The following is a 57,671-nucleotide window of genomic DNA, read 5'->3' as shown; positions in this document are numbered from 1 at the left end:
ACTGTCTGGAAAAGTGGTCATCATCTCGAAAAGTCGGTCATGATCCTGAAAACCGCCGCCGAACACAAGGCATCTGGCGAGCTATTGCTCGATGGGGCTGGCCGGGTGATTTCTGTTACAATGCCGCCCCTCATCATAAGCCAAGAGATCCGGCCCATGAAGCTCAACCCCAATCAGAACGAAGCGGTCAAGTATGTCTCCGGCCCTTGCCTGGTGCTGGCGGGTGCCGGATCGGGCAAGACCCGCGTCATCACCAACAAGATTGCCTATCTGGTGCAGCAGTGCGGCTACAACGCGCGCAACATAGCGGCGGTCACCTTTACCAACAAGGCGGCGCGGGAGATGAAGGAGCGGGTCGGCCAGACCCTGGGTCGCAAGGAGGCGCGGGGGCTGATGGTCTCCACCTTCCATACCCTGGGGCTCGAGATCATTCGCCGCGAGCACAAGAGCCTGAACCTCAAGGCCAACTTCTCACTGTTCGACGACACCGATCAGCTGGCGCTGCTCAAGGAGCTGACCGAGGAGGAGCTCGACAACGACAAGGACAAGCTCTCGGCTCTTATCAGCCAGATCTCCAACTGGAAGAACGACCTCATCCTGCCGGCTCGGGCCATGCGCATCGCCCGCGGGCCGGAAGAGGTGCTGATGGCCCAGCTCTACGAGCGCTACCACCGCCAGATGGTGGCCTACAACGCGCTGGATTTTGACGACCTCATCGTGATGCCGACCTTGCTGCTCAAGAGCAACCAGGAGGTGCGCGAGCGCTGGCAGAGCAAGATCCGCTATCTGCTGGTCGATGAATACCAGGACACCAACACCAGCCAGTACGAGCTGGTGAAGCAGATCGTCGGCGAGCGGGCCCGCTTCACCGTAGTGGGAGACGACGACCAGTCCATCTACTCCTGGCGCGGTGCCAAGCCGCAGAACCTGGTGCTGCTGAACGAGGACTTCCCCAATCTGCGGCTCATCAAGCTGGAGCAGAACTACCGCTCCAAGCGGCGCATCCTCAAGTGCGCCAACATCCTGATCGCCAACAACCCCCACGTCTACGACAAGGCCCTCTTCTCCGAGCTGGACGAGGGGGTGAAGCTCAAGGTGCTGTTTGCCAAGAACGAGGAGCACGAGGCGGAGCGCATCGCCGCCGAGCTGATGGGTCACAAGTTCATGAATCGCACCCGCTTCAAGGATTACGCCATCCTCTACCGGGGCAACCATCAGTCGCGCATCTTCGAGAAGGCGCTGATGACCAACCGCATCCCCTATCGCATCTCGGGCGGCACCTCCTTCTTCTCTCGTACCGAGATCAAGGACATCATGGCCTACCTCAAGTTGCTGGTGAATCCGGACGAGGACACCGCCTTCCTGCGAGTGGTCAACCTGCCGCGGCGCGAGATCGGTCCCACCACGCTCGAGAAGCTGGGTCAGTACGCCAATCAGCGCGGCAAGAGCCTGTTTTCCGCCAGCTTCGAGCTGGGGCTGGAACAGCACCTATCCGGTCGTGGCCTCACCGCGCTGCAGGCTTTCACCAACTGGCTGGTGCGGCTCGGTGATCAGGCCCTGCGCGGCAACCCGGTGGAGGCGGTGCGTGACATGATCAAGGAGATCCACTACGAGGAGTGGCTCTACGAGACCTCCCCCAGCCCGAAGGCGGCCGAGATGCGGATGCAGAACGTCTCCACCCTCTATCGCTGGATCAGCGAGATGCTGGAGGGGGACGAGCTGGAAGAGTCGATGACGCTCGCTCAAGTCGTGACCCGTCTCACTCTGCGCGACATGATGGAGCGCAACGAGGGGGAGGATGAGGCGGATCAGGTGCAGCTGATGACCCTGCACGCCTCCAAGGGGCTGGAGTTTCCCTATGTCTACATGGTGGGTATGGAGGAGGGTCTGCTGCCTCACCAGACCAGCATCGACGAGGACAACGTGGAAGAGGAGCGGCGCCTCGCCTACGTGGGGATCACCCGGGCCCAGACCGAGCTCACCTTCACCCTCTGCAAGGAGCGGCGCCAGTTTGGCGAGTCGGTACGACCGGAGCCGAGCCGCTTCCTGCTGGAACTGCCGCAGGATGATCTGGAGTGGGAGAACCAGAAGAAGGTGACCGCAGAGGAGCGCCAGCAGAAGGGGCAGATGGCGGTGGCCAATCTGCGCGCCATGTTCAAGAAGGATTGAGTCGCTCCGCTTATTTGCTCTGGGTCAGCAGGGGCGTGATGTCGGCGCCCGGCATGGGCGGTGAAATGTAGCGCCCCTGGCCCATCAGGCAGCCCAGGTCGATCAGCTTCTGCAGTTGCTGCTGGTTCTCTATCCCTTCCACCACAAGGGTGAAGTCCAGATCCTGGCAGATGTCGCGCATGGCGCGAATGAGCGCCAGATCCTTGGGAGATTGCAGCATGCGATGGGTGAAGCTGTCATCCACCTTGATGTAGTCCACCGGGAAATGGAACAGGGCATTGAGGGAAGAGAAGCCGGTACCGAAGTCATCCAGGCTGATCTGAATGCCCTTGGCCCTCAGCTCGTGCAGGGAGGTGAGGGCATCGGAATCCTGCCGTGACAACTCGCGCTCGTTGAATTCGAAAATCAGATAGCCGGGGGAGATCCCCTCGGATTCGATGATCTCGACCAGTTGCATGATCTGTTCATGGCTGACCAGATGCTTGCCGGACAGGTTGATGGCCACCTTGAACTTGCTCTGGCCGGAGAGCGGCAGCCACTCCTTCAACTGCTGGCAGGTGTGGCGCAGGATCTGGTAATCCAGCTCCTGGATGAGGCCACACTGCTCCGCCAGCGGGATGAAGTCGAATGCGTCCTTGAGTACCCCCTCTTCGGTGATCCAGCGAGCCATGACCTCCAGCCCGGTCAGGCGGCTGTCCTTGAGCCGGATCACCGGCTGGAAATAGGGCACGATGCGGCCTGCCCGCAGCGCTCTGGCCAGCATCTCTTCCGGTGAGGCCCAGGTCTGGGCCGAGCACTCCTCCGAATAGCTAACGATGCGGCTGCGGCCGTTGCGCTTGGCCTGGTACATGGCCAGGTCGGCCTGATGCAACAGCTGGCTGATGTCGGATGTCTGTTCCGATACGCTGGCGACCCCGAGACTCACCGTGATGCCGAGTTCGTTGCCCATCAGCCGGAAGGGATAGGAGAGGCGGCTGATGATGCGGTTGAGCACCGGGCTGATATCTTCCTCGGTCTTGCTGCTGTCCAGATAGATGACGAACTCGTCCCCCCCCAGCCTTGCCACCATGTCGTTTTGTCGTATGCAGGTTTGCAGGCGGCGGCTCATCTCCTTGAGCAGCTGGTCGCCGGCGCTATGGCCGAGAGTGTCGTTGACCTGCTTGAAGTGGTCCACATCGATGAAGATCAGCGAAAACCCGGGCGACTTGTAGCGGTGAAAGTGGGTCATGGCGTGGTTGAGGTGGTTCATCAACAGTGCCCGGTTGGGTAGCTGGGTCAGCGGGTCGTGCAGGGCATCGAACTGCAGTCGGCGTTCCAGCTCCTGGTGCTGCTTCAACTGCTTCTGCAGTCTGAGGTTGGTCTGGCGCAACTGCTGCAGCCGCTGGTTGATGGAGTCTTCCGAGTTGATGTCGTGGAGCTGCTGGCGGATCCGTCTCAGCTCCAGCAGCAGGGTCAGCTGGCTGCGCAGAAAGTCGAGAAACAGCCGGTCGTCGGTTTCCAGCGGCTGTTGCAGGCTGATGAGGAAGTGGGCGAAGTACTGCTGCTGGAGACGCAGCGGCTGGCTATACCAGTAAAGCTGCTCCTTGTGCTGCTCAATGTTGTTGGTGCTGTGGCAGAGCCCGGTGATGAATTCGTCGCTGTGGTGGGGTAGTTCCGGGTAGATCTTCTCCAGCCGGTGGCTGTCGATGCGTACCAGCAGCATGTCCTGAATGGCGAGCATCTGGCGCAACACAGCCTCGAGCTGGGAGAAGAGCGCCTGGCTGGGCAGGGTGTTGGCCAGCCGGATGATGCGGTTGATGCTCTCGATCTTTCTCTGCCAGTCCGGATCCTTGCGAATGAGCGGCGAGGCCAGCTCTGACAGCTGGGAGCCAGCCTGGGTCTCGTTCAGCCGTTTGGCCAGGCACTCCAGCAACAGGCGCAGCGTCGGCAGCTCCTTGGGTTGGCAGCAGGCCAGCAACCACTGGATCTGACCGTGCTCGACCGGCAGGGTGCACCAACCCTCGGCTTCGTCCAGCTGGGTCAGTTGATCCGTGATGCGTGACTCTTCCAGCCCCAGCTGCAATTTGAAACTGTCGGGGACCTGGTATTCACACACCCAGTGCAGTCCGGCTTCCGACAGGCCGAGCATGCCGAAATGTTGCAACGGGCAGAGCTGGTTCAGCTGCTGGATCAGGGTGTCGTAATCTTTGGCGGTGGCGACGGAGGGGGCGGGGAAATCCATAATAGCGGAAACCAACGCCAGCAAGGGAGTCGAGTAATGTGGTGCTGTGGGTTGCGCTGACATGAGTGACTCCCGATTTATCTACCCTTCAAAGAGTAGTCGGAAGTCATCAGATTGAAAGGGCCGCATATGCGGCCCTTTCAATCACTTAGAGCTTGTCGATCATGTAGTGAATGGCGTTTTCGATCTCTTCATCGCTACAGGTGGCGCAAGTCCCTCTGGGTGGCATGACGCCGGTCTTGCCTGCGAAGCCAGCAATGGCATGTTTCTTAAGTGTTTCAATGCCTTGCGCGATACGAGGTTCCCAGGCAGCCTTGTCGCCGCGCTTGGGCGCGCCGGCGATGCCGGCATCGTGACAGGCGAAGCAGGCGCCCTTGAACACGGCTTCACCGTCGCGCGGGCCGGATGACGCGGCCGCCGCAGGGGCTGCGCCTGCGGTCGCAATCCCTTCCAGATCCTTGGCGGTGTAGACCTGACCGACAGGCTTGATGCGCTCGGCAATGGCCTCCGGCGACATATCATCGGCAGCCAGCACGGCACCGGACAAACTGGCGGCCGTCATCCCGACCGCCAGCAAATAGCTCAGTTTTTTCAACACGCTCATGTACTCCCAGCAGGCTTTTATTATCCCTAGAAAACGACTGGATTATAACCGAATAGTTACAGCCATTTAAACGCTTGTGTGTGAAGTGTTAAGTACTCTGCGTGCAAAGTTTCTTCGTCGGATCACAAACTGGCGAGGCCGGCCTGCAAAAAAGAAACCCGGTTTTCACCGGGTTTCATCTGATTGAAGTGCTGAAAGGCTTATTTGTCCCAGCTGAGGATCACCTTGCCGGACTGGCCGGAGCGCATGGCATCGAAGCCCTGCTGGAAGTCGTCGATGTGGAAGCGGTGGGTGATGATGGGGGAGAGATCGAGCCCGGACTGGATGAGGCTCGCCATCTTGTACCAGGTTTCGAACATCTCGCGGCCGTAAATCCCCTTGATGAACAGTCCCTTGAAGATCACTTTGCCCCAGTCGATGGCCATGGTGGCGGGGGGAATGCCGAGCATGGCGATTTTGCCGCCGTGGTTCATCTTGTCGATCATGTCCTGGAAGGCGGAGGGGACGCCGGACATCTCCAGCCCCACGTCGAACCCCTCGGTCATGCCAAGCTCGCTCATCACGTCGGAGAGGTGCTCCTTGGCCACGTTGACGGCGCGGGTGGCGCCCATCTTGCGGGCCAGCTCGAGCCGGTACTCGTTGACGTCGGTGATCACCACGTGACGGGCACCCACATGGCGGCAGACGGCGGCAGCCATGATGCCGATGGGGCCGGCGCCGGTGATCAGCACGTCTTCACCCACCAGGTCGAAGGAGAGGGCGGTGTGCACCGCGTTGCCGAACGGATCGAAGATGGCGGCCAGCTCATCCGGGATGTTGTCCGGCAGCTTGAAGGCGTTGAAGGCCGGGATCACCAGGTACTCGGCAAAAGCGCCGGGGCGGTTGACGCCGACACCTATGGTGTTGCGGCACAGGTGGGTGCGGCCGGCACGGCAGTTGCGGCAGTGGCCACAGGTGATGTGGCCTTCGCCGGAGACCCGGTCACCGACCGCGAAGCCGCGCACTTCCTGGCCCACGGCAACGACTTCACCGACGTATTCGTGGCCGACCACCATGGGCACCGGGATGGTCTTCTGTGACCATTCGTCCCAGTTGTAGATGTGGATATCGGTGCCACAGATGGCGGTCTTGCGGATCTTGATGAGCAGGTCGTTGTGGCCGAGCTCGGGGGCCGGTACGTCCGTCATCCAGATGCCGACTTCTTTGTGCAGTTTGGAGAGTGCTTTCATGGTTGTTCCTTCACGATGAACGCAGAAAAAAGGGGCGCCGGGCCCCTTGATTCAAATCAGATGATGCCGAGTTCGCGGCCGATGCAAATGAAGGCATCGATGGCCTGATCCAGCTGTTCGCGGGTATGGGCGGCGGACATCTGGGTGCGGATGCGGGCCTGGCCCTTGGGCACGACCGGGAAGGAGAAGCCCACCACATAGATGCCGGCGGCCAGCATGCGGCTCGCCATCTCGGCTGCCAGCTTGGCGTCTCCGAGCATCACCGGGATGATGGCGTGATCGGCACCGGCCAGAGTAAAACCGGCGGCGCTCATCCGCTCGCGGAAGTACTGGCTGTTCTCCTTCAGGCGGGCACGCAGATCGTGGCCGTCGGCCAGCATGTCGATCACCTTGATGGTGGCGGCGACGATGGAGGGGGCCAGCGAGTTGGAGAAGAGATAGGGGCGGGAGCGCTGACGCAACCAGTCGATCACCTCTTTCTTGCCGGAGGTGTAACCGCCGGAGGCGCCGCCGAGCGCCTTGCCCAGGGTGCCGGTGATGATGTCGACCCGCTCCATCACGCCACAATATTCGTGGGTGCCGCGGCCGTTCTCGCCGATGAAGCCGACGGCATGGGAGTCATCCACCATCACCAGCGCATCGTACTTGTCAGCCAGATCGCAGATGGATTTGAGGTCGGCGATGACGCCATCCATGGAGAAGACGCCGTCGGTGGCGATCAGCTTGAAGCGGGCACCATCGGCATCGGCCTGCTTGAGCTGGGCTTCCAGCTCGGCCATGTCATTGTTGGCGTAGCGATAGCGCTTGGCCTTGCACAACCGGACCCCATCGATGATGGAGGCGTGGTTGAGGGCATCGGAGATGATGGCGTCTTCGGTGCCGAACAGCGTCTCGAACAGACCGCCGTTGGCATCGAAGCAGGAAGAGTAGAGGATGGTGTCTTCGGTGCCGAGGAAGGCTGACAGCTTCTGCTCCAGCGCCTTGTGCTGATCCTGGGTGCCGCAGATGAAACGGACCGAGGCCATGCCGAAGCCGTGGCTGTCCAGCCCCTGGTGGGCCGCTTCGATCAGATCGGGGTGGTTGGCCAGCCCCAGATAGTTGTTGGCACAGAAGTTCAGCACCTGCTCGCCGCCCACCGCAATCCGGGCCTGCTGGGCCGAGGTGATGACGCGTTCCTGCTTGTACAATCCTTCAGCCTGGACCTGCTCAAGCTGCTCGGTCAGGTGACGATAGAATCCGTTAGACATCCTCGATCCTCATTGGCTATTTCAGCTGCGTATCAACAGAGGACGACATTTTACTGCAATCTGTTGCGGCGAATTCAAATTATTGTGCTGATGTTCAACAAATGTGAAACAGATCTCACCCGGCTGGTTGGGCCAGTTGACGGTAATGCTGCTCCAGCTGGCGGATCTGTTCGGCCACCTGCGGCTGCACATAGGGGCGCAGCAGAAACAGCACCCGCAAGACGCCCTGATAGAGCAGTGGCTTGGTGATGCGGGTGCTGGGAGCCTGGGCGATCTGGAACGGGATCCAGCAGGTCACCACCATCTTGATGGTCTGGCCCAGATCCGGCAGATCCTCGTCGCTGACGTCTATGATGCCGCCCTCGCGCAGGCTTCTGAGCAGGGCCACCACGGCGGCGCGTAGCTGCTCCTGGGCCTTGAGGTACTTCTGCTGCAGCGGCTCGTCGCGACTGAGAATGTCCGGCAGGTTGGCGTAGAAAAAGCGGAACTGCCACATCAGATAGAAGATGGCATCCAGATAGCCCATCAGGTTTTCCAGCTTGATCTCGTCGCTGCGGGCCGGTGTGAAACTCTCGCTCAGGTGACGGGCGTACTGGTCGAAGATGGAGTGGATGATGTCTTCTTTATTGCGGAAGTGGTAATAGAGGTTGCCCGGGCTGATGCCGAGGTGGGCGGCAATGTGGTTGGTGGTGATGTTGCGCTCACCCTGATCGTTGAACAGCTCGGTGGCGCTGTGAATGATCCTGTCTCTGGTTTTCATCGCTGCTCCCTCTGCCGGGTCCCGGGGGCGATCTCGTCAAGGTCGAATCCCCCTGCGGCCCGTGATAAACTTTTCGGCAATTTTAAATTGGCTCACTATACACAGCTTTAACAGGCAGTCACATGTGACCATCAACGTACGCGAGGCAAACTCCATGATCGTAGTAACTGGCGGTGCTGGCTTTATCGGCAGCAATCTGGTCAAGCAGCTGAACGCTCAAGGACGGACCGACATCGTGGTCATCGATGATCTGACCGACGGCACCAAGTTCGTCAATCTGGTCGATCTGACCATTGCCGATTACATGGATAAGGATGAGTTCCAGGCGCGGATCGTCTCCGGTGACGAGTTTGAAGAGTGGGACGGCATCGAGGTGATCTTCCACGAAGGTGCCTGCTCCGCCACCACCGAGTGGAACGGCAAGTTCATCATGGAGGTCAACTACGAGTACTCCAAGGATCTGTTCCACTACTGCATCGAGCGGGAAATTCCGTTCATCTACGCCTCTTCCGCCGCGACCTACGGCGGGCGCAACGACAACTTCATCGAAGATCCCAAGTTCGAGCAGCCGCTCAACGTCTACGGCTACTCCAAGCAGCTGTTCGACCAGTATGTGCGCCGCTGGATGCCGGAGATCAACTCTCAGGTAGTCGGTCTCAAGTACTTCAACGTCTATGGCCCGCGCGAGCAGCACAAGGGCTCCATGGCTTCGGTTGCCTTCCACCTCAACACCCAGGTGAAGAAGGGCGAAAATCCCAAGCTGTTCGAAGGCTGCGACGGTTTCCCCAACGGCGGTCAGATGCGCGACTTCATCTATGTGGATGACGTCTGCAAGGTGAACCTCTGGTTCTGGCAGAATCCGCAGCACTCCGGCATCTTCAACTGCGGTACCGGCCGGGCCGAGCCGTTCCAGAACGTGGCCGAGGCGGTGATCAAGCATCACCAGAAGGGCGCCGTCGAGTACATTCCCTTCCCGGATCACCTCAAGGGCCGCTATCAGAGCTTCACCCAGGCGGACATGACCAAGCTGCGCGGTGTCGGCTATGACGCCGAGTTCAAGACCGTGGCCGAAGGCGTGGCCGACTACATGGCCTGGTTGAACCGGGCTTGATCCCCCTCTGACGGGTGGCTGCTGGTCACCCGTCGTTCGGATACCCTCCCATGAATATATTGATGGCACTCTCCCAGCTCGAAGTGACGGGAGCTGAGGTCTATGCCACCACGGTCGGTAACGAATTGACCCGGCGTGGCCACCAGGTTTTCTACGTATCGGACACCCTGACCAAGCCCACGCTGGGCCAGGTATTCAAGCTGCGATTCAACAAGCGCAGCATACTGCGCCGCTTCTGGCACGTGTTTTACCTCGTCTACCTCATCAAGAAGCATCATATCCAGTTGGTGCATGCCCACTCGCGCGCCTCCGGCTGGAGCAGCTATGTGGCCTGCAAGCTGACCGGCACTCCCATGATCACCACGGTACACGGGCGCCAGCCGGTGCATGCCTCCCGCAAGGCCTTTCATGCCCTCGGTTTTCGGGCGGTGGCGGTGTGCGAAGATATCGCCAGCCAGATCATCGACAATCTGGGGGTGGATCCGGCCATCGTACAGGTGCTGCGCAACGGCATCGAGACCGACAAGTTCCAGCCCGTGCCGGCTCCGGACAACGCCAAGCCGGTGATCGCCATCATAGGTCGGCTCAGCGGCCCCAAGGGGGAGCTCTGCTACCGGTTGCTGGATGAAGTGCTGGATCTGGATGCCTGCCAGGTGAAGGTGGTGAGTGGCAGCCAGCTGCCCGAGCGCTTCGTGCGTTTTCGTGACCGGGTCGATTTCGTCGGTTACGTGGAGGATGTCCCTGCCCTGATGGCGCAATGCGATCTGGTGATCGGTGCCGGTCGGGTAGCGATGGAAGCCCTGTTGTGCGGTCGTCCGGCGTTTGCCATCGGCGAGGCCAAGGCCATCGGCCTGGTGACCGGGCAGAATCTGGATGAGGCGCTGGCCAGCAACTTCGGCGACATAGGCCCCAGGGATCTGGCTATCGATTTTGCCGCGCTGAAGACGCAGATTGCCCCGGCCCTGGCCAGCGGCAGCGTCTCCGACGTGATCCGTCTGCGCATTCAGGCCGAGTATGGCTTGGCGGGGGTAGTTTCCGGGCTGGAGTCCATCTATCAGGATGCGGTGGTCGAAACCCTGCGCCGCGAGATGCCGGTCATCATGTACCACCGCTTTATCGAGCACGAGAGCGAGAAGGGGGTGCACGGTACCTGGATGCCGATCGCCATGTTCGAAAAGCACCTGCGCCTGATGAAGTGGCTGGGTTATGAGACCCTGACCTTTCGCGACCTGGCGGACAAGGGCTTCATTCACCGGCTGCAGTACGGCAAGAGATACCTGATGATCACGGCCGACGATGGCTATCAGGACAATCTGACCCGCATGCTGCCGCTGCTGGAAAAATATGGTTACAAAGCCGTGGTATACGTGGTCACGGGGGAAGGGTATAACCGCTGGGACGTGGAGCAGGCGAGCAACCCGGACACCCGGGTGGACCTGATGAATGGCGAGCAGCTCAAGGCGCTGGTGGCCTCCGGCCATGTGGAGATCGGCGGCCATACCCTGACCCACCCCAGGTTGAGCAAGCTTGCACCCGAGCAGCAAGCCCATGAAATACAAGAGAACAAGCGGCAACTCGAGACTCTGCTTGGCCACCCTTTGCTGTCGTTCGCCTACCCTTATGGGGATATGGATGAGAGCGCCAAGGCGCAGGCGATGGCGGCGGGCTACCGTTTTGCCGTGGCCACCAACAGCGGGCCCAGAGCCATGCACCAGGACCCTTTCCGGATCCGCCGCATCGCCATCTTCCCGCGTACCGATGTGTTTGGCCTGTGGCGCAAGATCCGGGGTAACTATGTCTTCAGGAAATCGTGATTGATGCTCAGCAGAAGCCTCGTTTTGCTCGATAAGGTGACGACAGCCCTGTTCGGACTGACCATCATCTTTGCCTTTTGCGGCCTGTTTCTGGTGCCAGCCGGCCAGAGCATGCAGTCCAACCTGCTGGCGGTGACCGGGATCTTCGGTCTGTTGAACTACTTTGTCGGCAAGCAGCGGGATGTTGGGCTCAGGGATCGACGGATTCTCTGGGGCCTGCTGGTGTACGCCGTCATGATCTTCGTGAACCGGTTGATCCATGGCGATCAGTACGGGGTGATGCGAGGGCTGTTTTATGTCGCTGTCTTCGCGCTGATGATGCCGCGCAAACCCGTGCTGCTGATGCTGGGGTACCTGGCCATCGTGCTGGGTGGCGTCGGGCTCGGGATCCTCAGCTTCTGGCAGTACCATCACGGTATCGTCAGGGTGGAGGGGTTCACCAATGCCATTCTCTTCTCGCAGGCGGCACTTGCCCTGGCGATTCTCAACTGGTTTGTCTTTCAGCAGGGGCAACTGGCCGCCTGGCTGAGAGGGGGGGCTCTGGTTGGCCTGCTCGCTGCCCTGTTTGCTCTGTATCTCTCCCAGAGTCGGGGGGTCTGGCTCGCCTTCGGGATCATTCTCGCCTACGTCATCTGCTACAAGGCCTACTTCAAACCCTGGAAATACATTGCCGTCGCCGTACTCTGCATGGCCACGACAGGCGCCATCTATCAGACCAACCAGCTGGTACAGGTGCGGGTTGCCGAAGCCGTGTCGGATCTTAAATCGGCAGAAAACGGCTCTTTTGACTCCTCCTGGGGCCTGCGGGTGATTGCCTGGCAGAGCGCCTGGCTGGGCTTTCTGGATTCGCCGGTTGTCGGGGTGGGTACCGATGGTTTTGATGCGCTGAAGCAGACGCAGGTCAACAACCATCAGATTTCCGAGCTGATCTTTCATCCGGCGCTGGCCCATTCCCATAACCAGTACATGCAGAACCTGGTGATCCGGGGCGGCATCGGCTTTGTCGCGCTGCTGGTTTTTCTGGGTTGGCCTCTCTACCTTGCCGCGACCAACATCAGCAAGATTTCCGCCGGGGTGCTGGTGCCGCTGGCGTTTTCAGTTAATTCATTGAGTGATGTGCCGTTTGAGCATCAAGGTGTGCTCTATCTGTACACACTCAGCCTGGTTTTCATCTGGTTTGCCCATGAGTTGAAAAAGGATACCCGTACGTCATGATTCCAGTTTTTGTCATCAGTTTGGCTCGCAGCGTTGAGCGACGGGCGATGGTTGTCCAGCAGATGGCGCATTTGGGCATAGATTTCGAATTTGTAGACGCAACCGACGGGAAGGCGTTGAGCAGTGCCGAACTGGCCAAGGTGGATTTTGAACTGGCCAAGGAGGTGTGCGGTCATGCGCTGAGCTTTGGCGAGATAGGTTGTGCCATGAGCCATATCCGGCTTTATGAGCGCATCGTGGCCGAGGGCATTGAGCGCTGCGTGGTGCTGGAGGATGACATCTACCTGCACATGCACAGCAAGGCCATCATCGAGGCCATAGTGCACTCCTGCAAATCGGAAATCGTCTTCCTGCACCATGGTAAAGCCAAACGCTGGCCGTTCCTGTCATCCCTGCCGGGTGGTTATCGACTCGCCAGATACCTGACCCCCAGCCGCACCTCCAAACGAGGTGTGCTCTCTACCGCAGGGTATGTGCTGAGTCTGACCGGGGCCAAGAAGCTGTTGCAGTGCGCCTATCCGCTGCGGATGCCTTCCGACTATCTGACCGGCCGGTTGCAGCTCAATGGCCTGACCGCATCCGGGGTGGAGCCCAGCTGTCTGGATGTGGATCTGTTCACCACCACCATAGATGACAGGGCCTACGGCCACTATCTGAAATAGGGCGGAGTGTGCCGATGGCGGGTCGGCACCCTGCGGGCCTTGCCAAAGCAGCGGCCACACATGCTGGATGACCCATGAACCTCAAAAAGTTGCTTACCCATTCCATTGCCAGATGGCTGATCGGCAGAGCGCCTGACGCCGCCCCATGCCCCGCCGGAACAGAGGTGGAGAGGGTGCTGGTGGTCGGTTATGACGCCATTGGCGATTTCATTCTCACCCTGCCCGCCATTGCCCGGCTAAGGGAGATCTACCCCGCCGCGCGCCTCGAGCTGGTGTGCAGCCGGCGGAACCAGCTGCTGGCGGCATCGGTCGTCGGGATCGACGAATGCCACGTGATCACCCTCAACGACACCCTGTTGCCGGCGAGCATGTGGTGCAAGCTGCGTGAACTCAGGCAGCGGCGATATGATCTGGTGATCAATCTGTTTGACGAGCCTGACGATATCGCCATGGCCAAGTTGCTGTTGCTGGCCAACGGGCGCTTGCAGTCGTTGCCCCTGCGCTTCAAGAGCGAAGGGCAGCAGAAGTTGCTGCCGCTGTTCAACAAGAAGGCCACCATAGTGTCGTCACGCCCAGTGCGGGATCACTTCGTCTATCGCATGCTCAGCGTGACCGGCGAGCAGACCGGGGTGCCGGTCACCATACCGTCCCCCTGCAATGAGCAGCTGGATACCCGTGCGTATGGCCGTTATCTGCTGGTCAACCTGACGGGCAGCCAGGTCGGCAACTCGATGACGGAGGCGCAGATCGACGGCATCCTGGCGCAGTTGCCTGCCTATGAAGGGATCTCTTACCTGGTGTTCTCCAGGCAGCCCGTGGTCTGTTCGCGGCAAGACATGAGAGCGCTGTTTCCCGACACCATTCTCGATGCCGCCAAGATCATCAAGGATGCGCGAGGGGTCATCTCGACCGATACCTCCATCATCCATATCTCCTCTTCCTTCGGGGTGCCCACCCTGGTGTTGATGAACAACGAGCGCTGGCGCGATGCCTTCATTCCGCTGGCGGGTCGCAATATCATCCTGCGCTCGACCACGGACCAGCTGGCGGCCCTGTCGCCAGCCGAAATCAGTCGTCAGGTCGATGCCCTGATGGCGCTCTAGCCGCGTCAGGCTGGTATCATCGTTCTCCCAATTCAACGGCTCTTCTGGTGGATTCATGTCATTAATCAACGATCTGCAACTCCAGCGTGACATTCTTCGCCGCAAGCTGGGGCAACTGCTGTTCGATCGCAAACGGCCGGCTCCGCTGCACGAGCGCAAGGGGAAGATAGTGTTGCTGCGCTGGGATGCCAAACTGGGCGATGCCATTGTCTCGTCCTGGGTGGCCCGCGAGATCAAGCGCGCCAGCCCGGAGCGGGAGGTGTGGATCGTCACGACCGCGGCCATGGCGCCCCTGTTTCGCGATCATTTCGGCATGGACAAGGTGATAGAGGTGCCCAAGCGGCCGGGCTATGGCCAGCTCAAACGGCTGGCCCATTCACTGGGGGAAGTGGAGTGCCTGGTGCATTTTGGCAAGATGCTGAAAATGAAGGACATCTTCTTCATCAGTCAGGTGAGGGCGGATTGGGTCGCCGGCATGGACGATGCCCTGCAGGCGGTCAACCTCAAGCTGGGCAAGGCCTCCAGCGGCATGCACTTCTCCGACAAGTTTGCCCTGCTGCTGCAGCGGCTCGGCGTGAGCAATCCGGATCAGCAGTACATAGTCCCGACCATGAGCCCGCCCGATGCGCTGTCCGGCTGGTGGCCGGCCGCGCCGGTCCTCTGTTTCAACCCGTACGGCAGTGGCAGCTCCCGCCGTTTGCGGCCCGAGCTTATCAGCCAGATGATTGAGCAGATGCTGGCGGCCGGCTCTTGCGCCATCTGCCTGCTCTATCCGCCGGGCATGGAAGAAGAAATGGCCGGGATCCGGGCTGGCCTGAGTCAACCGGATCGCCTGCTGCTGTCACCGGATGCACCCTCGCTGGCCGGGCTGTTTGCCCAGCTGCGCCAGTGTCAGGGGTTGATCTCGGTGGACACGGCCACGGTGCACATCGCCGCCGGGCTGCACAAGCCCATTCTTGGCCTCTATAACCCGGATATAGGGGGCGGCAACGAGAACTTCCTCGAGTGGCACCCCAACTCCCCGTCAGCCACAGTGCTGTTCTCGACCAATACCAGGGAGCAGGATATCAACTCCCTCGATCTGGCCGAATTCGAGTGTACTTTCAGGGCGTGGCTGCTTGCCAATCAGGCAGCGCTGTCAGCCGTGCAATCACCAGCTCGGGAGTGATGGCGCGCAGCAGGGCTTCGTCTATGAAGTCCTTCTCCGCGTTCTGCGGCAGCTGGAAGCCGGGCCCCTTGGCATCGAACACATCAATGGCCTGATAGCGGGGGTGGTTGACCGGGTTGGCGATGATCTTGTCGCCACCGGGGGCCACTATGGTCAGCAGGGGCAGGTCGATGGCCTGCGCCATGTGGCGGGGGCCGGTGTCATTGCCGACAAACAGCCGGCAGTGAGCGAACAGCCCCACCAATTCCCGTACCGAGCGGGTTTTGATGTGATCGAAGACGCTGGCTTGCAGGGTGGCGGGCAGCAGCGGTTTCAGGCCGCGGTTGTACTCCTCCTCCCCCGGCCCGCAGTAGATCAGGATCTGGGCATTGTGCTGCTCGATCAGCCACTGGGCGACCTTGGCGAAGCAGTCGATGGGCCAGCGCTTGTAGTGCCCGAGCGAGTTGACGCCCATGGCGATCAGCGGGCGGTTCAGGTCGACGCCGGCGGCCAGCAGGGTATCCCTTCCTTGTTGTTTCTCTTCTTCACTCAGCCAGAGGTAGTAGTTGCGATCCTCGCGGGCCAGCTTGAGCGGCTTGAGCAGCGAGAAGCGGTCGTCGACCAGGGTGCTGTTGCCCTGAAACTCAGTGTCCTTGCGAAAACGGACGATGCGGTTGTGGCCGAGCCGCCAGGGGAATGAGTCAAACCCTATGCGCAGGCGGGCACCGGAGAAGAGGCAGCTGAGCAGGCCGATCATCTGGCCCTGGCTGTTGACCACCACGTCGTAGCGTTCGCGGCGAATGGCCAGCAGCAGATCCTTCATGTAGCGCCACTCGTTGCGCCTGGCTTTCTCGATGATGATGAGCCGATCGATATTGGGATTGCCCTGCGCCATACCCGCGCAATAATCCATGACCAGATAGTGAACCTCGCCGCTTGGGTCATTCTGCTTGAGGTTGTTGCACAGCGCGGTGGAGATCAGTACATCCCCTATCTGTTTGGTTTGAACTACTAGGTATTTCATAAGGCAGGCCTCAACAGAGGTCATGGTTGATCGTGAGCGTGACAGCATACCGCACAAGTGAGTCAGATGCTGTCGGTGCGGCGTGAAAATCCGATCTGGCGCAAGCCGACCGGGACTGCATCCGAGGCACATAAAAGAAAAGCCATTTTGACAATGGCTTTTCTGCTGCTTAGAAGGTGAGCGAGGTGGAGAGCTGGAAGGTGCGTGGCGCCCCCAGACCGCCGGAGAGGCCGCTGCCGTCACCGCCGGACCAGGAGCCGATCCAGTAGTCGCGACCGGTGAGGTTTTGCACCGCGGCCCGCACGGTCAGCGCGTGGTCGGCGATCCGCATGGTGTAGCGGGCCCCCAGGTCGAAGGTGGTGTAGGAGGGCAGCGAGAGGCGGTTGTCATCGGTGACGAAGCGCTCGCCGATGAACTGGGTGTTGCCGGTCAGGGTCAGCCCCGGCACGGCGGCCAGATCGTACTCGGCGCCGAGCTTGGCCATCCACTTGGGCACCCCGGTGGCCTGGTGGCCGACGTTGCTCTCGTTGAGCGCCTTGGTCAGCTCAGCCTGGGTGTAGGAGGCCCCGCCCAGCAGGCGCAACTCGGGGGTGAGCTCACCGAACAGATCCCACTCGATGCCGCGGTTGCGCTGTTCCCCGTAGACCCCGTAGACGTTGGAGCTGGGGTCTGTGTAGGCGCTCGGCTTGGCGATCTGGAACAGACTCAGGGTATGGGCGAAGTGGCCCAGATCCAGCTTGGCACCGACCTCATACTGCTTGGTCTGATAGGGCTTCATGATCTCGCCGGCATTGCTGGCGGTGTTCGGCGCCGCGCCCCCCTGGCTCAACCCCTCGATGTAGTTGGTGTAGACGGCGAAATCGTCGCGCAGCTTGACCAGCAGAGTGGTGGCGGGCGAGACCCGGCTCTCCTCGTAGCGGGCGGTCTGGTCGCCGCTGCCGTTGAAGTTGCTGCTCTCGACCGTCTGGCGGCGGGCCCCCAGGGTCCACTGCAGGTCGCCATCGAGGAAGGAGAGGGTATCGACCAGCGCCACGCTCGCCAGGGTCGCCTCGCTGCGCGAGGTGACGGCACCGTACCCGGCGAGATCCGGCGCGGGCCCGAAGTCCAGCCGGTCGTAGTTGGTCATGGCGTGGTTGAAGAATATCTTGTCCCGGAAGGTCTGCTCCGAGGTGTAGCGGGTGGCGGCCAGCGACCAGGCGTGATCGACCGGTCCTGTGCCGAAGGTGCCGCGCAGGCCCGCCTCGCCGGAGCGCTGGGTGCCGTCCCGCTCGGAGCGGGCCGCCATGGCATTGATGTCGCCGGCGTCGTTGAGCAGGGTGTTGCGGGTGATGAGGGCGCTGTAGCCGCCGTCACGCTGGCCCCAGGCGATGAAGGCGGTGAGGTTGTCGGTCAGATCATACTCGGCGCGCAGCACGGCGGCCTTGGTGTCGTTGATGGTGTAGGCCCAGGCTGGCGCCAGGGAGTAGTCACCGCGCTTGGGCTCGGGCAGCTGGGTTACCTGGCTGGCGACCGAGAAGATGCCGAAGTAGTTCACCCCGTCCACCCGCTCGTGCTGACGGTAGAGATCGGCCGAGGCGCGGGCCCGTTCGCCGCGCCAGTCCAGCCCAACCGAGGTGAGCTCCATCTTGTGCTGCTGGTCGTTGACCGCGGTGTCCCCGTCCCGATAGACACCGTTGAAGCGTACCCCCCACTGCTGCTCGTCGCCGAAACGGCGACCCAGGTCCAGGTGCACGCCGCCGAGGCCGTCCGATTCATAGCTGGCGGTGACCTTGGCCAGGGGGGTCTTGCCGGCGCGCTTGGGCACTATGTTGATGTTGCCGCCCACGCTGCCATCCGGCGGCATGCCGTTGAGCAGTACCGAGGGCCCCTTGAGCACGTCGACCCGCGCGGCCATCTCGGTGGAGCTGCGCATGTTCGGTGCCATGCCGATGAGGCCGTTGAAGGTGATGTCGTTGGCGTTGGTGTTGAAGCCGCGGATGTAGAAGGTCTCGAACAGGCTGCGCTTGCTCGGCACATAGACCGAGGGGTTGGTGGCACCGGCCACGGCGCCTATGTCCTGGGCCTGGCGATCCTCGATGTACTCCTCGGTGTAGCTCACCGTGTTGAACGGCGTCTCCAGGAAGGGCTTGTTGCCGAGCAGGCCGACCCGGTTGTCGGCGGCGACCTGGCCGCCGGCGTAGGCCTTGCGACCCTCCACCACCACGACTTCGTCGGGACGGGGGGCGGCTTCTTCACGGGGAGTCGGGGCGGCCCAGGCGCTACCCAGTTGCAGGCCGGCCAGGATGACCAGCGTCAGGCGGGAGAGTCCGTGGCGCGGCACGGCAAGGGAGGATGAGTGCAATGTCTGCATGCAGGATTCCTTTCAGGGTGAGGAGTGCGTTTTTGTCTCCTTATGCTTTCCGGATGACACTCTCAAATCCTCAAATAAAAATAACTCTCATTTGCGTGTTGGTGCCCGGCGTTGGCCAGGCACGGGGGATCAGCTGCGATAGGCGGCCATCACCTCGTCGGCGATGCGGTTCAGGCAGGTGAAGCTGGCGGTGCAGAGGTACCAGGTTTCGGGGTCGACGAAGCGCACCTTGCCGTTGCGCCACGCCTTGGTCTGGCGCAGTAGCGGGTTGTCCAGGGTGCTGGCGTCGATGGCCGTGCGTCGCTCCATCACGGCGGTGCGGTCGATGACGAACAGGATGTCCGGGTCGGCCTGCTGGATGAACTCGTTGGAGATGGGTTGGCCGTGCATGCCGGTGTCCCTCTCCAATCCGGCCGGCTTGACCCCCAGGGTGTCGAACAGGAAGCCGTAGCGGGATTGGGTGCCAAAGGCGGTGAAGGCGCCGTTGTTGTGCAGCACGATCAGCGCTCTTTCCGGACGATCCCGCGTCAGCGCCTGCACCTCGGCGATCTTGGCGTCCATCTGCTGCACCTTCTCTTTGGCCAGCGCCTCCTGGCCGAGCAGGGTGCCGAGGGTGAGCAGGTGGGCCTTGGCGGCCTCCAGGATGTGGCCGTCGCGGTTGGTCATGTCGATGTCGTAGTGCAGGGTCGGGGCTATCTGGCTCAGCGCCTCGTAGCTTTGGGCCTGCAGGGGGGAGATGAGGATGAGATCCGGCTTGAGCTTGTGCAGCCGCTCCAGGTTGGGCTGGATGGTGGTGCCCACGTCCATCACGGCCGGGTCGTCCCGGTAACGCTGCAGGAAGTGCGCCACGTAATCCTTGGCGATGCCGGCCACCGGAGCCTGCAGCTGATCCAGGGTATCGAGTTCGCTCATGTCAAAGGCCACCACCCGCTTGGGCGGGGTGACGACCCGGGTGGTGCCGAGCTGGTGGGTCACGGTGACCACGGTGCCGTCGGCCCCGGTGGCGGCCTGCTCCCTGGGGGCGTCGCAGCCGGTGAGCCCTGCGATGGCGGCCAGCAGCACGGCGGTGAGCGTATTGATCCTCATAACAATTCTCCAGACGGGGTTGGGTTGAAGTAGTTGCACAGCAGGCCGCGCTGGCTCGGCAGTATGTCGAAACGCAGGTCGTAGAGCGCCTCCAGGTTGGCCGGGGTGACCATCTCGGCGACCGGGCCGCTGCCCGCAAGCGCGCCTCCCTTCATGGCGACGATGTGATCGGAATAGTTGGCGGCGAAGTTGATGTCGTGCACCACCAGGACCAGGGTGCGCCCCTGCTCGTCGCTGAGGCGGCGGATCGCCTGCATCAGCTGCACCGCGTGCTTCATGTCGAGGTTGTTGAGGGGCTCGTCGAGCAGCAGGCAGTCGGTCTGCTGGGCGACGGTCATGGCGAGGTAGGCCAGCTGCCGCTGCCCGCCGCTCAGCTCGTCGAGGTAGGCCCGGCGCAAGGGGGCGAGGGAGAGAAAGTCGATGGCCTCGTCGACCGCGATGCGGTCTTCCCGGGTCAGGTTGCCCTGGCTGTAGGGGAAGCGGCCGAAGGCGACCAGCTCGTCGACCGTCAGTCGCAGCCCCACGTCCGGCGACTGGCGCAGGGTGGCGACCCGCTTGGCGTAGTCACGGGCGGTGAAGCGGTGCAGGTCGGTGCCCCCCAGGCGTATCCGCCCATGGCTGATGGGCAGCAGGCGGGCCATGGCCATCAGCAGGGTGCTCTTGCCGGCGCCGTTGGGGCCGATCAGCGAGGTGACCCGACCGGCCGGGAAGTCGACTGTGATGTCGCGCAGGACGGCGCGATCGCCGTAGCGCTGGTGAACCTGTTCGAGGGAGATCATGGCGATCCTCTGGTTTTGACCATCAGGGCGAGGAAGTAGGTGCCGCACACCAGGTTGATGAGGATGCTGACCGTGGTGCGGTAGTTGAAGATCTGCTCCACCAGGAACTGGGCCAGGATGAAGAGCGCGATGGCGATGGCACAGCCGAGCGGCAGGGTGACCCGGTGGCGGAAGGTGCGCGCCAGGGCATAGCTGATGTTGGCCACGAACACCCCCATGAAGGCGGTGGGGCCGACCAGGCTGGTGGAGACGGCCACCAGCACGGCGATGAGTGCCAGGTGCAGGCGTACCGCCCGCCGGTAATCCACCCCGAGCGAGCTGGCCTGCTCGCGCCCGAGCGCCAGCACGTCGAGCTCGGCCTGGCGGCGGGCGATGACGAGACAGACCAGGGCGACCAGGCCGCCCCCCATCAGCAGCTCCGGCGGCTGGGCCCGGTTGAACGAGGCATAGCCGAACCCCTGCAGGATGGCGAACTCCCCCGGACTGGTCTTGAGCTGGACAAACTGGGTCAGGGTGCCAAACACCATGGTCAGCACCAGCCCCGTCAGCAGCAGCTGGAACAGATCGGTCTGCCCGGGCCGGAACAGCCAGCGGTGGATGATGGCCGAGTACCCCAGCATCAGCAGCAGCGACAGCACGCCGTTCTCCTCGCGCCCGAGCAGCAGCAGGCTCTGGTTGCCGAGCAGCAGCACCAGCAGGGCTTGCAGCAGCAGATAGACCGCCTCGTACCCCATGATGGCGGGGGTCAGGATTCGGTTGCCCGCCAGGGTCTGGAAGCTGATGGCCGAGACCGCGATGCAGACGCCGGCGACTGTGATGGCGGCCAGGCGCAGCAGCCGCTGGGGGATGATGTAGCCGGTGTCGAGATCCGACCCGAACAGCACAAAGGTCGCGGCGAGCAGGGCCAGCAGCCCCCAGATCCCGTAACGCATAAGAGTCTCTCTCATCGGCGCTGCCAGAGGATCAGCAGCAAGAACAGCACGCCGCCGAGGCTGCCGGCGGTGAGTCCGATGGGCACCTCGAAGGGGTGGATCAGCAGCCGGCTCAGCAGGTCGCACGCCAGCAGCAGCAGGGCACCGTAGAGGGCCACCAGCGGCAGGGTCTTTCTCAGGTGCTGGCCGTGGCGCAGCACCACCAGATTGGGGATCACCAGCCCGACGAAGGGGATGGCGCCGACCGTGATGACGGTGGCGGCCACGGTGACCGCCACCAGCAGCAGGCCGAGGGTGGCGGTGGCCGAGTACCCGAGCCCCAGGCTGGCGGCGGCCTCCTCCCCCATGCCGAGCACGGTGAAGCGGTGGGCGTAGAGATAGGTCAGCAGGGTGATGGGCAGGATGAGGTAGATGATCTCGTAGTTGCCCTCGACCACCTTGGAAAAGTCCCCCAGCATCCAGCCCTGGATGCTCTGCAGTATGTTGTGCTGGTAGGCGTAGAACTCGGCGAGGGCGCTCAGCACGCTGCCATACATGAGGCCGATCACCGGGATCAGCACGGTATTCTTGAAGCGGATGCGGCGCACGATGACGATGAACAGCAGGCTGGCGGCAAAGCAGAAGGCGAGCGCCAGCAGCATGCGGCCGGTGGTGCCGGCGGCGGGCAGCTGGGTCAGGGCGATCAGGATGCCGAGCTTGGCGGCGTCGAGCCCGCCGGAGGTGGCGGGCTCGACAAAGCGGTTCTGCACTATCTGCTGCAGGATGACGCCGGCCACCGCCAGCCCGGCGCCGGTCAACAGCACCGCCGCCAGCCGCGGCAGGCGACTGGCGGTGAGGGTGAGCAGGCCATCCCCGGCGAAGAGCTCCGCCAGCGGGAGGGGGCGCGCCCCGATCAGCAGGGAGCACGTGGCCAGCACCAGCAGGGTCGCCGGCAGCAGGAGCGCCCTCACGCGTCCTCTCCGGTCAGGCGCCACCCCTTGGCGCTGGCGCGCTGCGCCAGGAAGTGGGCATAGCGCCCCGGCTGGCGGCTGAGGACGGCGTGGGGGCCCTGCTCGCACACCATGCCATCGTCGAGCACCACTATCTGATCGGCCATGGCCACGGTCGAGAGCTGGTGGGCGATGACGATCAGGGTGCGTTTGCCCCGCAGCCGGGCCAGCGTCTCTGTGATGGCGGCCTGGTTCTCCGCATCCAGCGCGGCGGTGGCCTCGTCCACCAGCAGAATGGGGGCGTCCTTGAGCAGGGCGCGGGCGATGGCGATCCGCTGGCGCTCGCCCCCCGAGAGGCGCGCACCACCCTCGCCAACCTGGGTGTCGAGCCCGAGCGGCAGGCGCTCGACTATCTCGCTCACCCCGGCCTGATGGGCGGCGTGCAGCAGCTCGGCATCGCTGGCCTCGGGCTTGCCGATGCGGATGTTGTCGGCAATGGTGCCCTGGAACAGATAGGCATCCTGGAAGATCTGGCTGATGTGACTGGCCAGGGTCTCACCGCTCATGGCGCGCACGTCCACCCCTCCCACCAGCACGGCCCCTTCGCCGACGTCGAAGAAGCGGGCGATGAGCCGCAGTACTGTGCTCTTGCCCGAGCCCGAGGCACCGACCAGCGCCGTCATGCTGCCGGGCGCCACCGCCAGATCCACCCCCTTGAGCACCTGCGGGTGGGCCGGGTCATAGCCAAAATGCACCCCGCGCAGCTCCACTGAGCCATCCAGCGGGGTGGCAGGAGTGGCCGGCTGCGGCTGGGCCGGGTAGTCGAACATGGTTTGCAGGGCCGCCAGCTGGGCACGGGCGCCGCGCAGCACGTCGCTGTAGCCGGCCACGTCGAGCAGGGGATCGATGAAGCGGTTGATGAGCACCAGGGTCACCAGGGCGGCGATCAGGCTCTCCCTGTCGGCACCGCCCAGGTGTTGGGCGGCCACCAGCAACAGGGTGGCAAAGCAGGCCTGCACTGCCCAGACGTTGAGCCCCGAGGCCAGGGCAGTGAGCCGGATCAACTGCCTGCCGGAGGCTTGCTGCTGGGCGATGGCCTGCTCGAGGAAGCGGGTGCCCCCCTGCTCGCCGTTGAAGGCGCGCAGCACCGACTGGGCCTGGGCAAACTCCACCATGCGCTGGCTGGTATCGGCGGCATGCTGGTGGAAGGTCTGGTCGGCGTGCTGGTTGAGGCGGGTGGTGAGCAGGAAGACCGCCACCAGCAGCGGCAGGGCGATCAGGGCGATGAGGCCGAGCTGCACATCGAGGGCAAACAGGGCCACCAGCACCACCAGCGGGGTGATCACCCCGCCGAGCAGGGGGGTGAAGACGTGGGCCGGCAGCTGGGCCAGCTCCATCATGCCTTGCGAGGCCAGGTGGTTGAGGCGGGCTGTGTTGGCCGGGGTGAACCAGCCGATGGGCAGGCTGCCCACGTGCTCGCCCAGGGCGTGGCGGCCGGTGCGCAGCACCGCGATCCCCACGGCGATGCCAGCCTTTTCCACCCGGCGGCGCAGGTTCCAGCAGAGCAGCACGCCGATCAGCTGCACCAGCAGCCAGCCGGTGGCGGCGTCGGTCTCGGCGCGCAGCAGGTGTGTGAGCACCGGGATGAGGCAGACCAGGGTCAGGCCGCAGAGCAGGCCGTAGAGCAGGGCCAGCAGGCCGTAGCGGCGCAGCAGGACGGCGTCGTCGCCGAGCAGGCGCAGGAAGGTGTTCAGCATGTGGGGACGGCCTCCTGATGAGGGGTGTGGGTCTGGGCGGGAGTGTCGTATCCCCCCTGTTCCCACAGGCGGGCATAGCGGCCGCGGCGTGCCAGCAGTTCGTGGTGGCGCCCCTGCTCGCACAGGACGCCGTTGTCGAGCACCAGGATCCGGTCGGCGTGCATCACGGTGTCGAGCCGGTGGGCGATGACGACCAGAGTGCGGCCGCTGGCGAAGGTGGAGAGCGCCTGTTGCAGCTTCACCTCGTTGTCGGCGTCGGCGGCGGCGGTGGCCTCGTCGAGCACCAGCACCGGCGGGTCGAGCAGCAGGGCGCGGGCGATGCTGACCCGTTGCAGCTCGCCGCCGGAGAGGTTGGCGTCCTCACCGACCACGGCGTCGTAGCCCCGCGGCAGGGCCAGGATGCGGTCGTGGATGTTGGCGCGGCGCGCGGCGGCCTCGACCTCCTGGCGGCTGGCGCCGGGGCGGCCGAGGGCGATGTTGTCGTGCAGGTTGGCGTGCACCAGGCGCACCTCTTGCAGCACGAAGCCGATGTGGCGATAGAGCTCGCGGCTCTCGAGATCGCGCAGGTCCACCCCGCCCAGGGTGATGCGCCCCTCGCTCGGGTCGAAGAAGCGCAACAGCAGTCTGGCCAGAGTCGATTTGCCGGCCCCGGAGGCGCCGACGATGGCGGTGACCGTGCCCGGGGTCAGGGTGACGGTCAGCTCGCTGAGCACCGGGGGCTGGTCGTCGTAGCGGTAGCTCACCTGCTCGAGGCGCAGGGTGTTGTCGGCCGGCTGCAAACCGGTGCCGGCGGCGGGCTCCGTCAATACCGGAGTGGCGAGCAGGCCGTGGATCCGTTCGGCGGCCGCGGTGGCGCTGCCGAGATCGTGCTTGAGGTAGCTCAGCAGCATCAGGGGGGCGCACAGCCCCGGCGCGACCAGCACAAAGGGCAACACCTCGGCCGGTGTCATGGCACCCGCTCGCACCATCACCACGGCGCCGGCCAGCACCACCCCGAGGACCGAGGCGGGGGCCATGATGGCGTTGGCGTTGGCCATGGCCGCGACCAGCGGACGGGTGAAATCGGTGAAGGCGCGGGCAAAGTCATCGATGGCGTTGCGGTAGCTGGTGTGCAGCCGGCCTTGCACGCCGAAGGCCTTGACCACGGGGATGCCGCTCACGAACTCCACCACGGCGTTGTTGATGCGGGCCATGCCGGCGCCGAACTGCTGCATGTTGGCGGCGCTGGCGCGGTGGGCGCGGGCGGAGAACAGGAAGAAGAGCGGGAAGGGGGAGAGGGCGATGAGGGCCATCCGCCAGTCCATGGCGAAGAGGTAGATCAGGGAGATGAGCACGGCGCCGCTGCAGCGGCCCAGGGTGGTGTAGAAGTGGGCCGTCAGGCTGTGCAGGGTGCCGATGTCGTCCTGCATCGCCTGTTTGACCTCCCCCGAGGCGCGGGCGGTGAACCAGCCGAGGGGCACCCGGGCCAGCCGCCGGGTCAGGGTCAGGCGCAGCTGGCCGGTGATGCGGTTGTCGGCCAGGTGGGCCACCAGATCGCCGGCGCTGAGCAGGATCATGCCGCCGAACAGGCAGGCCAGGCTGATCCCGAGCACTGTGGTGATCGCGTCTCCTGGCACGGCGGCATCGTCCAGCATCAGGCCCGCCAGGTGGGCGATCCCGGCCAGCGGGACCAGGGTCAGCATGGCGCCGATGGCCGCCAGCAGGGCGGCGGCGATCAGGTGGCCGCGAATGGGGGCCAGCACGCGGCTGATGGGCCCGCCAGCATTGGCCTCGGGGCACTGCACATCGTCTGCCTTCATGGCTATTTCTCCACGGTGAAGTGATGGTGGCCGCGACGAGCGACCGGATCTCTGTGGTTTTCCGTACGGGGGATGAAAAACCTCAAATGAATCTTTTTATTTCCCCCATCCGGGTCAGATGCCGCCGCCAGGCCGGCTGCGATGGCAGCTTTGCACGCCCTGGGCGATATACTTCTCGACCGATGAAACGGACACCTGCAGCTGGCTGGCGATGTCCTGATAACCGAGGCCGCCGAGGCGGGAGAGCAACAGGGCCTGGCGGATCTTGGGGGACTGGCGTTGCAGGGCCGATGCGACGGCTCCCAGCGCCTCGCGCTGCATGGCGCGCAGCTCTTCCGAGGGGGCCTGAGCGTCGGGCTGGTAGCTCTGCTGCTCGAGGTAGCGAGCCTCCAGCGCACGCCGGCGGTAGAGATCGATCACCTTGCCCTTGGCGATCTGCATCAGATGGCGACGGCACTCGGCCGCCGTGGGGATATGTCCCTTGCGCAGCAGCTGAAGGTAGATGTCGTGCGCCAGATCCGCGGCGTCGCAGCTGTTGCCCAACCTGCGTCTTAGCAGCGAGCAGAGCCATCCGTGATGTTCCTGATACAGACGATGCAACTGCGCCTGGAAGGAGCCTGTGCCCATTTCCACGATTTCTCTCCTGAACCTCGTGTTATTTTTATTTGAGAATGAAAATCATTATGGTAATCATTTGCACGGTATCGTGTTCATCGATATATCGCAATGCCTTTCCCGCCAATTAGGGGGGAGGGGCATGTGTCCGTGGTTATTTCAAATAAAACAGACGTAATTCACAGGGTTATATTTCCACAGAGAAGGAGATGGCTTTTGCTGCAATTCCATAATGAGGGGCTGCTTGAGCTGCCTGTCAGTGCCCATGAAGAGAGCTGCTGGTTGTTACAACAACAGCAGCCCGAGCAGATAATTAAACAGGCGATGTGTTGGCCGCTCCCTGACGATATTGATATTTCGCTGTTGATATTGAGTGTTGAGTTATTAATAAATGAGCAGCCGGAACTCAATGCCCGTTATTTTTTCAGTGCCGATGGCGATCTATTTAAATATCAGATAAATGGCTGGTATCCCTGTCTGGAATTTCATCGTCTGGCGGCTGACGAGGTGGATGAGCTGGTACGGCGAGTGCAGCAGGCCCCCTGGGACAGTGCCCGCCAGCCGCCTTTCAAGGCATTGATTATCAACGCAGAAAGTAGTGTGACACTGGCGCTGGTGCTGCATCCTGTGCTTGCGGAACAGAGCTCGCCACAGACCCTGATGGCGGCGCTGAAGCAGCACTACGATCGGTTGGCTACCGGCCAGGCCGGGCAAACGCCGCTGCTGCTATCATCCCCGGCATGCATTGCCACACCAGCCTCTTGTGCCCCTGCTCATGATGTCGGCAAGAATATTTCACGGATTATTCTTGAGGAATTTCGCCGTGCCTTGTCATCGCCCGATATGGGACCGGATGATGACTTTTTTGATAATGGTGGTCACTCCCTGCTGGCGACCAGAATTATTGGGAAATTACTGAGCGAGCACGGTATCGAGTGCCGCTTCAACGACTTTTTCGAATCGCCGACGGCGGCTGCCCTGGCACGCAAGGCCGTGATATCAGAGCAGGCTTCACTACCGGAAGCCGTCCCGGCAAATAACAGGGCACCGGCTCCGCTCGCCCTGGCGCAGGCCTCTCTGTGGCGGGCTTATGAAGCCCACGACTTTGGCACCATTTTTAATCTTCCCTTTGCCCTCGATTTTATTGACGAGGTGGACGAGCCCCTGTTTGCTCGCGCCTTTGCCGATATTATCGAGCGCCACGCCAGTTTGCGGACCCTGTTCATGACGCAGGATGGCGAAGTGCGGCAACGCATTCTCCCGGTCGATCAGCTGGCCGGCTATCGCTGGTTCTGGGGCAGTGCCGAGTCGCAGGGGATGACCTTGGCCGACGCAGCGGCCCATCGCTTCGACCTGACCCGGGAGCTGCCGCTGCGGATCCGTTTCCTGCGCGATCCGGCCACGGGGCGCCAGCAGCTCTCCTTGCTGGTGCACCACATGGTGGTGGATGAATGGTCCATCAACCTGATGATGGGGGAGCTGGCTCAGGCCTACCTGGCTCGCGCCGCCGGGATTGCCCCCCGCTGGGATGCACCGGCGCCGGCGTTTCACGATTTTGCCCATCGGCAGGCGGCGGATGGTATCAACGAGACGCACCTGGCCTACTGGACCCGTCTGCTGCACGGCGCCGTGCCGGCTTCCCGCCGTCCTCCCTTGCCGGTGATGCCCCTGCAGGGGGAAACCTGGGCCGCCCGCTGGCACGAGTGGCAGCCGGCCGAGGGCACGCTGGCCCGGCTCTATGAGCTGGCCCGCGCCCACGATGCCTCCCTCTTTACCCTGATGTACACGGCCATCGCCCTCTCCTTGCACCAGTTGGGTCAGGCCGAGGAGATCCTGATCGGTACCTCGACCTCGGGGCGCACCGATCCCGCCTTCTTCGACTCGGTGGGCTATTTCACTACCATGGTGGCGCATCGGGTGTCGTTTGCCGCGACCACCCGGTTTGGCGATCTGCTGCGTCAGGTGACCCGCACCATCAACGACTCACTCTGCCAGGCGGACGTGCCGCTCGAACAGATCCAGCAGGGATTGGGCATGACGCCGGCCGACGGCTTGCTGTTCGACGTCTACATCCAGATCCACGCCAGCAATGCCCTCAACGGCCGTTTGCCGACCCCGGCGGGCGAGGGGCTGCGCTACCGCCAGATCGATGCGGACAAGACCGAAACCATGTTCGGCCTGCAGTTCGAGATCATGGAGGACGTGCTGGACGATGAACGGCGGCTGCGGCTGGTCATCACCTACCGGGACGGTCGCTACAGCCCGGCCCAGGTACAAACCCTCTGCACCCTGCTTGACCGGTTGCTCGAACGGCTGATGCGGGAGGGGACTGCCAGCCCGCTCGCGGCCCAGGCCCCACAGGTGTGATGGCGTGAGCCCCCGCAAGGGGGCTCACTGTTTGGCTCAGTCGGTCGGCAGACCGTAGTGCTGGAAGGTGGTGCGGGCGGGCAGGTGGTAGTGGGCGCGGCCCAGCAGCTGGTTGAGGATGCGGGCATTGCGGTTGGGCCCGAGCCCCAGATCCGGCGAGCCTACCCCCTGCTGGAAGATGTCGGCGTTGTGGATGAAGACCCGGCCTGTGCCCCGATCGGCGCGGCGGGCGGTGAAGTCCTCCTGCACTATGCAGTCCCCCTGTTCGTCCACGGCCAGCACCTCGCCCTTCAATTGTTCGAACCAGGCGGGCCAGGCGTGGGCATAGCCGGTGGCGGCCACCACGGCATCGGCCTCGAGGGTACAACGCTGATCGAGCTGGGTGTGGTGGCAGGTCAGACGCAGGGCTCCGTCGCTCAGGACTTCGGCCGCCTCCAGATTGCAGCTGGAGAAGAGGGTCAGCCCGGGTGTCTGGCCGCCGATGGATCGCTCGTAGATCAGGTCGAACAGGGCGCCTATGGTCGCGAAGCTGATCCCCTTGTAGAGCATCCCCTGTCCGGCCACGATGGCGCGCCGTTTCTCCCGCGGGATGCGCTGGAAATAGTCCATGTAGCCGGGGGTGAAGCACTCCTGCCCCAGCTTGGAGTACTCCATGGGGTGGAAGCCGGGGGCCCGAGTGATCCACTGGATGGCCGCCCCGGCGGCCACCCGCTCCGGCGTGAGCGTCTGGAACAGGGCCAGCACGCACTCGGCCGCACTCTGCCCGGAGCCGACCACGGTCACCCGGCGGCAGGCGGCCAGGCGCTCCCTGGCGTGCAGGAAGTCGGCGGAGTGCAGCAGATTCGGGTGTTCGATCCCCTGCGCCCAGGCGGGCAGGGTCGGACGGGTGCCAATGCCGATGGCCAGATCACGGCTCTGGTAGTGGCGGGGCCGGCCGTCGGCGTCGCGGCTCTCGAGGCAGAAACGCTCCTTGCCCGCATCGTAATGCACCGCCACCACCTCTTCGCCAAAGCGGCAGCCGGGGAGCTGCTCGGCGGCCCAGCGGCAGTAGTGGTCATACTCGCGGCGCGGGATCTGGAAGTGGTCGTAGTAGTAGAAGGGGTAGAGCCGGTCGTGCCGGTGCAGGTAGTTGAGGTAGCTCAGCGGATGGGTCGGGTCGGCCAGGGTGACCAGGTCGGCCAGGAAGGGCACCTGCAGCGTGGTGCCCGGCAGCAGGAGCCCCTGGTGCCAGCTGAAGGCCGGTTTGCGATCCAGAAACACCCCGCTCAGCTCGGGATGCCGGTCCAGCAGGGCGGCCAGCCCCAGGTTGAAGGGGCCGATGCCGACCCCGGCGATATCCACGTGTGTGGTCTCCATAAACACTCCCAAAGAAAAGGTGATGCGCCCCGGCCATGCCGGGGCGCAGAGTCAGGCGTGCACGCTGGCCAGCAGCCCCTCGACGTCGGCCGCCGTGCGGCAGGCCAGCAGCTGGCCCGGTGACAGCTCCACGGCGAAGCGTTCGTGCAGCCGGGCCGAAATGGTCTTCAGGTGCTGGGGCCGCAACCCCAGTGCGGTAAAGGGCTGCCGGCTGTCGGCACTGCCCGGTGCCGCGCCCAGCACCTCCAGATAGATGTCGAGTACCCCGTGACGGGGGGCGGGTTGCACCAGCAGGGTGCGTGCGGCGTGCTTGTCCGGCTTGCCGTTGGCGGTGAGGGGCAACTGCTCGACGGCCAGGGCGCGGGTCGGCACATGGGAGGCCGGCAACTGCGCCCGGGCAAACTCGCGCAGGGCGGCCGGGTCCAGCCGGTGGCCGGTGGCGCAGACGTAGAGCAGCCCGATCCCCAGCTCCCCCTGTTGCTCGTCGCCGTACTCCACCACCAGCACCTGGGCGAGGGCCGGATGGGTGATGAGAGCACTCTCGACGTCGGGCAGCGAGACACGCACCCCGCGCACCTTGATGTAACCGTTGACCCGGCTGTCGAACAGCAGGGTGCCGTCGCGGCGGTAGCGGCCCCGATCGCCGGTGCGAAACGCACGCACCGGTTGGCCCTTGTCATCGGTGAGGGTGACGAAGTCGGTCTGGACAAGCTGCCCCTGTTCTAGGTAGCCGAGGGCCAGGTTGACGCCGCTGGTATGGATGCGGCCCGCCACCCCGAGCGGGCAGTGTTCACCGCGCTCGTCCAGCAGCCAGTAGGCATTGCCCGGCAGCGGTGTGCCGTAGGGTATGCGCTGCAGATCGTCGGCGCTTATCTCGTGCCAGATGCTCCAGATGGTGGTTTCGGTCGGCCCGCCGAGGGAGAAGAGGCGGGTGGCAGGCAGGCCGGTGCGCAGGCGCTCTATGATGCCCGGCTTGATGTAATCCCCCCCCTGGGCGACGAGCCGCAGACTCTGCAGCGTGTCGACCGGGTGGCAGGCGAGCAGCATCTCCAGCATGGCCGGCACCGAACACCAGAGGGTGACGCCGTGGCGCGCGATGAGTCGGCCCCAGTGCACCGCATCCTTGTCGGCGCCGGGCTCCGGCAGCACCAGGGTGGCGCCGGCGGTCAGGCAGCCAAACACGTCGAAGACCGACATGTCGTGGTGCAGCGGGGTGACGGAGAGAAACCTGTCCTGCTCTGTGATGCCCCAGCGTTGCAGGGTGCTGCCGATCACGTTGGCGGTGGCCTGGTTGCTCAGCACCACGCACTTGGGGCGCCCCGTGGTGCCTGAGGTATAGAGGTAGTAGGCCGGCGTGGTGTGGGCACTGCGCCCCGCCCAGGGCGTGCCGAGGGGGGCGTCGGAGCCGGCCAGCAGGGTGGCCGGGGTCAGCGTGGGGTAGCCCGTCTCTGCGCCTGGCTCTGCCACCACCAGGTCGGGGCAGCAGTTGTCCAGCAGATAGCGGCGGCGTTCGGCTGGCGAGGCGGCATCGATGGGCACCCAGATGATGCCGCTGAGGGCGCAGGCCAGGGTCACCATGGTGTGCTCTGGGCTGCGCGGCAGGCAGATGGAGACGACCTGCCCGGCCTCGATGCCGGCCTCGCTCAGGGTATGCATCACGCGCCCCACGCCGTGACCAAGCTCCCGGTAGCTGAACCGTCGTTCCCCCTGGATCAGGGCCACCGCCTCGTGCTGCGGATGGAACAGGCGATCGGCGATGCGCTGCAGGAAGTCGGTGTGGCAGGCGGCGTCCGGCAGGCTGTTGTGACGGGCATGGGTGGGGGTGACCAGGTCAGGGAGGTGAAATGCCTTTCCCTCCGCCAGCCGTGCCACGGCACGCGCCATGGCCGCGAGCAGATCGCTCACCAGCGCGGCCTCCAGGGCCTCGCTGGCGTAGTCGATGTCGAGCACCAGGGTGCCGTCGGCCTGCTGGCTGATGCGAATGTCCATGGCGACCTGGGGTGTCTGGGTCAGGCCCCCTTGCCACTGCATGGGGCTTTCTGACGCGGCCACCGGCCAGGCCAGTCCGTTGGTGATGACCACGGGCAGGGCGGGCCCGCCGCCATGGGTCTCCACCAGCTGGCGGGCGATATCGACCCCGGAGAACGCGAGCCGATCCAGCCCCTCCATGACGTCCTGCTGCAGGATGTGGGCCAGCTCCAGCAGGGTGCCCTCTGCGGGCTGCCAGGTGAGGGCGATAAAGCTGGAACGGTTGGTCAGCGGTCCGCCGGGTGGCGGGGCCACCGGCACGGCCACGCAGAGATCCCCCTCGTCGCGCCAGCGGGAGAGTACCTCCAGGATGACGGCCATCAGGGTGGTGTTCTTGAACAGGTGCTGGCGGGCACCCAGCTTGTAGAGCGCGGCCGCCTGCCCGGCAGGTATGCGTTGCCGCTGGCGGGCGTAACGGGCACTGCGCAGACCTTCGAGCGGCTGGGTCCAGGGCAGGCGCGGTGGCCCCTCGAGCCTGGCCAGCTTGCGTCGCCAGTAGTCCCCTGCCTGCTCCCGCTGCGCCGCCGTGGGCTCGTGAGCGGGCGGAGAGGGCTGCGCGGGGGCCACTATTCCTTCGAACAGTTCGCGCATCAGGGTGGCGATGGCGTGTCCATCCAGGATCAGGGCATCGATGCGCACGAAGGCGACCAGCTCGTCTCCCGGCAGGTGCAGCAGGGTCAGATCCCAGGGGGACTGCGTCAGGTCGAACAGGGCATGGCTGTATGCCTCCCGGTGGCGAGCGAGCCTGGGTGCCACCTCCTCTTCGGTCAGCTGACGCAGGTCCTGTTCGTGCAGATTGAGGCGCGCCTCGTCATCGACGACCTGTACCAGGCGGTCGGCATCGATGCGGGTACGCAGCGCATCGTGGCGCTGCACCATCTCCCGCAGGCGGGCGCGCAGCAGCGCCGGCTCCATCTTGCCGCGGTACTCCCGGTACTCCTGCATGGCCACGCCCCCGAGCGGAAACTGGGTGGTGCGCCCGAGCAGGTAGGCCTGCTGCAGCGGCGTCAGGGGGGCCTCGCGGCGGCGGTGCAGCTGGGCGTCGAGCAGGGCGGGATCCCGCGCCAGCTGGCGCAACTGTGCCACCAGATCGTCGAAGAGGGCGGTGATCCAGGGGCGCGGCAGGGCATCGAGGCGGACGTCCCAGTTGATGAGCAGTTCGCCGCGCAGGCGCACCAGCTGGGCATCCAGCGCTACCTGGGGGCCCTGGGAGATGACCCAGTTCATGGCGCCGAAGACCCTGTGCACCCGTTCGTCAAACAGCGAGCCCCCTTCCAGATCCAGGGCGGCGGTGAAGACGATGGGGGCCAGCTGGGCCGAGCCGTGGTGGCGGGAGAGGTCGCGCATCACCGCCACGCCGGAATAGGCGCCGTGGCCGAGGCGCTGGTGCCATTGGGCCGCCAGTTGCCGGCACAGCGCATCCAGCGTGCCGGCCTGATCAAGGTCCACGTCCACCAGGGTGAGGTTGGCGAACTCGCCGACGATCCGCTGCTCGTTGCCGAGCACGGGCTCGCGCCAGAAGAAGGGGACGTTGAGGCGAAAACGCCTGTCGCCGGTGGCCTTGCCCAGGGCGTGGGCGAAGAGGCCCAGCATCAGGCTGGAGAGGGTCAGGCGCCGCTGCCGTGCCAGGGCGGTGAGGGCCTGGCAGGTGGCGGCATTCAGGGTGGCGCTGAGACGCTCGCTGGCGGGGGGAGTCTGCTGCGGAGCGGGCGGCAGGGTGGGCGCCGGCGCCAACGCGGGCAGTTGCTGTCGCCACCACTGCCGATCCTGTTCCCGACGCTCACGCAGGCGCGTCTGCACCGCCTCGTGCCAGGCAAAAAACGAGGGGGATGGCGGTGGCGTCCACTCCGGCTCTTCGTACCACCGGGCCAAATCGGCGAGCAGGATCCGCACGCTGGAGGGATCGACGGCCATCATGTCGGTGTCGATGTGCAGCCGCTGGCGCTGCTCTGCCAGCCGGGTGACGGACAAGCGGGCCGCCTGACCCCGGCTCAGATCGAGTTGCTGGTGGGCCCACTCCTGCCGCTTGCGGGCCAGAGCATCGGCCAGTGGCTGGCCGCTCAGGGAGCGGAAATCATCTATCTCCAGCACGGCCGGGGCAGGAGCCCCCAGCGTTTGAGCGCCGTCCCGGGTGACGGTCAGGCGCAGCATGGGGTGCGCCTGATAGAGACGCTCCAGCGCACCGTGCAGGCGCGCCAGATCGAGGGCCGGGCCGTCAAACTCGGCGTAGAGGTGGGCACTGACGCCCCCCAGATGGGCATGCGCGCTGCGTCCCATCCAGCAAGCCGCCTGCATCGCGGTCAGTTCTTTCATCTCATTCATGGCGTTGACAACTTGTCGTGTTTCGTTGTTTATATATTTAAAGGTGAGAATGATTTTCATTTCAAGGTTAATTTAATCCGTCAACCCATATGGTTATATCGATAAGTCGCTTAATTAAATTGGCATCAGTCGTGGCCAGAGATGACCCTTGACGGTATTTAAGACCGGTATGACGGCACCTCTTTTTTGACAGTAATCGATCCAGTTTTCAGCAATTTGGTGGGGGCGTTGATTAAACAATCACGACTAGAAATAACCATGACAGACAGTGAGGAAATAACATGAGCAGACCAACATTCATGACCCGTGAGTGGTTGAATGAACGAGTACAGAGCTTGGTGGAGGAGGGGGAGCTGGATCCGGAGGAGAGTCTGGTGCTGTATGGGCTGGACTCCCTCAGCATCATGCGCTTTACCGCAGAGCTGAAGGCACAAGGGGTCGATGTCGGCTTTGACGAGCTGGCGCGCAGGCCCACCTTGTCAGCCTGGTGGGCGCTCCTGAGCGGCTCCCCGGCGGCCTGACTGGCTGTATATATTCAATCAATTTCACGCATTGCTCTTATCATTCAGCAAGGGTGGCGCCAGGTCATGGCGCTCGCCACGGACACCATCATGACGCTGTCAGCAGAAGATCAGCACAGGCTCGAGCAGTTTTGGCAGTTCTGCCTTACCCATCAATATTTCAATGTCGGTTATCCGGAGGCTGCCGACTTTGATTATTCCAAGCTGCACAAGTTTTTACAGTTTTCTATCAATAACTGTGGCGACTGGGGCGCGCCTGGAAATTATTTGCTAAATACCTTCGAATTTGAGCGAGAGGTCATGAACTATTTCTCATCGCTATTTTCAATCCCGCCAGAGCAGAGCTGGGGTTATGTGACCAATGGCGGCACCGAAGGCAACATGTTTGGTTGTTATCTTGCCAGAGAGTTGTTTCCTGAAGGCACCCTCTATTATTCACAAGAGACACACTATTCGGTTGCCAAAATAATCAGGTTGCTGCGGATCAAGGCCAAAGAAATTCCCACACTGCCCACCGGGGAAATAGACTGCGATAAGTTGGCAGAGCAGATAGTGGATGATGGCGAGCGTCATCCCATCATATTTGCCAATATCGGTACCACCATGAAGGGGGCGATCGACGACATCGGCGCCATTCAACGGCGGCTGTCGGCCATCGGCATTCCCCGTCAGGATTACTACCTGCATGCGGATGCGGCCCTGAGCGGCATGATCCTGCCATTTCTGGACGATGTGCCGGCCTTTTCATTTGCCGACGGCATCGATTCCATCAGTGTCTCGGGCCACAAGATGATGGGGTCGCCGATCCCGTGCGGCATCGTGTTGGCCAGGCGGCGTTTTGTGGATCGCATCGCCGTGGAGGTGGACTACATCTCGGCCAGCGATCAGACCATCAGCGGATCGCGCAACGGCTTCACTCCCCTGTTGATGTGGGCCGCCATCAAGGGACGGACGCTGGCCCAATGGCGTGAGCGGACCGGGCGCTGCCTGGCCATGGCCCAGCAGCTGGTAGAGCGGCTGAATCAGCAGGGGGTGCCCGCCTGGCGGCATCCGCACTCCATTACCGTGGTCTTCCCGCGCCCCTCGGAACGCACCTGGAAGACCCATTGCCTGGCGACCTCGGGCGAGCACTCCCACCTCATCATTCTGCCTCATCATCACAGCCTTCATCAGCTGGATGCGGTGATCCGCGACATAGTGCGGGATCTCGGCCCGGCGGCCGAGCCCACCGCCTGCGCGCTCCCTGTGCTCGCCTGCTCCGCATAAAAAGAAAAAGCCATTGTCTCCAATGGCTTTTTCACGCTATCGAACCGGTATTATTCGATGTTCTGGATCTGCTCGCGCATCTGCTCGATGAGCACCTTCAGCTCGACGGCGGACTGGGTCACCTCGGCGTTGATGGACTTGGAGCCGAGGGTGTTCGACTCGCGGTTGAACTCCTGCATCATGAAGTCGAGACGACGGCCGCAGGCGCCACCCTTCTTCATGATCTTGTTGGTCTCGCTGATGTGCATCTCCAGCCGATCCAGCTCTTCCGCCACGTCGATCTTCTGGGCCAGCAGTACGATCTCCTGCTCGATACGGGCCGGATCCAGCTCCACCTTGGCTTCGGCCAGACGGTCGGTGAGCTTCTGGCGCTGCCACTCGATGATCTGCGGCAGGTGCACGCGCACCTTCTTCACTTCTACCTGAATGCCGGCCAGACGCTGTTCGATCAGCGCCTTGAGGTTGGCCCCTTCGCTGGCGCGGGAGGCGAGGAAATCTTCCATGGTCTGGTCAAACCCGCCGAGCAGCTCGGTGGCAACCGCATCCATGTCCTGCTCGGCGGCAGCCATCACGCCCGGCCAGCGCAGCACGTCGACCGGATTAAGCTGACCCTGGCCCGCCTCTTTCATTACCCAGTTGGCGCTGTCGATGATGAGCTTGGCCAGCTCTTCATTGATGTGCAGCTGGCTGGCGGCAGCTTGGGCGGCCTCGAAGCGCAGGTTGCACTCCACCTTGCCGCGCTGCAGCTTGGCGCGGAAGCGCTCACGCAGAACCGGCTCCAGGCTGCGCAGTTGTTCCGGCAGGCGAATGTAGGTCTCCAGATAGCGCTGGTTGACCGAACGAATTTCCCAAACGGCTGTGCCCCAGTCGCCCTTGAGTTCCTTGCGGGCGTAGGCGGTCATGCTGTGAATCATTGATTGTTCCGGGCTTGATGAAGTGTGGGGCCAGTATACTCAGCCAGGCCTGCTCCGTCAGCCGACAGCGTGGTTTTAGCGGCTGATATTTGGGCTGGGATCACTTATACTCCTGCGCCAATTCAGCCAGCCCAGAGGTCCGTCCCATGTCACGTCCCAGCGATCGCACTGCCGCGCAGCTTCGTCCGGTCACCATTACCCGCCACTTCACCAAGCATGCTGAAGGGTCCGTGCTGGTGGAATTCGGCAACACCCGCGTGCTTTGCACCGCCAGCGTCGACACCAGCGTGCCGCGCTTCCTGAAAGGGAAGAATCAGGGCTGGGTGACCGCCGAGTACGGCATGCTGCCGCGCTCCACCCACTCCCGGATGAACCGCGAAGCGGCCTCCGGCAAGCAGAGCGGCCGCACCCTGGAGATCTCTCGCCTGATCGCCCGCTCCCTGCGCGCCGCGGTAGACCTGACCGCCCTGGGCGAGCACTCCATCACAGTTGACTGCGACGTGCTGCAGGCCGACGGTGGCACCCGTACCGCCGCCATCACTGGTGCCTGTGTGGCGCTGGTGGATGCGCTGAACTGGATGGTCGAGAAGGGCATGATCAAGCAGAGCCCGCTCAAGCAGATGATCGCCGCCGTCTCCGTCGGCATGTTCGAAGGGGAAGCCATCTGCGATCTGGAGTACATCGAAGACTCCGCCGCCGAGACCGACATGAACGTGGTGATGACCGAAGATGGTCGCATCATCGAGGTGCAGGGCACCGCGGAGGCCGAACCCTTCACCCACGAAGAGCTGCTGGAGATGCTGGCGCTCGCCAAGGGCGGCATCGCCGACATCATTGCGCTGCAGAAGCAGTCGCTCTCCTGATTTTAAAAACGCGGCATTGTCCGCGTTTTTTTATACCTTCACACAAGACAACGACAAGCCAAGCAAGGAGCCAGAATGAAAGCCTACCAGCGTCAATTTATCGAGTTCGCCCTGGAGAAACAGGTCCTCAAATTCGGTGAATTTACCCTGAAATCCGGTCGTAAAAGCCCCTACTTCTTCAACGCCGGTCTGTTCAACAGCGGCCGCGATCTGGCCCGTCTCGGCCGCTTCTATGCCGCCGCTCTGATGGATGCCGGCATCGAGTTTGATGTGCTGTTTGGCCCGGCCTACAAGGGGATCCCCATCGCCTCCGCCACCGCGGTGCAACTGGTGGAGCAGCACGACGTGGACGTGCCCTGGTGCTTCAACCGCAAGGAGGCCAAGGATCACGGTGAAGGCGGCAATCTGGTGGGCAGCCCGCTCAAGGGGCGCATCATGCTGGTGGACGACGTCATCACCGCCGGCACCGCCATCCGCGAATCCATGGATCTGATCCAGGCCAACGGCGCCTCCCTGGCTGGCGTGCTGATCGCGCTGGACCGTCAGGAGAAGGGCAAGGGCGAGCTCTCCGCCATTCAGGAGGTAGAGCGTGACTACGGCGCCCACATCATCGCCATCATCCAGATGAGCGACCTGATCGCTTATCTGGAAGAGAAGCAGGCCGAGCAGCCTGAGCTGGCTACGCAACTGGCTGCCATGAAGGCGTACCGCGCCCAGTACGGCATCTGAGCCGGTCACACCGCGTAATAGTTGAATGCGGCGCCCATTTGCTCTCTGGCAGCAAACGGGCGCCGTTTTTTCATCTGCAAAAAGTGAGTCAGGTGGCTTGAGCTTACCCTTACAGTAAAGGTTAGGGTTTGCTGGTCGGCGCTCGTTCTGGCCGACGGGTTCCGGGGAGGAACAAGATGACCACTCATATTCAATTACCCATCCATCTGCAGCTGCCGCTCACAGGCATGAGCTGCGCCAATTGCGCCAGCCGCATCACGACCGCCCTCAACAAGCTGGAGGGGGTCGAGGCGACCGTCAATTTCGCGCTGGAGCAGGCCGCCATCGACCTGGCCAGCACCGATCGTTTGCCGGCGGTGCTGGAGAGCATTCAGGCACAGGGCTATGACTATGGCCACGAGACGCTCTCCTTCCAGATCAGCGGCATGACCTGTGCCGGTTGTTCGGCCCGTCTGAACAAGATGCTGGCCGCGCTGCCCGGCGTCATCTCAGCCGACGTCAACTTCTCGCTCGAGCAGGCCCGTATCGTGCTGGTGCCCGGGATGCAGACCCCTGCCGCATTGCGCGAGCAGATCGAAGCCCTCGGCTTTGGCGCCCAGCTGGCGCAAGGCTCCGCCAGTGGCCGCCGCCAGCAGTTGCTGGAGCGGGAAGCGCAGGAGGCCGCCAGCGCCCGTCAGGCGCAGACCCGGGTCATCGTCTCGGCGCTGCTGACCCTGCCGCTGTTGGTGGGTATGCTCTCAATGGCTGGTCTGCTGCCCTGGCATCTGCCCGCCTGGCTGGAGCTGGTGCTCGCCACCCCGGTACAGTTCTGGATCGGGGCCCGCTTCTATCGCGGTGCCTGGCTCGCCATCAAGAACCGCTCCGCCAACATGGACGTGCTGGTGGCGACCGGTACCAGCGCGGCCTACTTCTACAGCCTCTATCTGCTGCTGACCCTGGGGATGGCCGCCAGCGGCCAGCTCTATTTCGAGGCGAGCGCCATCATCATCACCCTGATCTCCCTCGGCAAGTTGCTGGAGGCCCGGGCCAGACGCAGCACCCAGTCCGCCATTCGCGAACTGATGGCGCTGCGGCCGGAAACCGCCACCGTCTGGCGTGGCGAGAGCTGGCAGAGCGTGGCCATCGACGAGGTGCTGCGCGGCGATCGGCTGCGGGTGCTGGTGGGTGAGCGGGTACCGGTGGATGGCAAGATCCTGAGCGGCGAGAGCGAGCTGGACGAGTCGATCCTCACCGGCGAGAGCCTGCCGGTGCCCCGCGGCGAGGGCGACAAGGTGCTCGGCGGTGCCATCAACCGCTCCGGCGTGCTGGAGATCGAGGCCACGACTGTGGGGGAGGACTCCAGCCTCAGCAAGATCATCGCTCTGGTGGAGAGCGCCCAGATGGGCAAGGCCCCGCTGCAGCAGTTGGTGGACAAGGTCTCCGCCGTGTTCGTGCCGGTGGTGATGGCCATCGCCCTCTTTACCCTGCTAGTGTGGTACGCCATCGGCAACGACTTCGGTCAGGCGCTGCTGGCGGCGGTGGCGGTGCTGGTGATCGCCTGCCCCTGCGCGCTGGGACTGGCCACCCCGGCCGCCATCGTCACCGGCACCGGGGTGGCGGCGCGCCACGGCATTCTGATCAAGGATGTGGATACCCTGCAGAAGGCCCACGCCATCAAGGCGCTCATCTTCGACAAGACAGGTACGCTCACTCAGGGCCGGCCGGTGCTGGCGAGCTGGAGCGGCAACGACGAGCAGTTGCGCCTTGCCGCTGCCCTGCAGCAGGCGAGCGAGCACCCGCTGGCGCTGGCCATGCGCGAGGCGGCCGGTCAGGATGCCGTGCTGCCCCAGCCGGAAGCCGTCGAGGTGCGGGTCGGGGCCGGAATCCTCGGCCAGGTGGCGGGTCATTCGGTCGCCATCGGCAATGCCAATCTGTTGGCACAACTCGGCATGGAAGCGCCTGCGCAGGATCAGCAAGCCGCCGACGGCGCGACCCGGGTCTGGGTGGCCATCGACGGCGTGGTGGCCGGCATAGCGGCCCTGGCCGATACCCTGCGCCCCGAGAGTCCGGAAGCCATCGCTACCCTGCGCCAGCGCGGCATCGCCAGCTGGCTGGTGAGCGGTGACGCGCCGGCGCCGGTGGCCCATATCGCCGCCAAGCTGGGGTTGGACGGGGCCTTTGACTCAGTGCTGCCGGCCGGCAAGGTGGAAAAAGTCGAGGCGCTGCGGGCGCAAACCAGCGGGCTGGTCGCCATGGTGGGGGACGGGGTAAACGACGCCCCGGCGCTGGCGGCAGCGGATGTAGGCATCGCCATGGGCTCCGGCTCCGACGTGGCGATGGAGACCGCCTCCATCACCCTGATGCGATCTGACCCGCGGCTGGTGGCCGATGCCATCGACATCTCGGCGGCCACCTGGCGCACCATCCAGCAGAACCTGTTCTGGGCCTTCGTGTTCAACATCATCGGCATTCCGCTGGCGGCGCTGGGTTACCTCAGCCCCGAGCTGGCGGGGGCTGCCATGGCCCTGAGCAGCATCACAGTATTGAGCAATTCCCTGTTATTGAAGCGTTGGCAGCCGCGGGCACTTGCCCAGGTCGGCCACAATCTCAGCACAGAATCGAACCGTTAAGGAGTCATCCATGAACATCAGCAAGGTAGCCAAGGCGACGGGACTGACCGCCAAGACCATCCGCTACTACGAGAGCATCGGCCTCATCTCGGCGCCGGTGCGCAGCGACAACGGCTATCGCAGTTACACCGAGGGGGCGCTGCGCGAGCTGCGCTTCGTCAAGCGGGCGCGGGAGACCGGCTTCAATCTGGAGGAGTGCCAGGAGCTGCTGGCGCTCTATCGGGATGAGCACAGAACCAGCGCCCAGGTGAAGAAGCTGGCGCAGGAGAAGATCGTCGATCTGCGCGCCCGCATCGCCGGCCTGCAGGCCATGCTCAGCTCTCTCGAGGGGCTGGTCGGTTGCTGCCACGGGGACGAGAACCCCGAGTGCCCGATCCTCGACGAGCTGGAGCGCGGCTGAGCCGCCCCTGCCGGCAGGCTGGGGTCTGGCATCATCGACTGACTAACCGCTTAATAACGGACGTTTTATTGTTGGCTCCGAAGGGGTAGTGGTAGACTGTGCGGCTCTTGTACAGGGAGTACGCAGTTGACCCAGAGTGTGACACGTCAGGTAAAGCAGGCCATCATGGCCCAGCTCTATACCCACGCCTCATTCAGCCTGCCTTGCCTGGGTCTGCTGGCACTTGGCTGGAGCCTGCTGTTCCACGACTACCTGCCCGCCAGCGAGGCGCTTGGCTGGCTGGCGAGCGTGATGCTGTTGCTGCTCTGCCGGGGCTGGCACCTGCGCTGGCGCCAGCCCCGGCTGGCACAGATCCCGCTGCCGGTGCTGGAGCGCGAACTCTTCATCGGGGTGACCATCACCTCCATCATCTGGGCGCTGGGCGTGCTGCTCTACATGGACAAGCTGCCCGATACCTACCGCGCCGCCATGATGATGCTCGCCAGTCTGATCCTCACCGGCAGTGCCATCATGCTGTTTGGCAGTCGCCGCTCCCTCTATGGCGCCGTGCTGCCGCTCGGGCTGGCCATGGTGTTCGAACTGGGGGCGGGCAACGAGCAGGAGCGGATCGTCTCCAGCATGCTGGCCGGCTACCTGTTCGTCTTTCTGCCGACCCTGCTGCGTCGCCTGCGGCGGGATCAGGTGGCCTCCCTCTATCACCGTTTCTCCAACGCCGACCTGGTGGCCGAACTGAAGGCGGTCTCCGAGCACCTCAAGCTCACCTCCCGGCTGGACGGGTTGACCGGCATCGCCAACCGGGCCCACCTCGACTACTGCCTCGAGCGCGCCTGGCGGCGCTGCCACCGTGCCCGGGCTCCCTTGTCGCTGGTGCTGGTGGATGTGGACTACTTCAAGCAGTTCAACGATCTCTACGGCCATCAGCTGGGGGATGAGTGCCTGCAGCAGGTAGCGGGTCTGCTGGCCGAGGTGCAACGGCGGGAGGATGACCTCGCCGCCCGTTACGGTGGCGAAGAGTTTGCGCTGCTGCTGCCCTGCACCAGCATGCAGGGGGCCATGCAGATCGCCGAGAACGTGCGGGTGGCCCTCAAGGAGTTGAGCATTCCCCATCAGAAGTCCCTGGTTTCCGGTCGGGTCAGCTGTAGTTTCGGGGTGGCGACCCTGGTGCCGGATCAGACCCTCTCCATCAGCGAGCTGATACAAAAAGCGGATGCGGCCCTCTATCAGGCCAAGCATAATGGGCGGGATCGTATCGAAGTAGCCTTGATGGGTAAGGTTGCCTGAGTTTCACAAGACAGATTAAAGAGGTCGTCTATGCAATGTCATCGTATCGAAGAGCTGCTGGAGTTGTTGCAGCCTGCCTGGATCAAGGAACAGGATCTCAGCCTGGTACAGTTTGTTGCCAAACTGGCCGAAGAAGCGGGATTTGAAGGGCCTCTGTCCGAGCTGACCGACGACATGCTGATCTACCACCTCAAGATGCGTGAATCCGACAAGCAGGCGATGATCCCCGGTCTGGCCAAGGACCACGTGCCCGACTTCAAGGAAGCCCTGCTCAAGGCCCGAGGCATCAAGTAAAGAGTGCGCTTGCTGGAAGCTTGAGGGTCTTCAAAAGAATCTCTTGAAAAGGCGTTTCGTCAACTGGCGATACGTCTTTTTTGTTGCTTGAAATTGCGACACCACTCGAACATTAGATACATTTTACCCACACAATTAGCAGGCTGTTTAAGATATAATCCGCCCCATAACAATTAATTAATGGAGCGAAGTGTTGCAATGGCCGACCAGGACAAGATCGATATCAAGGATGTCACCGGCGATGTAACGGGGACGTTCAACCCCAATACCTTCAAAGCCAGCGACGACAGGTTCAACCCCGGCAACCGCATTTATGTCCGGGCCCAGACCGGCTACTGGCAGCGGATGCGCAAGGCCATGGGCTGGTTCTTCGTGGTGCTCTTCGTCGCCATTCCCTGGTTGCGCTATGACGGTCGACAGGCCGTGTTGTTCGATATCGGCCATCAGCAGTTCCACATCTTCGGCGCCACCATCTGGCCGCAGGACCTCACTCTGCTGGCCTGGGTCTTCATGATCGCCGCCTTTGCCCTCTTCTTCGTGACCACCTTCCTGGGGCGGGTCTGGTGCGGCTACCTCTGCCCGCAGACGGTGTGGACCTTCATGTTCATCTGGTTCGAAGAGAAGCTGGAAGGTTCCGCCAACAAGCGCCGCAAGCTGGACGCCTCGCCCTGGAACGGCGAGAAGCTGGCTCGCAAGGGGGCCAAGCACCTGGCCTGGCTCCTGCTGTCGCTGGGCACCGGCCTCACCTTCGTCGCCTACTTCCAGGATGTGTTCCAGCTGGTGCCTGACTTCTTCACCCTGCAGGCCAGCGGCTGGGTCATCTTCTGGGTGGTGCTCTTCGCCGCCTGCACCTACGGCAACGCCGGCTGGATGCGCGCCATCATGTGCATTCACATGTGCCCCTATGCCCGCTTCCAGTCCGCCATGTTCGACAAGGACACCTTCATCGTCGGCTATGACACCAAGCGCGGCGAGACCCGGGGAGCCCGTTCCCGCAAGGCCGATCCCAAGGCGCTGGGACTGGGGGACTGCATCGACTGCGACCTCTGTGTGCAGGTCTGCCCGACCGGTATCGACATCCGCGACGGCCTGCAGTACGAGTGCATCAACTGTGGCGCCTGCGTCGACGCTTGCGATCAGACCATGGAGCGGATGGGCTATCCGAAAGGGCTCATCAGCTATACCACAGAGCACAAGCTGGCCAACGACTCCACCCATGTGGCGCGGCCCAAGCTGATCGGTTACGGCCTGGTGATGGCCATCATGCTGGGGGTGTTCGTCTACAACGCCATGTCCATCATGCCGATGGGGCTCGACATCCTGCGGGATCGCAACCAGCTGTTCCGCGAGAACAGCGAGGGGCTCATCGAGAACACCTATACCCTCAAGATCCTCAACAAGACCTTGCATCCCCAGACCTATCAGCTGGATGTGGAGGGGCTGCCGGAGCACGAGTGGTTCGGTCCGCGCGAGGTGACCCTGAAGGCCGGCGAGATCTATACCCTGCCGGTGAGCGTGGCCGTCGACCCCTTCAACCTGAAGAAGCCGACTCTGGACATCCGCTTCGTGCTCAAACGCGAAGGGGCGGCGCCGGACGACAGCAAGGGGACCCTGCGCCAGCCCAGCAAGTTCATCAGCCGGTTGTGACGGCAAGGCACACCGCCATGCACGGCAACGGCGGACAGTAGTGATAGAATGGGGCGCAACGGCGCCCCTTTCTCATGGTGGATGACATGCGTTTCAACTATTCCGATCTCACTCCCGACCTCATCATGGATGCGCTGGACCTCAGCGGTCTGCGGCTCGACTCGGGCCTCATCGAGCTCAACAGCTACGAAAACCGGGTTTATCAGTTCCAAGATGAGGATCGTCGCCGCTACGTGGTGAAGTTCTACCGTCCCGGCCGCTGGAGCCGGGCCCAGATCCTCGAGGAGCACGAGTTTGCCGCTCGCCTGTGCGAAGCGGAGATCCCGGTCGCCGCTCCGCTCGCCTTTGCCGGCGAGACCCTGCTGGAGCATCAGGGCTACCCCTTCGCCATCTGGCAGAGCGTGGGGGGACGCCAGTTCGAGGTAGACAACCTCGACCAGCTGGAGTGGGTGGGGCGCTACCTCGGCCGCATCCATCAGCTCGGTGCCAGCAAGCCGTTTCACCATCGCGTCCGGCTTGACGTGGAGACCATGCTGCACGAGCCGCGTCAGCTGCTGGCGTCCGGCGAGTGGCTGCCGAGCGGGCTGGCCAAGCAATTCTTCGGGGTGCTGGACGAGCTGATCAAGCACGTCGGCGACGCCATGACCCTGGATGTGGCACAGATCTCCCTGCATGGCGATTGCCATCCGGGCAACATACTGTGGCGCGACGGTCCCATGTTTGTCGATCTCGACGACTGCCGCACTGGCCCCGCCATCCAGGATCTCTGGATGATGCTGAACGGCGAGCGCAGCGAGCAGCAGATCCAGCTCGACACCCTGCTGGCGGGCTACGAGGAGTTCATGGAGTTCGACCCGCGCGAGCTGGCGCTCATCGAGCCGCTGCGGGCCATGCGCATCGTCCACTACATGGCCTGGCTGGCGCGACGCTGGGAGGATCCCGCCTTCCCCCGCCACTTCCCTTGGTTCAACACCGAGCACTACTGGCGCCAGCAGATCGCCACCCTGCACGATCAGCTGGAGGCGCTCAAGGCGCCGCCCCTGACCCTGATGCCGGGCTGGTGATGTGGCAGGTTGCCGGCCGCTCGCCATGTCTGCCGCAGACCCGCGGCAGGCTATCAAGGCGCTTGCGCTGACGCGGGCGCCGGGGAGAGAACTTGACGACCTGGTGCGCGAGGGATGGGACTCGCCCCCCTGCTTGATCATTGACTGTGCAGTGGTGACGCAATAGGCTTGGCACTGCTTCGGTTCGCCGGGCGTGCCTCACAGTGATCCCTTAACAGGAAACGTCATGAAAAAAATTCTGTTTTTCCTTGCTGCCATGCTGATGATGCCCATGGTTCACGCCGCCCCCGAATTCAAGGAAGGCGTCAACTATGATGTGGTCAAGCAGACCGGTAGCGCCCAGCCGGAAGTACTGGAGTTCTTCTCCTACTACTGCCCCCACTGCGCCAAGTTCGAGCCGATTGCCGAGGATCTGAAGAAGAACCTGCCGGAAGGCGTGCCGATGAAGAAGAACCCGGTGGCCTTCCTGGGCCGCGAAATGGGTCCGGAGATGCAGCGTGCCTACGCCGTTGCCAGCCTGCTGAACGTTGAAGGCAAGCTGACCCCAGCCATCTTCGACAAGATCCACACCCAGCGTCAGATCCCGCAGAGCCGCGCCGACGTGAAGCAGATCTTCGTGGACAACGGCGTACCGGCCGAAGAGTTCGACGGCGCCGTCGACAGCTTCGCCGTCTCCGGCATGGTCTCCCAGTTTGACCGCAACACCGAGAGCTACAACATCCGCGGTGTGCCGGCCTTCCTGGTCAACGGCAAGTACATGGTGAAAATCGAATCCATTACTTCCCAGGAGCAGTTCAACCAGCTGGTGAAATTCCTGCTGGCCAAGAAAGACTGACCTCGTCTGATCCCATGAAAAAAGCCCGCCGGTGCAAACCGGCGGGCTTTTTGTTTATCAGGAGCCTGCGTCAGATCTGGCAATCCCGCTGAGTGGGGGCCGGGCGCGGCAAGCGGGTGCGGCGGCTGATGGCCTCCGCCAACCAGACCAGCAACAGGATGGCCAGCAGCAGGGTGGCAGTCTGATCGTAACGGAACAGGCTCAGGGAGACATAGAGCTGCTGCCCCAGCCCGCCGGCGCCGACCACGCCGAGTATGGTGGCGGCCCTCAGGTTCATCTCGCCGCGATAGAGGCTATAGGCCAGCCACTGGCGCGTGACCAGGGGAAACAGCCCGTACCAGAAGCTGGCAATGGGCCCGGCCCCGCTCAGCTGCAGGGCGAGGCGGGGGGCAGGATCGGCGTTCTCCAGGGTCTCCACGAACAACCGCGCCAGCACCCCGGTGGTGTGCAGGGTCAGCGCCAGTATGCCCGCCACCGGCCCCAGCCCGACGGCGATCACCAGCAGGCTGGCGAAGATGAGCTCGGGCACCGAGCGCAGCAGGTTGAACAACAGCCGCAGTGGCCAGCAGTGGCGAGCGAGGCAGGCCAGCGGCAGGGCCAGCAGGGCGCTGAAGAGGGTACTCAGCAGCGCCATCTGCACCGTATCGAGCAGGCCGCTGGCCACCGCCTTGAGGAAGGGCCATGACCAGTCCGGTTGCAAGAACTCCCCCAGAAAGGCGCCCAGTCCCCCGAAGGAAAAGCTCAGCATGCGCCAGTCGAGCTGATAAAGGGCGAGAGCTGCGGCCAGTCCCAGGCAGATCAGCAACAGCAGGCCGGGGGAGCGGCTGTGGCGCAACCAGGCGCTGAGGCCATCCGCCAGGGTCACCAGCAGGATAAAGGCCAGCAGTAGGGTCACCACCTCGCCACCGGCAAACATGCGCAAGGAGAGTTCGAGCTGCTGGCCGAGCCCGCCGGCGCCGACGAAGCCCATGATGACGGAGGCGCGCAGGGCGCACTCCCAGCGGTAAACGGTGTAGGAGAGCAGCTCCTGGCGCACTGCGGGCAGCACACCGTACCAGAGAGCCTGCAGCCGGCCACTACCGCCCAGCAGCAGGGCGCGGGCCGGTTGCAGGGCGCCGCTCTCCATGATCTCGTTGTAAACCTTGGCCAGCATGCCGCCGTAACTGACCGCGATGGCCAGGATGGCGGCCAGCGGCCCGAGCCCGGACAGGCGCACGAACAGCAGCGCCCAGATGAGCTCGGGCAGGCTGCGCAGCACGATGGCGACGAGGCGCGAGAGGGCCCGCAAGGCGCTGCGTAGCGGGCTGGGCACCGGCCCCAGTTCGGCCAGCGAGAGGGCGCGTGAGCCGAGCAGGGCAAACGGCACGCCGAGCAGCAGGGCGCCCGCCAGTCCCAGAGTGGCGACCGCCAGGCTCTCCAGGGTCGCGGTCAGGGTCAGGGCGAGAAAGTCCCGATCAAAACGGGGTGGCCAGCTGGTGGCGAGGAAGTTACCCATCTGCCGCCAGCTCTGGCCGTCGAACAGGCCGAGCCAGCCGTCGGCCTGCTGCCACAGGCTGTAGCCGATGAGCAGCAACAGCCAGGGCAGGGGATGGCGCCAGCGGTGGGTCAGTTCAAACACGCAGCCGCCTCGTCATCACCGGCGTAGAGCTCGGCCAGCATGGCCGGCGTGACGGCCGTCGCCGGACAGTCGAACTGCACTCGCCCCTCGCGCAAGCCGATGATGCGAGGGAAACGGCCGAGCGCCAGCTCGACCGCATGCAGGTTGGCGATGAGTGTGCTGCCCCGGGCGCGGGCCTGGGCCAGCAGGGCATCCAGGCTGCTCTGGGCGAGCACGGGGTCGAGGGCGGAGACGGGCTCGTCGGCCAGGATCAGGTCCGGCTGCTGATAGAGCACCCGGGCGATGCCGACCCGCTGCAACTGGCCACCGGAGAGCTCGCCGCAGCGCTGTTGCCACTTGTCGGCAAGGCCGAGGCGGGCCAGTTCGGCCCGCGCCCCTGCTGGGTCGCAGGGGCGCAGCAGGGAGAGCAAGGAGCGGCCGAGGGACCACTGGCCGAGCCGACCGGCCAGCACGGCGGTCACCACCGGCTGGGAGGCGGGCAGCGGTGGTTGCTGCCAGACCATGCCGATCCGGCTGCGCAGCCGCTGGCGGTCCCGGGTGGAGAGGCTCCAGGGATCCTGCTCCCAGAGGGCGAGTCTGCCTTCACCACGCAGCTCGGTGCCGATCAGCCGCAGCAGACTGGTCTTGCCCGCGCCGCTCGGCCCTATGACTGCCACGCACTCGCCCGCGGCTATCTGCAGGTTGAACGGCTGCAGGATGCGACTCGGGCCGAGCTGCAATCCTTCCCCGTCCAGCGCGACGGCGATCACTTCAGCAGGCCGGCCTGGGTGGCGGCGGCTTCGATGCCCAGGTAGTTCTCGGGCTTGGTCTCGATGAAGCGGCTGGCGCGTTGCAGCTTGAGGATCTCGGCCTGGGCGGGCACCGCCGGATCCAGGCTGAGGAAGGCCTGCTTGATCTTCTCTTGCAGGGCCGGGTCCAGGCCGCCGCGCACGGTCCAGTTGTAGTCAAAGTAGGTCGGGGTGGTCCAGATCACCTTGACCTTGGCGGTGTCGACCTTGCCCTCTTCCACCAGTTTTTCCCACACGGAGGCGTTGAGCGCACCGGCCGGCACCTTGCCGGAGGCGACCCAGGCGACGGTGGCGTCGTGGGCGCCGGAGAAGGCGACGTGGGCGAAGTCACGCTCCGGGTTGATGCCCTGCTCGGCCAGGAAGTGGCGTGGCATCAGGTGACCGGAGGTGGAGGAGGGGGAGCCGAACGCAAAGTCCTTGCCCCTGGTGTCGGCCAGGGTCTTGATGCCGCTGTCGGCATTGGCGATGAACTTGGAGGTGAACTGGGCATCCTCCTGGCGTTGTACCAGGGGCACCACCTTGTCGGCGCGGCGATGGGCCTGCACATAGGTGAAGCCACCGAGCCAGGCCATGTCCAGCTTGCCGGCGGCCAGCGCCTCGACCACGGCGGCGTAGTCGTTGACCGGCACGAACACCACCTCGCGGCCGGTCTTCTCGGCCAGGTAGTCACCCAGCGGGGCAAACTTGCGTTGCAGCTCGGTGGGGGCCTCGTCCGGGATGGCGGAGACCCGCAGCGGTTCGGCGGCGATGGCGCTCAGGCTGGTGAACAGGGTGGTGAGGGCGAATATCCATTTGCGGGTCATGGTGCATTCCTTGGTGGGCTGTCGTTCGGGCAATAGAAAGGCCCGACACCAGTCGGACCTGACGAGGAGAGAATGGTAGGGGGCCACTGGCCACTGGCGCAAGATGCGCCCCCAAAAATAGGCGTTAGACCCCGACGTGGAAGGCCTGCTTGAGGTTGCGGATGAAGTCCGCGTCCCGGCACAGGGTCTTGCCCGGGCTGTCGGAGATCTTGGCGACCGGGCCGCCGTTGCACTCCATCAGCTTGAAGACGATGTTCATCGGGCTGACGCCGGGCAGATCGCAGGTGAGCTTAGTGCCGATGCCGAAGCTGGTGTTGATGCGGCCGCGGAAGTGGCGCAGCAGCTCGACGGCCTTGTCGAGATTGAGGCCATCGGAGAAGACCAGCGTCTTCTCGGTGGGGTCGATGCCGAGCCGCTGATAGTGGCTGATGGCCTTCTCGCCCCACACCACGGGATCGCCGGAGTCGTGACGCAACCCCTGATAGCGGCTGGCCAGCTCGAAGTCGAAGTCGCGCAGGAAGGCATCCATGGTGATGCAGTCGGTGAGCGCGATGCCGAGGTGGTTGGTGAATTCATCCAGCCAGCTGGTGAGGGCGGCACGCTGGCTGTGCTCGAGCGGGAAGCCGAGCTGCTGATGGGCCTGGAACCACTCGTGAGCCTGGGTGCCCACCGCCGGCAGGCCGTACTTCTGGGCCAACAGGTAGTTGCTGGTGCCGCGAAACGCCGGCAGCCGCTCCTGAAGGCGGCCCACCACCGCATCCTGTACCGCGAGGGAGAAGCGGCGGCGGGTGCCAAAGTCGATGAGGTTGAACTCGCTCATCTCTTCCCGGCTCAGCTCCCGCTCCAGCTTGTCGAGCTTCTGATCGAGCCGCTCCAGCGCCTGGCTGACGCCAAACTGGGGGTAGCGGAAGCGGTTGCGCATCTCGCTGATGATGGCGAGCACCGGGATCTCCCACAGGATCACGTCCTGCCAGGGGCCCTCGACCCGCACGTTGATGCGACCATCCTGTTCGAACACCTTGAGCAGGGAGGCATCCAGCGGTTTGCGGCGCAGGTGGTCGAGGTAGTCAGGGGTAAAGAAGGGGCGCTCCGCCAGGAAGTTGAGCTCGGGCCGGGTCAGCCGCAGGGAGCCGGCGAGGCGCAGCTGCTCCTCAATCTGACCCATCATGGGCAGCAGATCTTCCTCGTTGCGGCTGTGGAACTCGGCCACCACCTCGGCATCCGGATAGCGATGGAACACCGCCTGCTGCATGTGCAGCTTGTAAGCATCTGTATCGAGCAGGCTGTTGAGTATGGGTGGCATATCAGACTCCCCGCAGGCGGGTGAACGCAAGAGCGCTCCCCTGCCGCTTTTGTAGATTGCAGACGCCGGTATCGGGCAGGCTGTTGAGAATAGGAGGCATATCAGGCGTCCAGCAGGCGTTGTACATCGGCAAGGGTCTGGGCCAGTTCGGCGCCGGCCTCGATCATCTGGGTGTGGGCCTGAGCGACCGTTTCGGGGGCGATGCCACGGCAGGCATCGAGGTGGACGATCACCCGGAAACCGGCGCGGCGCAGCTGCAGCACGCTGGTCTTGACGCAGTAGTCGGTGGCGAGGCCGCCGGCCAGTACGGTCGTGACGCCGCGGGCTTGCAGAAACTCGATGAGCCCTGTGCTGCGGCGCTCGGCCAGATCGTGGAAGCAGGTGCCGTAGGGGTGCAGATCCGGCTCGACCCCCTTCCAGACGAAGAAGTCGTAATCGACCGGGGCCGGCAGGCCGTCGAGCAGTTCGAAGCCGCGGGTGCCCGGTACGCAGTGCACCGGCCAGGTGAGGTCGGCGTTGGGCAGATCCAGCGGCAGCAGCATGCCGGCAGGGTCGCTGACGGCCCAGGCGGCGTTGGCCGGGTGTGAATCCTTGCTGCCGACCCGCAGGCTGGCGAGGGTGGCCTGAGCGTTGAGCGCAGCCACAATATCATCCCCGCCCGCGACGGGCAGTTCGTTCGGGCAGAGGGGGGTAAACCCCTTCTGCGCATCAATATCCAGGCTGGCGACGGTTCCCATTGAGTGGCTCCTGCACATACTATTCGTGTGATATTATCTACCAAACATTAATCGAAGGCGAGCAGGGCGATCGGCATGTTGAGAATGAGTCTGGATATGGTGGTGCTGCGGTTGAACGAGGAGCGGCTCGAGCTGCTGCTGGAGACCCGCGATCGCCCGCCCTTTGCCCACTGCTGGCAACTGCCGGCCCTGCGCATCGACGAGACCCGGGATCGGGATCTGGACGCGGCTCGCCATCGCCTGCTGACCGAATGGGGGCTGGGCCATTGCTACAGCGAGCAGGTCTGCACCCTGGGCAACCTGGAGCGGGATCCCCGTGGCTGGTCCACCACCCTGGTCTACCTCTGTCTGGTGGATCCCGAGGTGGAGGTTCTCCACGGCTGTTGGCACCCGCTTGCCGCCCTGCCGGGGCTCAGCCTCGCCTTCGACCACACCCAGCTGATCGCCAGAGGGCTGGAGCGACTGCGCATCAAGAGCCGTTACAGCACCCTGCCGCTGCAACTGCTGGGGGCCGAGTTCACCCTCTCCGAGGTGCAGCGGGCCTTCGAAATCATCCTGCAGACCCCGATGAACACGGCCGCCTTTCGCAAGCGCATCCATCGCGCCGATATCCTGGTGGACACCGGCCGCAAGCGCACCGGCAAGCAGCGTCCCGCCATCCTCTACCGGCTGGAGAGCCCCTGCTGCGTGATGTTCGATCAGGTGATGCACGGAGCGGAAGCATGAAGGATGTCGGCGTGCACAAGGTATTGGTAAGCGCCTGTCTGCTGGGACCATGTTCGTTGTGCTACGAGGGCCCTGGTTTTAGCCAGCGGGGGAGCAAAGCATGAGTGAGACCAGCGTGCACAAGGTACTGGTGAGCGCCTGCTTGCTGGGTCAGCCGGTGCGCTACGACGGTCAGAGCAAGGGCATCGTCAGCGACTGGCTGCAAACGCTGGGGGCTGAAGGGCGGGCATTGGCCTTCTGTCCCGAGGTGGCGGGCGGTCTGCCGACGCCGCGCCCCCCAGCCGAGCGGCAAGGGGAGCGAGTGATGACCGCAAGCGGGCTGGATGTGACGGCGGAGTTTGCCCGTGGCGCCGCGCTGGCGCTGGCGACTTGTCGGCAGCAGGGCATTCGCTTCGCTCTGCTCAAGGAGGGGAGCCCCTCCTGTGGCAGCGGCCGCATCTACAACGGCCGCTTCGAGGGGCAGTCCGTGGCGGGCGAGGGCATGACCACTGCCCTGCTGCGCCGCCACGGCATCGCCGTGTTCAGCGAGGATCAGCTGCCCGAGCTGGCCTCGGTGCTCGCCTCGGCTGCCTGCGGCTCGGTCTGAGCCGCCGCATCGGCCGCCTGCCACTGCGCCAGCACGGCGTCCTTCTCCTGCCAGCGCTGGTTCAGCCACTCCTGGAAGCCGCGCTTGAACTGCTTGTCATTGAAGTAATCCCCCACCAGCTGCTCGTCCACCGGCAGCTCCTCGATCCGCACCCGGATGCGCTTCATCCGCCCCATCAGGAAGTCCTTGAAGGGGGTCTCGACGTTGTCCGGATAGCTGATGGTGACGTTGATCAGGCTGTCGAACTGCTCCCCCATGGCCGCCAGGGTGAAGGCCAGCCCCGCCGCCTTGGGCGGCATCAGATGCTGGTATCGGGAGCGGGAGGCATCGCGCTTCGCCTCGGTGAAGCGGGTCCCCTCCACGAAGTTGATGACGGTGGTGGGGATGTGGCGAAACTGCTCGCAGGCGTTGCGGGTGGTCTCGATATCCTTGCCCCGCAGATGCGGGTTGCGCAGCAAGAACTCCCGCGAGTAGCGACGCATAAAGGGCATGTCCAGCCCCCAGCAGGCCAGTCCCAGCAGCGGTATGTAGATGAGCTCGTGCTTCATGAAGAACTTGGGGACCGGCAGCCGGTCGCGAAACAGGTGGCCGAGCACGACGATGTCGGTCCAGCTCATGTGGTTGCTGATGATGAGATACCAGCCATCCTTGCGCAGCCGGGTGTCGTCCTCCACCTGCCAGTCGATGCGGGTGGTGAGGCGGATCACCAGGGCGTTGCAGGCCAGCCACAGCCGCATGAAGCGATTGTTGAGCCGGCTGCAGGCACGGGCCAGGGGTGGAACGGGCAGCAGTTTGACCAGCGACACCAGCAGGATCAGGCTGGCGCACAGGGCGGTAAACAGTATGGTCAGGCTGGCGCTGATGAGCAGCACCAGCGGACCCGGGAGCAGGCTTAGCATGGTGTAGTTTGGGGCGTCTTGTCTGCCAGCAGCTGGTTCAGAGTCTGGTCCTTCTCGTGCCAGATCCCGTTCAACCACTGCTGAAACTCTTGTTGGAACTCGGGGTCATTGAAGTAATCCCCCACCAGATTGCGTTCGATCGGCAGAAAGCGGACCCGAACCTTGATCTCCTTGACCCGACCGCACATGAAGTCCCAGTAGCTGGGGATGCCGCCCGGATAGGCGATGGTCACATCCACCAGCTTGTGCAGCTGATCGCCCATGGCTGCCAGAGTGAAGGCAATGCCGCCAGCTCTCGGGTGCAGCAGGTGGCGATAGGGCGCTGCCTGTTTGTCGTGCTTGCGGGCGGTGAAGCGGGTGCCCTCCACGAAGTTCATCACGCTCACCGGCATGTGGCGGTACTTGGCACAGGCCTTGCGCGTGGTCTCTATGTCTTTTCCCTTCAAATGGGGCTTCTTTTCCAGCAGTTTGCGGGAATATCGCTGCATGAAGGGGAAGTCCAGCGCCCACCAGGCCAGACCGAGGAAAGGTACCCAAATCAGTTCTTTCTTGAGGAAAAACTTCAGGAAGGGGATTTTTTGATTAAAAACCCGCTGCAGTACCAGTATGTCGACCCAGGATTGATGGTTGGCAATCACCATATACCACTCATTCCGGTGCCCTTTGTCCACTCCGACCACATCGAAAGGGGTTCTGATGATGGTTTTCTGGATCAGGTTGTTGAAACCGATCCAGCAGCCGGCGCTGCCATCCAGCAGGGCATTGCAGAAGGTGCGCCAGCCCTTGAGGGGCAGCACCAGCTTGAGCAGGCCCAGCGAGAGGATCGGGATAAACCAGAACAGGGTGTTGAGAAAATAGAGCAGGGTCGAGAGGCTGCCGCGCAGTCGCTCAATCAGCTTGTTGGGCATGGGTCGGGTCCGTCTTGCTGTCGATAAAGGGCCATCAAGTGGTCAGATCTGTGGCCATAATATCAGCCGATGGCCCGCGAGACCATGCAGGGCCGTCAGGTGCGCTTGCGACCCATCAGCCGCTGCGCAGTCGTGACAGCAGCCGATCCATGGCCCGATAGCCGAGCGCCTCGATCAGGTGCTCTCTTTCGATGGCGGCGTGCCCCGCCAGATCGGCGATGGTGCGCGATACCCGCAGGATGCGGTGCCAGGCCCGGATGCTGAGCCCCAGTTTCTGGATGGCGTTCTCCAGAAACTCGGCATCCTGCGGCGATAAGCGGCAAATTTCTTCGATTTCGCGGCTATCAAGCAAATTGTTGAGCTTGCCGTTGCGGCTCAGCATGCGCTCCCGTGCCCCCAGCACCCGTTCGCGGATCTGTTGGCTCGACTCCCCCCGCTCGGCTTTGCCGGTCAGGCTGCCCTTGGGCAGCAGCGGTACTTCCACCGTCAAGTCGAAGCGGTCGAGAAAGGGGCCGGAGAGCTTGCCAAGGTAGCGCAGGATCTGATCCGGGCTGGAGCGGGTCTGGCCATCGCCGTAGTGGCCGCAAGGGCTGGGGTTCATGGCGCCGACCAGCTGGAAGCGGGCGGGAAAATCCACCTGACGGGCGGCCCGGCTGATGGTGATGTGGCCGGTCTCCAGCGGCTCGCGCAGGGAGTCGAGCACCTTGCGCTCGAACTCCGGCAGTTCATCCAGAAACAGCACCCCGTTGTGGGCCAGGGATATTTCACCGGGCCGCGGGTGGCTGCCACCACCCACCAGCGCCACTGCCGAGGCGCTGTGGTGCGGCGTGCGATAGGGTCTGTGGTGCCAGTGACCGGCTCGAGGGGTGAGGCCGCCGATGGAGTGGATGGCGGCGGTCTGCTGCGCCTCCTGTTCGCTGAGCGGTGGCAGAATGCCGGGCAGGCGGCTGGCCAGCATGCTCTTGCCGGTGCCGGGCGGGCCGATGAACAGCAGGTTGTGGCTGCCGGCGGCGGCGATCTCCAGCGCCCGCTTGGCCTGGGATTGGCCGATCACATCCTGCAGATCCGGCACATCGGGCAGGGCCTCCGTGGTCTGGGGATCCGGCAGCGGCAGCTCGTATTGACCCGCCAGCCAGGCGGTGACGGCCAGCAACTGATGGGCGGTGCGTACCTCGGCGTCCTGGATCAGCGAGGCCTCGGGGCCGTTCTCCCGCGGTACCAGCAAGGTGCGCCCGGCATCCCGGCAGGCGAGCACTGCGGGCAGCACGCCGAGCACGGGGCGGATCTCGCCGGTCAGGGCCAGCTCGCCTAAAAATTCGTGATCAAGCAGGTATTTTGCGGGTATCTGCTTGGAAGCGGCAAGAATACCGATGGCGATGGCAAGATCGAAACGGCCCCCCTCCTTGGGCAGATCGGCGGGGGCCAGATTGACCGTGATGTGCTTGCTCGGGAACTCGAAATTGCCATTGAGCAGGGCGCTGCGCACCCGATCCCGCGACTCCTTCACCGAGGTTTCCGGCAGGCCCACCATGTTGAAGGCGGGCAGACCGTTGGAGAGGTGCACTTCCACCGTGACTTGCGGGGCCGCTATTCCCAGGCTGGCACGGCTATAAACCACAGCTAATGACATAAATCCCGTCCTTGGTTTGATGTATATGCTGGTTAACCGTTTTTTATTAGTTTTTTGTTCCAACTGACGCGATTGGACTCAGTGAAAATCAGAGTCTTGTCAGGCAAAAAACGCTTGCCCAATAAAATCCACCGTGCTAGTTCTAATAGCCATTCGCGGTAAAAACCGCCCAATTTCACAGGATTTCCGGTTGTAACTATGAACATGGCCTCCCGTTTCGTCAGCATTATTGTGGTCCTAGTGGTGATTATTATCTCACCGCTCGGGGCTCGTTTAGCTGCACGGAACAAGGGATAGACCCACCACCGGACAGAACGAAACAAGCGACCCCCGAGCCTCACGGCCCGGGGGTTTTTTTTCGACCAAAGGACAGGATTTTCCAGATGAACGGCGCGCAGTTTTTGGTACAGGCTCTCAAGAAACAGGGTGTGACCCAGGTGTTTGGTTACCCGGGCGGGGCCATCATGCCGGTCTACGATGCCCTGTATGACGGCGGTCTGGCGCACCAGCTCTGCCGCCACGAGCAGGGGGCCGCCATGGCGGCGGTGGGTTATGCCCGCGCCTCCGGTCAGGTGGGGGTTTGCATCGCCACCTCGGGTCCGGGCGCCACCAACCTGGTGACCG

The 57,671-nt window shown here is 63.6% G+C and carries 47 protein-coding genes (1 of these 47 cut by a window edge); 22 read left to right on the top strand and 25 right to left on the bottom strand.

Annotated elements, in window-relative coordinates; genetic code table 11:
• Nucleotides 1-156: 156 nt before the first annotated feature.
• On the top strand, nt 157-2,169 hold the full coding sequence (gene rep / locus AB5Y81_RS17855) for a DNA helicase Rep (protein WP_017779449.1): 2,013 nt from the start codon (nt 157-159) through the stop codon (nt 2,167-2,169).
• A gap of 10 nt (nt 2,170-2,179) precedes the next feature.
• Here the strand turns inward: rep and AB5Y81_RS17850 are convergent, their stop codons facing one another.
• The 5 genes from AB5Y81_RS17850 to AB5Y81_RS17830 form a co-directional block, all read right to left on the bottom strand.
• Nucleotides 2,180-4,453 carry a bifunctional diguanylate cyclase/phosphodiesterase gene (locus AB5Y81_RS17850; protein ID WP_026141315.1) on the bottom strand — a complete coding sequence of 758 codons (2,274 nt, stop codon included), beginning with the start codon at nt 4,451-4,453 and terminating at the stop codon, nt 2,180-2,182.
• Between the two features lie 85 nt (nt 4,454-4,538).
• Entirely contained in the window at nt 4,539-4,994 is a 456-nt protein-coding gene (locus tag AB5Y81_RS17845) for a cytochrome c5 family protein (protein ID WP_017786998.1), read from the bottom strand.
• 200 nt (nt 4,995-5,194) lie between these two features.
• Complete coding sequence (tdh, locus tag AB5Y81_RS17840; protein ID WP_017779450.1) at nt 5,195-6,223, bottom strand: L-threonine 3-dehydrogenase; 1,029 nt, start codon at nt 6,221-6,223, stop codon at nt 5,195-5,197.
• A gap of 56 nt (nt 6,224-6,279) precedes the next feature.
• The gene (locus AB5Y81_RS17835) at nt 6,280-7,470 is read right to left on the bottom strand and encodes a glycine C-acetyltransferase (protein ID WP_279485107.1); all 1,191 of its coding nucleotides are present in this window, start codon (nt 7,468-7,470) and stop codon (nt 6,280-6,282) included.
• 115 nt (nt 7,471-7,585) lie between these two features.
• Entirely contained in the window at nt 7,586-8,230 is a 645-nt protein-coding gene (locus tag AB5Y81_RS17830; RefSeq protein ID WP_005306940.1) for a TetR/AcrR family transcriptional regulator, read from the bottom strand.
• Nucleotides 8,231-8,384: 154 nt separating this feature from the next.
• Between AB5Y81_RS17830 and rfaD the strand changes: the two genes are divergently transcribed.
• The 6 genes from rfaD (at nt 8,385) to AB5Y81_RS17800 (ending at nt 15,303) form a co-directional block, all read left to right on the top strand.
• Nucleotides 8,385-9,341 carry an ADP-glyceromanno-heptose 6-epimerase gene (gene rfaD, locus AB5Y81_RS17825; protein ID WP_005306938.1) on the top strand — a complete coding sequence of 319 codons (957 nt, stop codon included), beginning with the start codon at nt 8,385-8,387 and terminating at the stop codon, nt 9,339-9,341.
• Nucleotides 9,342-9,391: 50 nt separating this feature from the next.
• Nucleotides 9,392-11,155, top strand: coding sequence for a polysaccharide deacetylase family protein (locus AB5Y81_RS17820; RefSeq protein WP_279485108.1), 1,764 nt, complete (start codon nt 9,392-9,394; stop codon nt 11,153-11,155).
• The gene (locus AB5Y81_RS17815; protein ID WP_010635677.1) at nt 11,156-12,370 is read left to right on the top strand and encodes an O-antigen ligase; all 1,215 of its coding nucleotides are present in this window, start codon (nt 11,156-11,158) and stop codon (nt 12,368-12,370) included. It abuts the gene before it with no gap.
• The gene (locus AB5Y81_RS17810; RefSeq protein ID WP_005306929.1) at nt 12,367-13,032 is read left to right on the top strand and encodes a glycosyltransferase family 25 protein; all 666 of its coding nucleotides are present in this window, start codon (nt 12,367-12,369) and stop codon (nt 13,030-13,032) included. The genes AB5Y81_RS17815 and AB5Y81_RS17810 overlap by 4 nt, the downstream gene beginning before the upstream one ends.
• 74 nt (nt 13,033-13,106) lie before the next feature.
• Nucleotides 13,107-14,135 (top strand): glycosyltransferase family 9 protein, encoded by a 1,029-nt coding sequence (locus AB5Y81_RS17805; RefSeq protein ID WP_185450490.1) that lies wholly within the window; start codon nt 13,107-13,109, stop codon nt 14,133-14,135.
• 55 nt (nt 14,136-14,190) lie between these two features.
• Nucleotides 14,191-15,303 (top strand): glycosyltransferase family 9 protein, encoded by a 1,113-nt coding sequence (locus AB5Y81_RS17800; protein ID WP_279485109.1) that lies wholly within the window; start codon nt 14,191-14,193, stop codon nt 15,301-15,303.
• Here AB5Y81_RS17800 and AB5Y81_RS17795 read toward each other — a convergent pair.
• The 9 genes from AB5Y81_RS17795 to AB5Y81_RS17755 all read right to left on the bottom strand — a co-directional run bounded on the left by AB5Y81_RS17795 (nt 15,239) and on the right by AB5Y81_RS17755 (nt 26,565).
• Nucleotides 15,239-16,306, bottom strand: a complete 1,068-nt coding sequence (locus AB5Y81_RS17795; RefSeq protein ID WP_017764948.1) for a glycosyltransferase family 9 protein — start codon at nt 16,304-16,306, stop codon at nt 15,239-15,241. The two genes, AB5Y81_RS17800 and AB5Y81_RS17795, sit on opposite strands and share 65 nt — an antisense overlap.
• A gap of 169 nt (nt 16,307-16,475) precedes the next feature.
• A complete protein-coding gene (locus AB5Y81_RS17790) occupies nt 16,476-18,656 on the bottom strand; it encodes a TonB-dependent receptor (RefSeq protein WP_279485110.1) in 2,181 nt (726 codons plus the stop codon).
• 129 nt (nt 18,657-18,785) lie between these two features.
• The gene (locus tag AB5Y81_RS17785; RefSeq protein ID WP_043170520.1) at nt 18,786-19,742 is read right to left on the bottom strand and encodes a siderophore ABC transporter substrate-binding protein; all 957 of its coding nucleotides are present in this window, start codon (nt 19,740-19,742) and stop codon (nt 18,786-18,788) included.
• Nucleotides 19,739-20,521, bottom strand: a complete 783-nt coding sequence (locus tag AB5Y81_RS17780) for an ABC transporter ATP-binding protein (protein WP_279485111.1) — start codon at nt 20,519-20,521, stop codon at nt 19,739-19,741. Before AB5Y81_RS17780 ends, AB5Y81_RS17785 begins: the two co-directional genes overlap by 4 nt.
• A complete protein-coding gene (locus tag AB5Y81_RS17775; protein WP_019840902.1) occupies nt 20,518-21,453 on the bottom strand; it encodes an iron chelate uptake ABC transporter family permease subunit in 936 nt (311 codons plus the stop codon). The genes AB5Y81_RS17780 and AB5Y81_RS17775 overlap by 4 nt, the downstream gene beginning before the upstream one ends.
• 11 nt (nt 21,454-21,464) lie before the next feature.
• Entirely contained in the window at nt 21,465-22,403 is a 939-nt protein-coding gene (locus tag AB5Y81_RS17770) for an ABC transporter permease (RefSeq protein ID WP_042050013.1), read from the bottom strand.
• The gene (locus AB5Y81_RS17765; protein WP_368146747.1) at nt 22,400-24,139 is read right to left on the bottom strand and encodes an ABC transporter ATP-binding protein; all 1,740 of its coding nucleotides are present in this window, start codon (nt 24,137-24,139) and stop codon (nt 22,400-22,402) included. Before AB5Y81_RS17765 ends, AB5Y81_RS17770 begins: the two co-directional genes overlap by 4 nt.
• Complete coding sequence (locus AB5Y81_RS17760) at nt 24,133-25,938, bottom strand: ABC transporter ATP-binding protein (RefSeq protein ID WP_279485113.1); 1,806 nt, start codon at nt 25,936-25,938, stop codon at nt 24,133-24,135. Before AB5Y81_RS17760 ends, AB5Y81_RS17765 begins: the two co-directional genes overlap by 7 nt.
• 114 nt (nt 25,939-26,052) lie before the next feature.
• Complete coding sequence (locus AB5Y81_RS17755; protein WP_019840901.1) at nt 26,053-26,565, bottom strand: sigma-70 family RNA polymerase sigma factor; 513 nt, start codon at nt 26,563-26,565, stop codon at nt 26,053-26,055.
• A gap of 204 nt (nt 26,566-26,769) precedes the next feature.
• Here AB5Y81_RS17755 and AB5Y81_RS17750 point away from each other — a divergent pair, with 204 nt between their 5' ends.
• On the top strand, nt 26,770-28,920 hold the full coding sequence (locus AB5Y81_RS17750) for a condensation domain-containing protein (protein ID WP_279485114.1): 2,151 nt from the start codon (nt 26,770-26,772) through the stop codon (nt 28,918-28,920).
• Between the two features lie 36 nt (nt 28,921-28,956).
• Here the strand turns inward: AB5Y81_RS17750 and basC are convergent, their stop codons facing one another.
• Both basC and AB5Y81_RS17740 read right to left on the bottom strand, forming a co-directional pair.
• On the bottom strand, nt 28,957-30,261 hold the full coding sequence (basC, locus tag AB5Y81_RS17745) for a putative histamine N-monooxygenase (RefSeq protein WP_341536323.1): 1,305 nt from the start codon (nt 30,259-30,261) through the stop codon (nt 28,957-28,959).
• Between the two features lie 66 nt (nt 30,262-30,327).
• Nucleotides 30,328-34,617 carry an amino acid adenylation domain-containing protein gene (locus tag AB5Y81_RS17740; RefSeq protein ID WP_279485116.1) on the bottom strand — a complete coding sequence of 1,430 codons (4,290 nt, stop codon included), beginning with the start codon at nt 34,615-34,617 and terminating at the stop codon, nt 30,328-30,330.
• Between the two features lie 290 nt (nt 34,618-34,907).
• On the opposite strand from AB5Y81_RS17740, the gene AB5Y81_RS17735 reads away from it, so the two are divergent.
• Together AB5Y81_RS17735 and AB5Y81_RS17730 are read left to right on the top strand one after the other, a co-directional pair.
• A complete protein-coding gene (locus AB5Y81_RS17735; protein ID WP_226014205.1) occupies nt 34,908-35,147 on the top strand; it encodes a phosphopantetheine-binding protein in 240 nt (79 codons plus the stop codon).
• A 66-nt stretch (nt 35,148-35,213) separates the two neighbouring features.
• Nucleotides 35,214-36,413 carry a histidine decarboxylase gene (locus tag AB5Y81_RS17730; protein ID WP_017779468.1) on the top strand — a complete coding sequence of 400 codons (1,200 nt, stop codon included), beginning with the start codon at nt 35,214-35,216 and terminating at the stop codon, nt 36,411-36,413.
• A 50-nt stretch (nt 36,414-36,463) separates the two neighbouring features.
• Here AB5Y81_RS17730 and AB5Y81_RS17725 read toward each other — a convergent pair whose 3' ends face one another.
• Complete coding sequence (locus tag AB5Y81_RS17725; RefSeq protein ID WP_005306876.1) at nt 36,464-37,327, bottom strand: YicC/YloC family endoribonuclease; 864 nt, start codon at nt 37,325-37,327, stop codon at nt 36,464-36,466.
• 146 nt (nt 37,328-37,473) lie between these two features.
• Between AB5Y81_RS17725 and rph the strand changes: the two genes are divergently transcribed.
• From rph to AB5Y81_RS17680, 9 genes are all read left to right on the top strand, one after another.
• Nucleotides 37,474-38,190 (top strand): ribonuclease PH, encoded by a 717-nt coding sequence (gene rph / locus AB5Y81_RS17720; RefSeq protein ID WP_010635695.1) that lies wholly within the window; start codon nt 37,474-37,476, stop codon nt 38,188-38,190.
• 75 nt (nt 38,191-38,265) lie between these two features.
• A complete protein-coding gene (pyrE, locus tag AB5Y81_RS17715) occupies nt 38,266-38,919 on the top strand; it encodes an orotate phosphoribosyltransferase (RefSeq protein ID WP_010635696.1) in 654 nt (217 codons plus the stop codon).
• Between the two features lie 176 nt (nt 38,920-39,095).
• On the top strand, nt 39,096-41,528 hold the full coding sequence (locus AB5Y81_RS17710) for a heavy metal translocating P-type ATPase (RefSeq protein ID WP_279485117.1): 2,433 nt from the start codon (nt 39,096-39,098) through the stop codon (nt 41,526-41,528).
• A 10-nt stretch (nt 41,529-41,538) separates the two neighbouring features.
• Complete coding sequence (gene cueR, locus AB5Y81_RS17705; RefSeq protein ID WP_010635698.1) at nt 41,539-41,928, top strand: Cu(I)-responsive transcriptional regulator; 390 nt, start codon at nt 41,539-41,541, stop codon at nt 41,926-41,928.
• A 126-nt stretch (nt 41,929-42,054) separates the two neighbouring features.
• Complete coding sequence (locus AB5Y81_RS17700) at nt 42,055-43,209, top strand: GGDEF domain-containing protein (protein WP_005306862.1); 1,155 nt, start codon at nt 42,055-42,057, stop codon at nt 43,207-43,209.
• Between the two features lie 30 nt (nt 43,210-43,239).
• Nucleotides 43,240-43,503 carry a YihD family protein gene (locus tag AB5Y81_RS17695; RefSeq protein ID WP_005306857.1) on the top strand — a complete coding sequence of 88 codons (264 nt, stop codon included), beginning with the start codon at nt 43,240-43,242 and terminating at the stop codon, nt 43,501-43,503.
• Nucleotides 43,504-43,701: 198 nt separating this feature from the next.
• Nucleotides 43,702-45,150, top strand: a complete 1,449-nt coding sequence (gene ccoG / locus AB5Y81_RS17690; RefSeq protein ID WP_005306854.1) for a cytochrome c oxidase accessory protein CcoG — start codon at nt 43,702-43,704, stop codon at nt 45,148-45,150.
• Nucleotides 45,151-45,224: 74 nt separating this feature from the next.
• On the top strand, nt 45,225-46,214 hold the full coding sequence (locus tag AB5Y81_RS17685) for a serine/threonine protein kinase (protein WP_029306114.1): 990 nt from the start codon (nt 45,225-45,227) through the stop codon (nt 46,212-46,214).
• Nucleotides 46,215-46,440: 226 nt separating this feature from the next.
• A complete protein-coding gene (locus AB5Y81_RS17680) occupies nt 46,441-47,049 on the top strand; it encodes a thiol:disulfide interchange protein DsbA/DsbL (protein ID WP_005306845.1) in 609 nt (202 codons plus the stop codon).
• A gap of 70 nt (nt 47,050-47,119) precedes the next feature.
• Here the strand turns inward: AB5Y81_RS17680 and phnE are convergent, their stop codons facing one another.
• The 5 genes from phnE to AB5Y81_RS17655 form a co-directional block, all read right to left on the bottom strand.
• A complete protein-coding gene (gene phnE / locus AB5Y81_RS17675) occupies nt 47,120-48,667 on the bottom strand; it encodes a phosphonate ABC transporter, permease protein PhnE (RefSeq protein ID WP_279485118.1) in 1,548 nt (515 codons plus the stop codon).
• On the bottom strand, nt 48,655-49,416 hold the full coding sequence (locus AB5Y81_RS17670) for a phosphonate ABC transporter ATP-binding protein (protein WP_279485119.1): 762 nt from the start codon (nt 49,414-49,416) through the stop codon (nt 48,655-48,657). Before AB5Y81_RS17670 ends, phnE begins: the two co-directional genes overlap by 13 nt.
• On the bottom strand, nt 49,413-50,258 hold the full coding sequence (locus tag AB5Y81_RS17665; RefSeq protein ID WP_054543734.1) for a putative selenate ABC transporter substrate-binding protein: 846 nt from the start codon (nt 50,256-50,258) through the stop codon (nt 49,413-49,415). Before AB5Y81_RS17665 ends, AB5Y81_RS17670 begins: the two co-directional genes overlap by 4 nt.
• Before the next feature lie 124 nt (nt 50,259-50,382).
• The gene (gene pncB, locus AB5Y81_RS17660) at nt 50,383-51,561 is read right to left on the bottom strand and encodes a nicotinate phosphoribosyltransferase (RefSeq protein ID WP_017787023.1); all 1,179 of its coding nucleotides are present in this window, start codon (nt 51,559-51,561) and stop codon (nt 50,383-50,385) included.
• 101 nt (nt 51,562-51,662) lie between these two features.
• Complete coding sequence (locus tag AB5Y81_RS17655; protein ID WP_017764914.1) at nt 51,663-52,298, bottom strand: nicotinamidase; 636 nt, start codon at nt 52,296-52,298, stop codon at nt 51,663-51,665.
• A 75-nt stretch (nt 52,299-52,373) separates the two neighbouring features.
• Between AB5Y81_RS17655 and AB5Y81_RS17650 the strand changes: the two genes are divergently transcribed.
• Together AB5Y81_RS17650 and AB5Y81_RS17645 are read left to right on the top strand one after the other, a co-directional pair.
• Complete coding sequence (locus AB5Y81_RS17650) at nt 52,374-53,024, top strand: DNA mismatch repair protein MutT (protein ID WP_005306829.1); 651 nt, start codon at nt 52,374-52,376, stop codon at nt 53,022-53,024.
• Nucleotides 53,025-53,124: 100 nt separating this feature from the next.
• Nucleotides 53,125-53,610: a DUF523 domain-containing protein gene (locus AB5Y81_RS17645; RefSeq protein ID WP_279485121.1), complete on the top strand. Its 486-nt coding sequence runs from the start codon at nt 53,125-53,127 to the stop codon at nt 53,608-53,610.
• Here AB5Y81_RS17645 and AB5Y81_RS17640 read toward each other — a convergent pair.
• From AB5Y81_RS17640 to AB5Y81_RS17630, 3 genes are all read right to left on the bottom strand, one after another.
• Nucleotides 53,556-54,509 (bottom strand): acyltransferase, encoded by a 954-nt coding sequence (locus AB5Y81_RS17640; protein WP_024942650.1) that lies wholly within the window; start codon nt 54,507-54,509, stop codon nt 53,556-53,558. The two genes, AB5Y81_RS17645 and AB5Y81_RS17640, sit on opposite strands and share 55 nt — an antisense overlap.
• Nucleotides 54,503-55,417 carry an acyltransferase gene (locus AB5Y81_RS17635; protein WP_017787026.1) on the bottom strand — a complete coding sequence of 305 codons (915 nt, stop codon included), beginning with the start codon at nt 55,415-55,417 and terminating at the stop codon, nt 54,503-54,505. Before AB5Y81_RS17635 ends, AB5Y81_RS17640 begins: the two co-directional genes overlap by 7 nt.
• A gap of 115 nt (nt 55,418-55,532) precedes the next feature.
• Nucleotides 55,533-57,047, bottom strand: a complete 1,515-nt coding sequence (locus AB5Y81_RS17630; RefSeq protein ID WP_010635710.1) for a YifB family Mg chelatase-like AAA ATPase — start codon at nt 57,045-57,047, stop codon at nt 55,533-55,535.
• Nucleotides 57,048-57,430: 383 nt separating this feature from the next.
• On the opposite strand from AB5Y81_RS17630, the gene ilvG reads away from it, so the two are divergent.
• Nucleotides 57,431-57,671: the 5' portion of an acetolactate synthase 2 catalytic subunit gene (ilvG, locus tag AB5Y81_RS17625; RefSeq protein ID WP_279485122.1), read on the top strand. The gene runs 1,421 nt beyond the window's last position; the window shows 241 of its 1,662 coding nt (coding positions 1-241); the start codon lies at nt 57,431-57,433; its stop codon lies off the right edge, out of view.

This window comes from Aeromonas sp. s2 (assembly GCF_040907935.1).
Taxonomy (GTDB): Bacteria; Pseudomonadota; Gammaproteobacteria; order Enterobacterales; family Aeromonadaceae; genus Aeromonas; species Aeromonas dhakensis.
The sequence above is the reverse complement of the archived record's forward strand: the minus strand, read 5'-3'. Positions and strand labels throughout refer to the sequence as shown.

Bases quoted from the DNA above. Each gene is read 5' to 3' on its own strand.
- AB5Y81_RS17710 (WP_279485117.1), top strand. From the start codon at position 39,096: ATGACCACTCATATTCAATTACCCATCCATCTGCAGCTGCCGCTCACA.
- AB5Y81_RS17760 (WP_279485113.1), bottom strand. From the start codon at position 25,938: ATGAAGGCAGACGATGTGCAGTGCCCCGAGGCCAATGCTGGCGGGCCC.
- pncB (WP_017787023.1), bottom strand. From the start codon at position 51,561: ATGCCACCCATACTCAACAGCCTGCTCGATACAGATGCTTACAAGCTG.
- AB5Y81_RS17850 (WP_026141315.1), bottom strand. From the start codon at position 4,453: ATGTCAGCGCAACCCACAGCACCACATTACTCGACTCCCTTGCTGGCG.
- AB5Y81_RS17800 (WP_279485109.1), top strand. From the start codon at position 14,191: ATGTCATTAATCAACGATCTGCAACTCCAGCGTGACATTCTTCGCCGC.
- AB5Y81_RS17755 (WP_019840901.1), bottom strand. From the start codon at position 26,565: ATGGGCACAGGCTCCTTCCAGGCGCAGTTGCATCGTCTGTATCAGGAA.
- AB5Y81_RS17655 (WP_017764914.1), bottom strand. From the start codon at position 52,298: ATGGGAACCGTCGCCAGCCTGGATATTGATGCGCAGAAGGGGTTTACC.
- rfaD (WP_005306938.1), top strand. From the start codon at position 8,385: ATGATCGTAGTAACTGGCGGTGCTGGCTTTATCGGCAGCAATCTGGTC.
- AB5Y81_RS17645 (WP_279485121.1), top strand. From the start codon at position 53,125: ATGAGTGAGACCAGCGTGCACAAGGTACTGGTGAGCGCCTGCTTGCTG.
- AB5Y81_RS17810 (WP_005306929.1), top strand. From the start codon at position 12,367: ATGATTCCAGTTTTTGTCATCAGTTTGGCTCGCAGCGTTGAGCGACGG.
- AB5Y81_RS17830 (WP_005306940.1), bottom strand. From the start codon at position 8,230: ATGAAAACCAGAGACAGGATCATTCACAGCGCCACCGAGCTGTTCAAC.
- AB5Y81_RS17805 (WP_185450490.1), top strand. From the start codon at position 13,107: ATGAACCTCAAAAAGTTGCTTACCCATTCCATTGCCAGATGGCTGATC.
- AB5Y81_RS17680 (WP_005306845.1), top strand. From the start codon at position 46,441: ATGAAAAAAATTCTGTTTTTCCTTGCTGCCATGCTGATGATGCCCATG.
- rph (WP_010635695.1), top strand. From the start codon at position 37,474: ATGTCACGTCCCAGCGATCGCACTGCCGCGCAGCTTCGTCCGGTCACC.
- rep (WP_017779449.1), top strand. From the start codon at position 157: ATGAAGCTCAACCCCAATCAGAACGAAGCGGTCAAGTATGTCTCCGGC.
- AB5Y81_RS17735 (WP_226014205.1), top strand. From the start codon at position 34,908: ATGAGCAGACCAACATTCATGACCCGTGAGTGGTTGAATGAACGAGTA.
- AB5Y81_RS17635 (WP_017787026.1), bottom strand. From the start codon at position 55,417: ATGCCCAACAAGCTGATTGAGCGACTGCGCGGCAGCCTCTCGACCCTG.
- AB5Y81_RS17695 (WP_005306857.1), top strand. From the start codon at position 43,240: ATGCAATGTCATCGTATCGAAGAGCTGCTGGAGTTGTTGCAGCCTGCC.
- AB5Y81_RS17820 (WP_279485108.1), top strand. From the start codon at position 9,392: ATGAATATATTGATGGCACTCTCCCAGCTCGAAGTGACGGGAGCTGAG.
- AB5Y81_RS17835 (WP_279485107.1), bottom strand. From the start codon at position 7,470: ATGTCTAACGGATTCTATCGTCACCTGACCGAGCAGCTTGAGCAGGTC.
- AB5Y81_RS17785 (WP_043170520.1), bottom strand. From the start codon at position 19,742: ATGAGGATCAATACGCTCACCGCCGTGCTGCTGGCCGCCATCGCAGGG.
- AB5Y81_RS17630 (WP_010635710.1), bottom strand. From the start codon at position 57,047: ATGTCATTAGCTGTGGTTTATAGCCGTGCCAGCCTGGGAATAGCGGCC.
- ccoG (WP_005306854.1), top strand. From the start codon at position 43,702: ATGGCCGACCAGGACAAGATCGATATCAAGGATGTCACCGGCGATGTA.
- cueR (WP_010635698.1), top strand. From the start codon at position 41,539: ATGAACATCAGCAAGGTAGCCAAGGCGACGGGACTGACCGCCAAGACC.
- AB5Y81_RS17640 (WP_024942650.1), bottom strand. From the start codon at position 54,509: ATGCTAAGCCTGCTCCCGGGTCCGCTGGTGCTGCTCATCAGCGCCAGC.
- AB5Y81_RS17650 (WP_005306829.1), top strand. From the start codon at position 52,374: ATGTTGAGAATGAGTCTGGATATGGTGGTGCTGCGGTTGAACGAGGAG.
- AB5Y81_RS17730 (WP_017779468.1), top strand. From the start codon at position 35,214: ATGGCGCTCGCCACGGACACCATCATGACGCTGTCAGCAGAAGATCAG.
- AB5Y81_RS17795 (WP_017764948.1), bottom strand. From the start codon at position 16,306: ATGAAATACCTAGTAGTTCAAACCAAACAGATAGGGGATGTACTGATC.
- AB5Y81_RS17780 (WP_279485111.1), bottom strand. From the start codon at position 20,521: ATGATCTCCCTCGAACAGGTTCACCAGCGCTACGGCGATCGCGCCGTC.
- AB5Y81_RS17845 (WP_017786998.1), bottom strand. From the start codon at position 4,994: ATGAGCGTGTTGAAAAAACTGAGCTATTTGCTGGCGGTCGGGATGACG.
- AB5Y81_RS17790 (WP_279485110.1), bottom strand. From the start codon at position 18,656: ATGCAGACATTGCACTCATCCTCCCTTGCCGTGCCGCGCCACGGACTC.
- AB5Y81_RS17725 (WP_005306876.1), bottom strand. From the start codon at position 37,327: ATGATTCACAGCATGACCGCCTACGCCCGCAAGGAACTCAAGGGCGAC.
- AB5Y81_RS17665 (WP_054543734.1), bottom strand. From the start codon at position 50,258: ATGACCCGCAAATGGATATTCGCCCTCACCACCCTGTTCACCAGCCTG.
- AB5Y81_RS17765 (WP_368146747.1), bottom strand. From the start codon at position 24,139: ATGCTGAACACCTTCCTGCGCCTGCTCGGCGACGACGCCGTCCTGCTG.
- pyrE (WP_010635696.1), top strand. From the start codon at position 38,266: ATGAAAGCCTACCAGCGTCAATTTATCGAGTTCGCCCTGGAGAAACAG.
- tdh (WP_017779450.1), bottom strand. From the start codon at position 6,223: ATGAAAGCACTCTCCAAACTGCACAAAGAAGTCGGCATCTGGATGACG.
- AB5Y81_RS17775 (WP_019840902.1), bottom strand. From the start codon at position 21,453: ATGCGTTACGGGATCTGGGGGCTGCTGGCCCTGCTCGCCGCGACCTTT.
- AB5Y81_RS17740 (WP_279485116.1), bottom strand. From the start codon at position 34,617: ATGAAAGAACTGACCGCGATGCAGGCGGCTTGCTGGATGGGACGCAGC.
- AB5Y81_RS17685 (WP_029306114.1), top strand. From the start codon at position 45,225: ATGGTGGATGACATGCGTTTCAACTATTCCGATCTCACTCCCGACCTC.